The organism is Maledivibacter halophilus (genome assembly GCF_900167445.1).
GTDB lineage: Bacteria > Bacillota > Clostridia > Peptostreptococcales > Caminicellaceae > Maledivibacter > Maledivibacter halophilus.
Map to the genome: position 1 here is coordinate 230,685 of NZ_FUZT01000003.1, position 57,671 is coordinate 288,355.

The following is a 57,671-nucleotide window of genomic DNA, read 5'->3' on the forward strand; positions in this document are numbered from 1 at the left end:
AGCAGCTGAATTTATGGATAATAAATTCCATGGCTACCGGCTCGTCATTTTCATACTGAAACATACCACTTAGCAATTCGGTGGTGCCGTCGCTATGTTCAATAAAGATATGCATGGAATCCAAAAATTCTTGTTGATCTTTATCTGGTATGTCAATTCCCCTTAAGGGAATTGATACTCTGGTACTGGAGCCCCTAAAGTTTGTTTCAATTCTTCTGGGAATGCTCAGGACATTTATTGGCCTACCATCTGCAGCTTTTACAACTGTCATATTTGTAGCAATGTTGTTTTTAACCTCATCTTGTTCTTCTTTATCTTTTACAGATACCATTCTAAAGAAAAGATCACTACCCCTTTCAGCCACATCTTGTAGTTCCTGGTAATCAATATTAACTGAGCCTTCATTTGTTTGAATGTGGAGTCCAGAATTTTTGTCTGCCATAGCTTCTAAGAATGCAGCTGGCACTTCCACTACCTGTTCGTCTGCCGGTTCTGTTTCTGACTGTGGTATTTCTATCATAATTGTCCGCTGTTTTTCATCGGCTTTATCTGGATTAATCCCATCGATTAAATGTGCAAGTTTGTCTTGATTCAAGATTACGGTGTCAATTTTACTGCCGTTATTGAGGTTAGTTCTTAAGATTCCAACATTGTCTTTATTCTCCGTACCTTCCTGGCCCACTTGCACATTGGCTTCTCTAGATGTAGTTTGTCGCATATCACTATCATCAATGCTCACCGCCTCATTTCTTACCACGAGGAGGAATGTTTTAGTGATTGTATACTCACCGAGGCTGATCTCGGCGGTCAAAATAGCCTTAGCATCTGCTGTTTTCGGACGAATAACGCTTCCTACAGTTTCACCATTTTGCTTTGTAATCTGTATAATACCTGAGTTATTAGATGTCCAATTGATGGTAGTTCCATACAACCCTTCATCCAATAATGTAAATGAAGATGTAACACATTCCCAGTTGTCTCCGTGTTCAAAGGTAAAGGCTTTGGCTATACTCAGATCACGTGCAGCGTCCTGTATGCTATCTTTGGCTGTCTTTTTAAGAAGTCTTACAGTAAATATTTTGGTTTTTTGTGCTCCGCTTATCTCATGGGTGATGGTGGCAGTTAGTGTTACTGTAAGGTCTGCCTCATCGGCTGTAGGCCGCGTTACTCTACCTGTAGTTGTAATGCCCTCATCACTAGATGTCCAATTAATAATGGTATGTCCTGATTTACCTACTTTTGGCAGATACAGATTTCTTGTTACATGCTTAGCATGATCTCCCGAGGCATATCCAATAGCTAGGGCTTCATAGTCTTCACGCAGATCCAATTCCGGGGATTTTGGTTTAACTATTACTTTCACCCTTGCCCTATGCTCATCTGTATTAGCAATTCCTTCGAGCAAGACCAATGTGCCTTCAAATTCATAAGTATCCCCTTTATTGGCATCATATTCCGGTGTTCCTTTATCCCAGTTAACAGCTAGATTCTGCCTTGTCTCGTCTGCTAATGTTACCTGAACTGCTGCTGGCAGGCCAATATCCTTTAATGCTGTGCCATAGGGTACATCCACATTTTCTATTGCTTCGATATCTATAATTTCCTGAGCCTGTGCACCTTTTTCTAGCACTGTGACACTGATCTTTGCTTTATGTTCAGCTGTGTTGCTGATATATTCTTCTAAAACCAGGCTTCCTGTGAATTGATAAACACCTGGTGTATCACTATGGTAAGTGGAGCTTTCCATATCCCAATTCACACTCAGGTTTGTGACCGAATAATCATCCAAAGTAACTTGAACCCTTTTGGGCAGCTTGAGTTCATCAAGTGGTGTGCCATAAGGAACGTTAATATCTGCTGTTGCTTTTACATCTGTAATTTCTTTGTTAACCGGTATTGATTCAGATACGGTTACAGCAATGGTTTTGTTTTTTGCAGTTCCATGGACTTTATTGATGTTAACAACTACATTATCGGTTATTTCTTCTTCTGTATATGTAATATCTCCATTATTATCCACATTGTAATTTGCCGATTCTAAGCTCAAGGTAACACCGGTTGCACCCATGCCAGGGATATCATTTAAGTATGTCAACAAATTAGCATGGGTTCCTTCGATGGCTGTAAAGCTTGAGGGTAATAATCCTCTGGCTTTAGTGATGGCTGCATTGGCTAACTCTTCGGGAGTTGGTTTAGGGGGAGGAGTTTGCTTTTTTAAAACAATTACCTTTACAGCTGCTTTATGATTATTTGTATTGACAATTCCTTCTTCTAATAAGATTAGTGTTCCTGTGAAAATATAATCTCCTGGATTATTGCCCTTATATTCCGGTTGTCCACCATCCCAGTTTACAGCCAAGCTTGTAATGGAACTATTTTCCAAGGTAACTTTAACGGTTATCGGTAACTCTATTTCATTAAGTTCAGTGCCATAATTCACTTTGATGTCTGCTATATTTTTCACAGAGCTTATGGGAAGCGGTTCTGTACCTGCCGAAGGAACCCCACTGCCATCACCTATCTCTACCAAAACTGGATAACCACTGTTTTTGTCATCATCTTTGCCCCATTTTGCCAGTGTAATACCACTAGGTATCCCTGTAATGTCACTTAAATTTTTATTGAGACTTTGGGCAAAATAATATGTTTGCATCTCAGATGCTTCCATTCCAAAAATATTATCGTAGTAGTATCCGCCGCTACCGATACCTTTCTCAGCTGCACCTATTCTCCAATATCCATTTGTTAATATACTCCCATCATATAAATCTCCTACTAAACCTCCAACATAAGTTCCAGCTCCACCTTCTATATTTCCTGCAGCATAACTGTTCGCTATTGTTCCAAACAGATTAAACCCTACCAGACCTCCAACAGCATGATCCTCACCTTCTACATTTCCCATAGCATAACTATTGGCTATTGTACCACTCTCATTAAACCCCACCAGACCTCCAACAGCATAATCCCCTTCTACATTTCCCGTAGCATAACTGTTGGCTATTGTATCAAATTTATTAACCCCTACCAGACCTCCAGCAGCATAATCCCCTTCTACATCTCCTGCAGCATAACTGTTCTCTATTGTACCAGCATTAAATCCTACCAGACCACCAATACTATTCTCTCCTTCTACATTTCCTGTAGCATAACTGTTCTTTATTGTACTATCCAGATTAACCCCTATCAAACCTCCAGCATCAGCATTTGCTTTCGCTGAATATATGGCACAATTTTCAACACCAACATTCTGTATTGCTGCTTTCTCGGCATATCCAAACAAACCAACATATCGAAAAGTTGTATCTTTATCTTCCTTCGTACCGATTTTTACATTAAAGATGATATTGCCTTTTCCGTCAAAAACTCCCCTGAATATCTTCCTATAATAGGAATTTTCAGAAGTTCCAATTGGTGTCCAGTAATACTCTGCCAGATCAATGTCATCAGCAAGCTCTACTGTTTTATCTTTAAAACTGTTTCCCTGATTGTTCACCTGATCGGCAACCCAGGCTAAGCCTAGTGCTGTATTGATTATATAAGTATCATCATTTACACTGTAGTCAGTATCCTCTTTCGCATTTCCAGCCACATCAGCCCAGTTGGTAATCTCCCCAGCTGCTATATCATCTGATGTGAGCTGATCTTGATAGAATTTGACCACATTATCATTTTCATCCACATCATAAACCTGCAAATATTTATCTGGGTCTATACCTTCCGTAATATCATCTCCAGATATGTAGTCATCTATTAAGTTATCTCCACTTGTAGGCCCTTCATCTCCAACCTTAGGGGTCGCCACGGAATCTGAGGTGATATTAACTACAAACTTCGCAGTGGCATCTCCTGTAACCGATGCTTTGGTTGAACCGACTTCCATTCCAGGCGATACATCAACATCCAATGCTGGAGCTTCTGTGGTCTCTTTTTCTATAGTCACATTGCTTGTATCTTCTGTTGTTGTCTTATTTCCTGCATTATCAACTGCAGTTACAGAAACATTTTTATTTGTTCCTTCTGTTACTCCTGAATCTATTGTATAGGCTGCTGTCCATATACTACTGCTTTCCGATGCTTCTACTGCATCTCCACCACCAAATTCACTGAAATCCACTGTGACACTGCTTATGTCACTATTGTTATCTCCAGATTCTGTATCGTCCCATTCTGCGGTTACGGTGTCTCCTACTTTAAAAACACTGTCCCTTCCCGCTGCTCCACTTAGGGATATATATTCATCTGTTACTATTGGATTTATCCTGTCTACAACCAATTTTCCAGCATAATCCATTGCAGCTGTTCCGCCATTACCATCATCTGCTGTAAACGTTACATCCTCATATGTACCTTCTGCAATATTTAAATCATCTATATCCCAGGTTAATGTCCACTTTTCACTTCCACCTTCTACTGTATCAGTTGCCTCATTTCCATCAATAGTAGCTGATACAGTCACGTCATTATCTGCATCTGAAATTGTACCAGAAATAGAAATATCCTCATTATTTCCATAAGTTAAATTGATATCATGATTTGTAATAGAAATAGAAAGTGCACTACCTCCACTGATACCACTCCCCACTTTTGCTTCGTCAGCACTTACCGTCAGCGTCAGTATGGTGAGCATCATCACAAGTATCAGTAATATTACAATTTGCTTTTTACATATGTTTTTGTTCATTTTATATCCCCCTCTCTATTACTCTTTAACTTCTACAAACAGCTTCGTCATATTCATAACATAAGTTACCTGATTTAACCATATAAAATCATAATAGCATCTATTTCCAAAAAGTAAATTATCCTTTAGGATAATTTTAGAAAAAAGGGGAGTAAAAAACCAGGGGAACGGTTCTCATGGTTTAGAATTGCCAACCACAAAAATCGTCCCCCTGGTTTTTGTATTAAACTAAGGAACTCCTTGGTTTAGGGTTTTACATTTAACTCAATTTCTTCAATTTTTCAGCTTGATCAGTAGTAATTAATGCATCAACTATTTCATCAATCTCACCATCTAAAAATTGATGAAGCTTATATATTGTTAATGTTATTCTATGATCGGTTACACGACCTTGAGGATAATTATAGGTTCTAATTTTTTCACTTCTTTCTCCCGTACCAACCTGACTCTTTCTAGCCTCGGCAATTTCTGCATTTTGTTCAGCCATAACAGTATCATAAAGCCTTGCCTTTAAAACCTTCATTGCCTTTTCTTTGTTTTTCAATTGTGATTTTTCATCCTGACATGTAACAACCATTCCAGTAGGTATATGGGTTATTCTTACAGCCGAATCAGTAGTATTAACACTTTGTCCTCCATTACCAGAGGATCTAAAAACATCGATTCTTAAATCATTTTGATTAATATCCACCTCTACATCATCCACTTCTGGAAGCACCGCAACAGTAGCAGTGGAAGTATGGATTCGTCCTCCCGATTCAGTAGAAGGTATTCTTTGAACCCTATGGACGCCACTTTCATATTTGAGCCTTGAATATGCTCCTTTACCCTTTATCATAAATATTACTTCCTTTATTCCTCCTACACCAGTTTCATTACTACTCATCATTTCTGTTTTCCAATTATTTCTTTCGGCGTATCTTGTATATAGTCTCAGCAGCTCAGCAGCAAACAGTCCAGCTTCATCGCCTCCTGCTCCTGCCCTTATCTCTACAATAACGTTCTTTTCATCATTTGGATCCTTTGGTATTAGAAGTAGCTTTAGCTCTTCTTCCAAGGGTTCTACCCTTTCTTCTAATTCCTCTAATTCCATTTTAGCCATTTCTCTTAATTCATCATCTTTACTTTCCTTTAAAATTTCTCTGGCTTCTTCAATCCCAGACTTAACCTCCTTATACTCCATATATTTATCAACAATAGGCTTTAATGAAGCATGTTCTTTAATATACTTTTGCCACACAGTCTGGTCGCTAATTACCTCCGGATCAGATATTTTTTTACTTAAATCCTCATATTTTTCTTCTATAAAATTTAATTTTTCAAACATAATATCACCCCATTTTTAAGTTCTAAGTTCCAGGTTCTAAGTTAGTAAGCTTTGAACTTACCACTTAGAGCTTTATTCTTGCGCTTACCACTCTTTCAATACCAGCTAAATCCTTAGTTATCTCAATATCTACATATTTCTTTTTCTCCTCCATGAGCTTAACAACCCTTTGAGCCTGGTCGTGGCCTACCTCCAAGGCTATTAGTCCATTATTTTTTAAATACACAGGAGCTTTGTCTATTATCACCCTATAAAAATCAAGACCATCCTCACCACCATCTAATGCAAGCCTTGGCTCAAATTTAGATACTTCAATTTGAAGGGTATCTATATCCTCTGTAGGTATATAAGGCGGATTGGATACTAAAATATCTATTCTCTCTAATAAATTTATATTCTCTAGAGGTTCAAATAAGCTTCCCTTTAAAAAATTTATTTTAGGCAGCACATTATTTTTCACTGCATTTATTCTAGCTATGTCTAATGCTTTTTGCGATATATCTATTGAATAGATATATGAATTTTGAACATATTTTGCTAAACTAACAGATATGGCTCCACTTCCTGTACCTATATCTATAATATTATATTTATCATTCTCATCTATACTGTCTAATATCTTTTCTATCAAAATCTCAGTATCTGGTCTTGGTATCAATACCCCTTCCTCTAAATAAAACTCTAATCCCATAAATTCTTGAATACCAGTTATATATTGGACTGGAACTCCACAAGCCCTTTTTTGAATCAATCCTTTATATTCTAAAATTTGCTTGTGGGTCAATACTCTATCCTTATTCACTATTAAGTATAGCCTATCTACCTTTAAAATATGGCAAAGTATAACCTGGGCATCCAACAGAGGGGTAGAAACCTTTGTTTTAAGCCTTCCTACAGCTTCCTTCAATATCTTCTCAATAGTTATCATTACAAATCCTGATCCTTTACAAGTATACTTTTTAAAGCTTCAATAGCAACCTCCAGCTGACTGTCATCGGGTTCTTTGGTAGTTAATTTTTGAAGCATAAGTCCAGGATAACTGAGAAGTCTCATGATTTTAGATTTGCTTTTCCCTGCTACCTTTATGATTTCATAGGAAATCCCCGCCACCAAAGGAAGTAATATTAGCTTTATAATTATTCTTTCTATCGGACTTTCCCATCCTATAAAAGAAAATAGAATTATACTGATTATCATAACAAAAAGTAGGAAACTGGTTCCACATCTTGGATGAAGAGTAGTAAATTCTCTGGCATTTTCTGGAGTCAATAGTTTTCCACTTTCATAACAGTAAATCACCTTATGCTCTGCTCCATGATATTCAAAAACTCTTTTTATCTCCTTCATTCTCGATATAATAATAATATATCCAATGAACATTAAAATTTTCAAAGTTCCTTCAAATCCACTAAGTACTAATCGATTGGTAAATATATTTTTAAGAAAATTAATAAGAAAAGTAGGTATAAACATAAATATTAATAGGGCCATTGCCAAGGCCAGGAAAACAGAAAAATAAGTAACTATATCATCTGCTTTATCTCCTAATTTTTCTTCCAGCCATTTTTCAAATTTACCTTTATCATACTGAGAATTCCCTTCTTCAAAAAACTCTGCGGAATAAGTGATAGCCCTTACACCTATTATCATTGAATTAAAAAAAGCTATAACACCTCTTAAAACAGGTATTTTATAAAGCTTGGATTTTTCTATTTTACTTACAGGTTCCTTCTTTACTACTATTTCACCGTCAGATTTCCTTACAGCCATAGCAAGCCCATCGGGCCCCTTCATCATTACTCCTTCAATTAAGGCCTGTCCGCCGACACTAACTTTTTCCATTTTTTCACCTGCTTTCAAAACACTAGTTGGCTATTATATTATATCATATATGTTCCAACCTCATATCTATAATTAATCTCTAGGCACCTCATGATGTAATCTGCATCTTGCTTCATAGCTTTCAGTGGCTCCTACTAAAACTACTTCATCTGAATATTTTGCAGGCTTTCCGTTTATTAATCTCTGAGTTCTATGGGCAGGAGCTCCACATTTTACACATATAGCACTAAGCTTATCCACAAACTCTGCAATTGCCATAATCTTTGGCGTAGGTCCAAAGGGTTCTCCACGAAAATCCATATCTAAACCTGCTACCAATACTCTTTTACCTCTATCAGCAAGGGTTTTTATTACATCAATTATATCGTCATTAAAAAACTGTACTTCATCTATCCCAACAACATGGGTTTTTTCATCTACATATTTATAGATATCCTTGGGATTAGATATGTTTATAGCATTGATTTTACTACCATTATGGGATACCACATTTTTTTTGCAATACCTATCGTCTATAGAAGGTTTAAATACAATTACATTTTGTTTGGCTATCTTAGCTCTTTTCAATCTTCTTATTAATTCCTCACTCTTTCCACTGTACATCGGTCCTACTATAACTTCTATATACCCATGATGATTAGGTCTATACATCTTACTTTTTCCTCCCTTTGTATAAAGCAACAGATTACGGATAATATCCTGCCTATAGGCTGTTTTTATCAACACAAAATAAGGCTAGAGAAATTTATCTCTAACCTCATAGCTTTTTTGAAAATTACTATTCCATACCATATTTCTTCTTAAATCTCTCCGCTCTTCCGCCACGCTCTACAGTCTTTTGACTTCCTGTGTAGAAAGGATGGCATTCAGAACAAATTTCTATTCTAATCTCGTCCTTAACTGACTTAGTTTCAAATGTATTTCCACAAGCACATCTTACTGTACATTTATCATATTTTGGATGTATTTTGGGCTTCATATATTTCACCTCTTTCATCAATTTTCTCTCTATATATTAATAATATTCTATATAATTGTCAAGGAAAAATAGTATTACAAATAAATCATAATACTTTTTCAACCATTACATTTTATCACATGACAACTAAATATTCAAGATAGGTTTTCAATAATTATAATATTTTTTTTCTCATCATTTCTACAAATTCATCATTGTTTCTTGTAGAAATCAACTGCTTAATTATCGCCTCTGTTACTTCATAGGTAGAATTACTACTCATAGCCCTTCTTATATTCCATATGGTCTCAAGCTCTTTTTGGCTAAGGAGTAATTCTTCTCTCCTTGTACCGGATTTTTGTATGTCTACAGCTGGGAAAATTCTCTTTTCTGATAATTTTCTGTCTAAATGAAGCTCCATATTACCAGTACCCTTAAATTCTTCATAAATCACATCATCCATTCTACTTCCGGTTTCAATTAAAGCAGTGGCAAGAATGGTTAAACTGCCTCCTTCTTCTATGTTTCTGGCAGCCCCAAAAAATCTCTTAGGTTTGTGTAAAGCAGCAGGGTCAAGTCCACCGGATAATGTTCTTCCAGTAGCAGGAATTGTAAGATTATATGCCCTTGCAAGTCTTGTGATACTATCTAGAAGAATGACAACATCCTTTTTCTGCTCAACCAATCTTTGAGCTCTATCCAATACCATTTCAGCAACCTTAATATGATGATTTGGAAGCTCATCAAACGTAGAATAGATAACCTCTGCATCTATAGATCGTTTCATATCTGTAACTTCCTCTGGTCTCTCATCGATCAGAAGAACTATTATTTCTACCTTAGGATAATTAATAGATATGCTCTTGGCAATTTTTTGAAGTAGTATAGTTTTTCCTGCCTTTGGAGGGGCAACTATAAGTCCTCTCTGACCTTTTCCAATGGGAGCAATAAAATCAATAAGTCTCATAGACAGATCTGATGAGTTAGCTTCCAGGGTTATTCTATTATTTGGATAAATCGGGGTAAGATTTTCAAAATTAGGCCTTTTAGAAGCAACTTCAGGGGGATCACCATTTACTTTTTGAACATATAGAAGAGCTCTAAACTTTTCACTACTTTTAGCTGGTCTGGTAATACCAGAAATCATATCTCCTGTTTTTAACTTAAATTTCCTTATTTGAGAAGGGGAAACATAAACATCTAATTCACTAGATAAAAAGTTATGAAACCTTAAAAAACCAAATCCGCCATCAGACATTATTTCCAAAATACCTTCAACAACATCTGCCTGATTATTTCTTTCAATCTCATCATTTATCTTCTCAGGCAGTTTCTCTCTCGAAATACTTTTATCTATCTTCGGTTTTTTTCTACTGATTTTTTCACTATTAACTTCTTCATTATTGATTTCCTTTTGACTTAACTGATCTGAACCTATCTTCTCTGAATTTTGTAAAATAACGTTTATTAGTTCTTGCTTTTTATACTTTGAATAGCCTTTAATATTCAGATCCTTAGCCATTTGTCTCAGATCTGACATATTTTTGTTTTGTAATTGTACTGAATCCAAGTTTGCACCTCCACAAGAATATAACTACTAGCAACCAGCTAGCAGCTTCCAGCTCTACAAAAATCATTCCTTCAGTTCTTTATAAAACTATAAACTGAAAAAGAATATTACACAATTTTCCTAGAAGCCAGTGGCTAAAAGCTAGCAGCTCCACTATTTATTTTGCATATTTCGGTTTCTTTTCCATATTGTGTACAGTTTCAACAAATCTAATTGTTCCAGTTTCTGATCTCATTACTACAGAATGTGTTAAGCACTTGTTGTGGGATAAATATCTAACTCCTTTTAATAGATCTCCATCGGAAACCCCAGTTGCAGCAAAGTATACTTCATTTCCTTTAACTAAATCATCTAATAGTAACACTTTATCAATATCAACTTCCATTTTTTTGCATCTTTTCATTTCTTCATCACTCATTGGTGTAAGTTTCCCCTGCATTTCTCCACCTAGACACTTTATAGCCGCAGCAGCTATTACTCCTTCTGGAGCTCCACCCTGCCCTATTAAAACATCTACTCCTGTGTGCTCAAAGCAGGTTGCAATTGCTGTAGCAACATCACCTTCTCTAAACAATTGTATTCTACATCCTAATTCTCTACAATCTTTCATAATATCATTATGTCTTTCCCTATCAAGCATTGTAACAGTGAGTTCAGTCACATCTTTGTCAAGGGCCTTGGCAATATTTATCATATTTTCCTTTACTGGTGCATTTAAATCTATAACACCTTTTGCCTTTGGACCAACGGCAAGCTTATACATATAGGTATCCGGAGCCTTTAGTAAAGATCCTCTAGGTCCCATGGCCACAACAGATATAGCATTTGGTAGTCCTTTGGCAACACAATTGGTGCCATCCACAGGGTCAACAGCTATGTCAACCTTTGGTGAATTTGATTCACATGCTCCAATTCTTTCACCTATATACAACATAGGAGCCTCATCCAATTCGCCTTCACCTATAACAACTATTCCGTCTATATCCATGGTATCAAACATCTTCCTCATACTATCCACTGCACCTTGATCTGCTAAATTCTTATCACCTCTGCCCATATATTTCGCACTTCCTAATGAAGCAGCTTCTGTCACCCTAACAAGGTTAATAGCTAAATTTCTATCCATAAACTTATTTTCCCCCCTCAATATGTTTTATTATAATGAAATAATCTGAAAATTTTGTTTCATCATAAAGATAATCAATTCCAAAATTATTGAACATTAATTCAATACCTAACAAATAAAAGTTAGCTCTTTGATTAAAGTAATAGCTAAAAAAATCTATCATTAAAATACCATTCTACAATATCAAATTCAAAAAATATTTAAGGGAATACAGGCTTTTTCACTTCAGATTACTATAGAGAAACAATCTCAAGACTCAATCTAGACATCTTAAAAATATCGATACTCCTACGATTTTTTATAATGTATGAATTGCCTTTCACTTTATTTCACTATATGGATTTAAAGCTTGATATTAAGAGAAGGGTATAATTTATTATTTTAAACAATAATCAACTTAACTTTATCAATAATCATTATAACATAATTTATATATAAAATCGACTAAAGACCTCTATTACTTTATCAATTGTGTCAAATTGGAATTATACAATTACCTCAATTATAAAGCATTATAAAATTCAAATCAATATTCTTTAAAAATATATTAGCTATATATAACTAAAAAATTCAACTTACTCCAATAGTCACATATCTATATATTAATTATTACAGTTTTATTACACATATTATACATTTATTTTAAATATTTTTATAAAATAGCATATATTACTTTAATTATGGTATATTTATTACTAGGAACTAAAATGGTACAAAATAACTATCATGTCATATTTGGGACAAAAATATATGCTTCTATAAAGCCTTTTAGCCTAAACAAATGAGGAAATTGCATAATTCTAATTTGACAAAATTACATATGCAAATATTGCCCTTAATTTAACTAGTTATGATAGTTTCTATATTAGTTTTTTGATAGGGCAATAGTGCAATTTACTCAAATCTAAATAATAGAGGGAATTGCATAATACATGTAAAGAATTTTAAAATACAAAATGCAGTAGAGATAATTAGGTAAGTTATCTACATATTGTATTTTAAAATTAATAATGTTAATTATGCAAGTTTCTCAATAAATTAGGGAGGTGCAGTTATGAAGAGAAAACTGGCAATACTATTATCAATCTTTGTTTTCTTTAGCTTTCTAAATATAAATGTATATGCCACTGGCGATGAAAATGAAAATCAAAAGCCAATAACAGTTAAATTAAATGGAGAAGCCCTGGATTTTGATACCGAACCAGTAATTATTAACGATAGGACCATGCTTCCAATGAGAGCCATATTTGAAGAGCTGGGTGCACAAGTTAACTGGCACAAAGAAATAAAAACAGTTACTGGCTATAGAAGATATAAGGACATCTCAGACATGTTTATCAAGCTTAAAATAGGAGACAATACCGCCTATAGAAATGGAAAGGCCTTTACTCTGGCTTCTCCACCAGTTATAAAAAATGATAGAACCCTAGTGCCAGTAAGATTTATTGCTGAAAGTTTTGGAGTTGATGTTGACTGGGATAGCAAAAACAGAACTGTATTATTGAATTATGATACTGATCAAGTTAACTCTCCAGAATTAATTGACGATATCTCTTATGTAACTAAATACTTTGATTCTGGCGTTAACATTATGATCCCTGAGTACTGGAATAGAGGTTCTGATTCTAATAAATTTGGATACAGGGACGAAAATAATAGTATACAAATGGCTGTAGATATAGTTGAATTTAAAGAATCTAAAACATTAGACCAGTTCACCGAAGAAAGCAAGGCTTCTATACTTAATAATTTTAAAGATAAGGTTATATTCACTGGAAACAACAAAATTAATATAAACAATATTAATGTAAATGTTGTCTATTTGAAAAATTCCTCTACTACACCGGAAGTAAATCAGGTAATATACTATTTTACCCATTCAGAATATGGATATAAAATAACTTTTTCATATTATTCTGAAGCCAATGACAGTCAGTTTTTAAATATAATCTCAAATATTATGAACACCATTGAAATTAGTGGCTTAACAATTAGCACAAAGGACGAACACTATATAGAATATGATCCTTTCTTTAATTATGAAATAGATTTAGACTCTGAAATTTACTCAAGTATGGAAGTAGAAGGTGAATTTGATTTTAAAGGAACATTAAATAATAAAAATGATTTTAAATATTTTATCGTAACAATCTCAAGGGCAGCAGAAAAGGTCCAGCTAAAAGTACCTATTACCAATTATGAATTTAACTCAAAAATCTACACTCCATTTAAATTAGGTAAACATAATGTAACTATTGAAATACCAAAATCTCAGGATAAAGTTATGCAATTTAGTGTTTTAAATACAAGCACCCAGGATATCAGGTATCTTATACCAAGCATATTAGTTGAGAAGGACGATAAAGAAATTATTGATTTAGCCAACGAAATTACTAAAAATATAGATAAGTATCTACCCGAATATGACAAGGCAAAGGCAATATTTAAGTGGATTTGTGAAAACATAGAATATGATTCAGAATCAATTAATAAAAGTCCAAGAAGTGCCAAAAAAGTCTTAGCTGATAATAAGGGAACTAATGAAGAATTATCTTATTTATATGCTGCATTGCTTAGAGCTTCTGGAATACCTACTAAAATAGTAAAGGGAACAAGGGTTGATGAGCAGCATGTATGGAACGAAATAGAAATTAACGGAAAATGGATTATAGCTGATGTTACCCTGGGAAGCAGCAGCGGTGATATCGCTGAAGATAATATTAGCGAAGATGAAACAGCTGATAAAAAAGCAGATATGAAATATTTCGATATTAAAAGAAGTGACTACGAAGAAAAATTCCCGGAAACTGAAATACTGGAATATTAAAACTTTGAAATAAAAAATAATCCTTAAAAAAGCATGACCATAATAATCAAAAATTATAAAGCGATTATTATGGTCATATTTTTATAAAAGAAAATATCAAGCTTATTTATTTAGCTTTTCCCAATCTTTATTGAATTTCTCTATTCCTTTATCAGTCAGTGGATGATTTAACATTTGTTTAAATACTTTGTATGGAATTGTTGCAATATCAGACCCCTGTAAAGCCGCTTCAGTTACATGCATTGGATGTCTAATGCTTGCTGCAATTATTTCTGTATCAATCCCATGAATATCAAAAATCTGAGCCACTTCTCCAATAAGATTCATACCCGAATTACCTATATCATCCATTCTTCCTATAAATGGACTTACAAATGTGGCACCAGCCCTAGCTGCAAGTAAAGCTTGGTTTGCCGAAAAGACTAATGTACAATTGGTTTTTATACCCTTTTCACTAAGAAGCTTTATTGCCTTTAGTCCTTCTTCAGTCATTGGTATCTTTATTACGATATTTTCATGGATACCTGCCAGAGCTTCTCCATCCCGAGCCATATCTTCTGCCTTTTCTGCAACTACCTCTGCACTTATAGGACCATCTACTATATTTACTATTTCATTTATTACTTCCTTTAAATCTCTTCCTTCTTTGGCTATCAAGGATGGATTTGTAGTAGCTCCAGCTAATACTCCCCACTTACTTATTTCCCTTATTTCATCAATATTAGCAGTATCAATAAAAAGCTTCATTCTATCACATCTCCCTTATTTCTTAATACCTAATATTTCCCTTGCTTCATCGGGAGTCGCTACTTCTCTTCCCATTTCTTTGGCGATTCTTACAACTCTTTCAACAAGCTCAGCATTTGACTTTGCCAATACTCCCTTGGAATAATATATATTATCTTCAAATCCCACCCTTACATTGCCTCCTAAAACTATAGCCATAGCAGCAAGGGGAGTCTCAGACCTACCTATACCTGCCACTGTCCATGTGGATTCTTCAGGTATACTTCTTACCATATGCATTAAATCCTCGGGAGTTCCAGGACAAGCACCGGGTACACCAAGAACAAAATCAAAATGTAGTGGAAAATCTATAAAACCTTTTTTAGCCAGTCTTAAGGCATTGTTGATCATGCCCCTTTCAAAAACTTCTATTTCAGGCTTTACTCCAAGCTCTTTCATTCTTTTTGCAAACTTTTCCATATATTCCTGCGAATTCATAAATACATCGGGTCCAAAGTTACAGGTTCCACAGCTAAGTGTTGCCATCTCCGGAGCTAATTCAACAGGCTGTAATCTTTCATCAGCTGAATGCCATACAGCACCACCAGTTGAAGGCTGAACAATGATATTACACTTAGCCTCAATTTTTTCCTTTATTTCCTTATAGACCTCATAGGCTTGAGTTGGGTTACCATCATCATCTCTTGCATGTACATGTACTATAGAAGCACCAGCTTTATAGCACTCATAGGCAGCCTCAGCAATCTCATCAGGAGTAGCAGGAAGATTTGGCTGCTGTTCTTTAGTAACCTCAGCACCAGTTAAAGCCGCAGTAATTATTAGTTTTTGCATATTAACATACCCCCACATTTATTCTAAACTCTCTAACATTCTGCTCAAGTTCTTAGGTCATCTCCAAAGGCTGACCACAAAACTCAGACCTTAAAACTCACTTCCTCTGCTTATTTTTAGGCACCACACAAGTTCCTGATGCTCTGCATACTACAATGGGCTTCTCTAATACATCACATGCTGAATCGCTTAAATCTGGTCTTGGAATTATAACCTTCCTGGCTTCAAATTTCATTTTTCTTGAAGAATTTCCACATTTGATTATTTCACCTACTGCTTCAATATAATCTCCGGCATAAACAGGTGCAGTAAATTCCACACTATCATAGCCTGCAAATAGCCCTTCATCACCATCATTTCTGATTAACAATTCAGTTGCAACATCACCAAAGAGCTGAAGCATCTTTGCACCATCAACTAAATTTCCACCATAATGAGCATCGTGCATACTCATCCTCATTCTTATCATTGCCTTTTCCATAGATTCATACCCCCAGAAATATTTTTTTTGTTTTTATTTGCTTTTTATGATAATTATTTTATCAGCCACAAAATCAAATATTTCACTTTTATCTTCCCCATAAACAAATACTTCATCATCTTCATCAAGATCTCTAAATCTTCTATCTCTCCCACTTACAGTCATTATATCTGCATCATCTGCCAAAACTGTATAATGTTCTGTTCCATTATTTTCTACAACCTTTATAGTTATTGCATCAAAATCTTTGTGTATTTTAGTTATTACACCGTTCATACTGTTACTGATTTCAACTTTTTCTGCTTCTATATCAGTTACTAACTCACTTTCTATCTCAAGCTCAACTTTATAATCTACTTTGAGGTCACTAATCTCTGCATCATCATTATCAATTTCTATATCAACATCAGGAGCAAGGGTATATGTCCTCTCTATTCCATCATCATTTAAAATAGTAATTTTGTTTTGACTTCCTAAAATTATTTCTGTTATCACACCTTCATCATCTTCATCAATACTGGTGGCAACTATCTTAACAACCTTATCATCCTCGACAGTTGCAGTAATTACATCTCCCTTTACTAGATCCATTAAATCTCTTTTTCTACCATTTCTTCTAACGCTTGCATCTTCATCTACTTCAAGCTCAATTATTCTTTTATTAGATGTTTTTAATTCCATTCTAGGATAGTTTCTAAACACTACACTGCTTTCTAGGATTCCCTCATAAACCCTCGTCTTAGACTCAACCAAAACTTCTACCAATGTCTCACCATCCACAGTAAAAGTTACAGTATCTCCTCTTTCAAGCTCATCTGCATCTGCTGTTTTATCATTAAGCTCTATTAATGTATCATCATCTGTTTTATAGGTCCTTTTATTATTGTCACTATCTCTGAAGGTTATTAAATAATACCGTCCCATGTCTATTACATTATAAATTTCTGCATCGGAATCCGATAAGCTTTGGCCAACTTCAACCTTTACCACAACATTATCATCATCAAGAAAAAGCTCTATTTCTTGCTTTTCCTTTAAATCATCTATATCAGCTCTTCTTCCTCCTATTAGTATTTCTGTATCATCTTCTATTTTATAGATATTTTTATCCCCATCATCATCTTCAACTACTATTGAATTATTATCCTCTACTACAACTACTATTTTCCCTTCTTCAGTTGACAATTCCCTTTCATCATATTCTTCATCTTCGTCTTCATCTTCCAGATCTATTTTTATATCATCCAATATATCATAGGCTAAAGAAAACATTTTTGCTGCTCCAGCCCTGTTAATAGGTTTATTAGGATTAAAATTATTATTCTCATCGCCGCTTACAATATCCTTTTTCACTAATAGATCCACATATGGAGCCGCTGTGGTAGAAATAAAGTCTGTATCATTAAAACCAAAAACTATTATATTTCCCCTTAAATCTTCCTTTAGATAATTATTCAACGCCTTTCCTAAAAATACAGAAACCTCTGCTCTCTTGACATTTTCCAATGTTCCATCGGGTTTAAAAAATCCTTGAAGCTCATATTCTTCAAGTATGTCTTCCTCAAGGGCAAAGGCCACTGCTTCCTCAGCCCAGGAATATCTAGTAGGTATATTAAAGCGATGTAAAACCATGCTGTACCTTTGCAGTAAACTGTTTAAATTTACATTTTCTAATTTCCCTGCAGCCTTTATTGTTCTAAAAATCATAGTTATTGCTGCAAGCTTGCTAACATTTTCCGCAGGTTTAAAGGTGGCATCGGGATATCCTGCTACAACTTGCTTACTTTCCATCTTCTCTATGTATTCCTTTGCCCAGTGACCATCTCCTACATCGGTGAAGCTCTGAAGTGCCAATACCCCTATGGTATTGGTCAATAACAATGCTGTTACAGTTACTAATGCGACTAATATTTTGTTTGTCTTTTTCATTTACTTTACCCCCTAAATTTGTTATCTTCGGTATTATTTTAAGCTTTACAATTGAATTTCCATTAAGATATACATACTTCAGAATGTCTCACACATCTTTTATTAATAAACCAAAAGGACATGGAGATTTACTAATAAAAAATGTATACTTTGACACACATAATATATATTCTATAAAAAAAAAAGAAATCCTCTATTTATAAGGAAATTATACAATTTATAAGGCATTTATGCAATCTTCTCTACATCTTTTTTTTCACTTTTTTTAATCTAAAAAAATCCTCCCTTTCCTTTTCTTCCAGTGCCTCTGAAATAAACTTCACCTGATGCTTATATTTAGGTATTTGTATCTTTTCTAAAGCATTGGCCCTTTTTTGGGTCTTTTTAATCTCCATAGCCAGCTTATATACCGAATTCTCTATCTCAGACAATTCATAGATAAGGTATTTAACTTCTCTAAATTTCATTACAGCTATATCCATTGCAGGATTTGTTCTAAAAAAACCATAGTAAGGCTTTAGGACCTTTTCCTCAAATTTCACCGTAGGAATCTCAACTCCCATAATACTTTTAAGTAAAATTTCATATTCTTCAATCTTCGGTATAGACATGGCAGTTTCTTCCACATTATTAACACCCATAGTTACATTGACTAACTTAAGAGCTTTATATGCCTCTTCAAAGGTAATACTTATTCTCTTCTCCACATCCTTTACCTTATCAATGAGTCCCATTATCTCCTTTACAAGAACGCTCCTCTTCTTGTCTAAAAGATCATATCCTTTCTCAGAAAAATTCAAAAGACTTTTTGACTTTATTAAATTTGCTTTGGTTGGAGTAGTGTTAATCATTGGGATCATTCCTTTCAAGAATTGACAAAGGAGACTAAAGTCCCTTTGCCAGTTATAAGTTGTAAATTCCAAATTTCAAGCACCAAATTTTTAGGGCTATTTTTTATAATATTTCTCTATCATCTCAGGACTCAATCTGTCCAGTTCCTCCTCCGGTAATATGCCTAATATATTCCATGCAAGATTTAGACTTTCCTCTACATCTCTATTTTCATCAAATCCCTGGGTGATAAATTGGCCTTCAAATTTTCTTCCAAACTCCATATATTTCCTATCCACCTTCGACAAATCATCCTCACCTATTATTTGAGACAGAGCTCTAACCTCCTGCACCCTTGAGTAGGAAGCAAATAGCTGATTGGAAATCTCAGGATGATCCTCCCTTGTAAAGCCCTCTCCTATTCCATCCTTCATTAATCTAGACAGTGAAGGAAGTATATTAACCGGAGGATATATATTATTTTGATAAAGCTCCCTTCCCAAAACAATCTGCCCTTCTGTAATATACCCCGTAAGGTCAGGAACCGGATGGGTTATATCATCATTTGGCATTGTAAGAATAGGTAACAATGTAATGGATCCCTTGCTATCCTTCATCATTCCTGCCCTTTCATATAAAGTGGCCAGATCAGAATAGAGATATCCCGGATAGCCCTTTCTACTGGGAACCTCCTCTCTAGCTGAAGAAATTTCCCTTAGGGCTTCACAATAGCTAGTTATATCTGTCATTATAACCAGTATATGCATTCCCTCTTCGAAGGCAAGATATTCAGCAGCTGTAAGGGCACATCTAGGAGCAATAGTCCTTTCCACTATTGGATCATCGGCAAGATTCAAATACATGGCCACCCGTTGTATAGCTCCAGATTCTTCAAAGCTTCTTTTAAAATAGTTTGCATCATCATGCTTTACACCTATGGCAGCAAAAACTATTCCAAATTCCTCATTGGAATCGGAGCTAATCTTTGCCTGCTTTACTATCTGTGCTGCCAATTCATTATGTGACATACCGCTTCCAGAAAATATAGGCAGCTTCTGTCCCCTTATAAGGGTTGAAAGAATGTCTATAGAAGAAATTCCCGTCTGTATATAATTTCTTGGATATTTTCTAGCCACTGGATTAATCGGCCTTCCATTGACATTATATTTTTTCTCACTATAAACCTTTCCACCCTTATCGATGGGCTGACCTATACCATTAAAGGTTCTGCCCAGTATCTCCTTTGAAAGGGGTATCTCGAAGGGTTTCCCCGTAAATCTTACAGAGGAATTTTGGGTAGACATCCCTGCTGTTCCTTCAAAGACCTGGGCCACAACCTTATCTCCTTCAACTCTTATTACCTTACCCTTTCTTTTTTTCCCACCTGCATCAATATCCAATATTTCCCCATAGGAAACATCTTCAACATCAGAAAGAATTATTAAAGGGCCTTCAATTTTATCCAGCTTAAGATATTCTTTTTTCATAAAAATCACGTCCTAATACTTTTATACTCTAATAAAATTAAAATTAGGTATATAAATTGTTTATTCATATTTCTCCATTAACTCATCATAATACCCATCAATTTCCTCTTTTAGCTTTTCTATTCCCCTTAAATCATTATTGGGAATAGTATATTTCATTTTAGCTACATCATTGAATATTTTCCTGTCTTTTATCTGGGATATTGGTATTCCTTTCTTTATTCCTTCATATCCCCTTTTATATAAATGATCAATGAGCTTTAACATTTCATACTGCTTTTTTATAGGAACATATGTATCTATTTTATGAAAGGCATTCTGCTGCAGATAGCCTATTTTAATTATTTTTGATATTTCAAGTATCAACCTTTGATCATCGGGAAGTACATCTTCACCCACAAGCTGTACAATCTCCTGAAGCTTATTTTCCTTATGAAGTATTTCCATAAACCTATTTCTGATATCCAATGCATTATCACTTACATTTTCACTATACCAGTCATCTAGAATTTTTATATAGCCGCTGTAACTGGTTAACCAATTAATTGCAGGATAATGTCTAGCATATGCCAATCTTTTATCCAGTCCTAAAAAAGCATTTACATATCTCTTGGTATTTTCAGTAACAGGCTCAGAAAAATCTCCTCCGGCTGGAGATACAGCTCCTATAATAGTAACCGATGCCTCTTCACCATTTAAGGTTGTTACATAGCCTGCCCTTTCATAAAACTGAGCAAGTCTCGATGGCAAATATGCAGGATATCCCTCCTCAGCAGGCATTTCCTCAAGCCTTCCCGATATCTCCCTGAGGGCCTCTGCCCATCTGGATGTAGAATCAGCCATAACTGCAACATGATATCCCATGTCCCTGAAGTATTCTGCCATTGTTATACCTGTATATATGCTGGCCTCTCTGGCGGCAACCGGCATATTAGAAGTATTTGCTATTAAAATAGTTCTCTCCATTATTGGCTTGTTGGTTTTGGGATCAATAAGCTTTGGAAAATCCTCTAATACCTCAGTCATTTCATTCCCACGCTCACCACAGCCTATATAGACAATGATATCAGCGTCGGACCATTTTGCAAGCTGATGCTGTGTCATTGTCTTTCCAGTTCCAAATCCTCCAGGTATTGCTGCGGTTCCACCCTTGGCAATGGGAAAAAATATATCCAAAACTCTTTGGCCGGTTACAAGGGGAAGCTCTATAGGAAGTCTTTCCTTCACTGGACGTGGATCCCTTACAGCCCACTCCTGATACATTTTCAAATTATGCTCATTTCCATTTTCATCCTCTAAAACAACTAATGTCTCTTCAACGTTATAACTGCCGCTCTTTGCAATCCATTTTACCCTGCCCTTTATTCCGGGAGGTATAAGCAATCTATGGATTATCAAAGATGTCTCCTGAACATTGCCAAAGATAGTTCCCTCTGTTAAAAAATCACCTTCACAGGCACATAATTTCACTTCCCACTTTTTCTTCTCATCAATGGAAATAAGACCTATTCCTTCTGCTATAAAGCCCTCAGAAATTTCATCTATTTTTTGGAGGGGTCTTTCTATACCATCAAATATATTACCTATCATTCCAGGTCCAAGCTTTAAGGATAATGGTCTCCCCTTAGATACTACCTTTTCCAGAGGCTTTAACCCTTCTGTTTCCTCATAAACCTGTATTGTACCCTCATCACCATCAATAGAAATAACTTCCCCTATGAGCTTTTTCTCACCCACCATTACCATTTCTCTCATTTTAAAATCAGCCATATTCCTTGCCTTTACAACAGGTCCATTTATAAAAATTATTTCACCTTCATTTTTCTTCAAATGAATCACCCCGTGTTATTGTCTTCTTTGCCACTGCCTACGGTCGAGGTTAAAGTTAAAATCAAGTTATTTGACTTGAATTCAAAACATCATATAGCCTTTGTCCCATTAGATTCCTATTATCCTCTATTCTGGTTTTAATAGAGCAATCAACCTTTATGGTTTTTTCTTTATCTACACCTATAACTCCACCTATGGCATCGTCCTTTAGACTTTCGAATTCCACTTTTTTAGTATCAAAATTCTTTTCCTTTATTAAATTATTTATCATTTTATTAAACTTAGGCCTATCGTTATCTCTTATAAAAAGTATTATAGCTTTTTTGTTCTTTAGATTTTCCAATACTATAGCTAGACTTTCTTCCATATAAGCTCTATAATTATCTTCATATGTAAATTGAACAGCCTTTAATCTTATATTATCTATTATCCTACCAAGTAATTCTTCCTTTTTGCTTAGGAGAACCCTCTTTTTTTCAACCTTGGCCTTTGACACCAATCTGTTTTTTTGTATCTCACCTTTATTTATCATATTAGAAATAATTTTATTCGATTTTTCCTCTATGTCCAGCTTATGTTTCTGTATAGCTTCATTATTCCCCTTTTCTATTTCCCTCTTCTTCTCCTCATATTCCCTTTGAACCTTTTCCAATACCAGCTTTGTAAATACATCCAGTTTTCCTTCCATTGTTATCATAGTTACCACCTCATATTTTGATTCCAATTGATTCTCTTATATATTTTGCTATATAGTCTTCCCTTTTCTCATTATCCTTGTCGGGTATTGCTGTGATTAATGGATATTTTCTCTCTAGTTTCAATTTCATAATTTCCTCTTCTGCCAGAGATAATACCTTTTCAGTAATAATTACAATGCCTATCTCCTCATTTGATAGTACCTTCTTCATCTCCTCTAGAACCTTTTCCCTTGTATTTACTATTACTCCTTCAATTCCCGCCAGTCTCATACCTATCAAAAGCTCCCTGTTATCACATATTAAATAGGATCTCATAAAATCACCTATAATCTACCAAGAATCAATATAGAAATAATAAGTCCATATATAGCTATACCTTCAGCAAGGCCAACAAATATCAAAGTTTTTCCAAGTATTTTAGGGTCCTCCGACACTGCCCCTAAAGCTGAAGAGCCAACTGCTCCAACTGCATATCCAGCCCCTATAGTTGCAAGACCAGTACAAAGAGCCGCTGCTATAAAACCTAACCCCGATGGACTGCCTGCACTATCCTGAGCAGCTAAAACTATATCAGGTATCAAAACTATAAGAGCTATTAGCATAAGGGGAATAAACCCGGATAAATTAAACCCCAGCACTTTTTTAAGCTTAGACTTTGATGCCTCATAATTCATATATGTCATCATCACTCCAGCGCCTATTGTCAACGCAACAATTATTATTGAAGAAATTAATATATATTTCATTTTTTAAAACCTCCCAAGTTTCTTTTTAGTCTTAATTGTCAGCTAATCTCACTGGCCTAAACTCAATTCCTTCTCCCATGTAATATTTGCTGAAAAGTTCATAGTACTCTAATCTTAGTCCCTGGATGAATACTATTAAGCCCTCTAGGCATATTATAATTATATTACCTATCAGGAAAATAATTATGCTTCCTGCAAAGTTGTTTACTATCTTGGCCATGGTTTGAAATGCTATAAACAGCCCAACATGGTTAAGGGCAAATGCTCCTACCCTTATAAAGGAAATCGTATTACTCATCATGCTTAAAAGAGTTTCAAAAATATCAAAGCCACTTTCTATGTAATAACTAGAGGCCTCCTCATTATATAGGGGCCTTTTCTTAAGTATCAAATTGGCTAGAGGCTCCCTTATCACAATAAGCACCAAGGAAATTAATACTATTACATACAGCAAACCCGATGGAACTATCTCTTTATCAAGGGCCACATTGGCCACAATACCGAGAAGGGCCAAATAGAAAATTAATCCATTGAGGCCATTTCTACCAAATAGACCTTCCTTCATATCCCTTTGCTTTAATTTATTAACAATGCTGTATCCAAAGCTTGTAATAAGCATTATTATACCTATTACCACCGACCCCATAAGCATAAAATCTATATGTTCTATAGGATGAACCAGTAAAGCTGGAATAATATGTTCAAATCCAAAAACACTTCCATATAAAAAGCCAAATATAGTCGAACTTATTCCCAGCCTTGTTAATATTCCTCCATATAAGCCTTTTTTATTTTTTTTACTTAAGTAAAGTCCTGCTAGAAGAAATACAAGTCCCTGACCAACATCTCCAAACATAGTACCGAACAAAAGCATATAGGTTATGCTCAAAAACGGTGTAGGATCCATTTCACTGTAGGATGGAACTCCGTACATTTTTACTAAAGCCTCAAAGGGTCTTGTCAACCTATTATTTTTAAGCTTGGTAGGCGGTATTATATACTTATGAACCTCACTGACACCCTTAAACATAAGGATAACCTTTTCCCCGTATTTCCTAAATCTATCCTTTATTCTTTCCTTTTCACTACTTTGTACCCAGCCCGATAGATAGAAATAACTCTGGGTGCAGGCAGTTTCATTTTTCACCCTAGAAATTTCTTCTTCCAACATTAGCCTACTATACGCCCTCTCTACTACAGCTCCATATTCCTCTTTTAATTTTTCAAGCTTATTATTTATAGTCTCAAGGTGAGATTTGTTTTCTCTTACTTTATTTTCAATATTTACAACTATTTCATCGGGGGTTCCTAAAAACTCCTTGGGAATATCCAGCTCATAAAACCTTACAGAATGTAATGTCCTATTGGTTTCAGTTTCAAGATCCTTAGGACTGATTACAAGATACACTTCTCCTTTTTCATTACTTCCTATGTGCAGGACAATTGCCGATATATTTTCATAATTTTTCTTGAGCCTATTTATATTTTCTTTAGATAATATGCCTATTTTAAAACTAAAAAAATGAAGATTCTTCAAAATACTAAGATTTGCATTGGTTTGCCTAAGTTGGTGTATATGACTGTCAAACTCCTTTATCCTTTTTAACTCTTCATGATATTGTGTTTTTTCCCTATAAACCCCTTCAATATCCTCATAAATATCCTCTATTTCTCCTATAGAAGTCTCAAAATCATATTCCTCTTCAATATATTTGCGTTTTATATTTTTTTCTATCTGCAAATAATCCATTAAATTATTAATTTTCTCAGATATATCTTTATAATCCCTTTCCTCTCTATATGCCTTTATGACACACATATCTACAAGCTCTTCTATATTTTCTTCTGCTATAGACAAGGTAAAATTATCTTCATTTATCTCATTTAAGGCATTGACCATATGAATATTTTCAAGCAGAACTATTTCTCTTGAAATTTTATCTATATACCTAATAGGTGCAACCAGATTAAGCATTTCCATTTTTGCCACTGTCATCTTTTCCCACCTCCCCTTATTTAAAACTTTCTTACAAGGAATTTTTTAATGTTTTCTTCATCCATACCATAGCGTACAGCTTCCACTATGGAAATTATATCCCTCATCTCGTATTCTAAGAGATGTCTATAAACAACAGATTCCATTATATTCATCTTTTCTCTCTTTTTATAGTCAAGTAACAAAAAATACAAATATCTTTCTATACGTCTTTCCATATATATTTCAAGGGTATCCTTATTATCAAACAAAAAGCCGTATTTAGAATCAATCATCTTTCTTATAAGCTCTTTTTCATCCTTTGTATAACAAAGCTCCTTTATTCTTTTAAAATTTAAATAATATCCATTATGGAGGGTATAGTTAATAAGTTCCTCGGGTAAAAGTTTATAAAATCTAAGACCCCTATATATCCACTGAAGATTCAAAAGATCTATATTTTTTCCAAGAAACTCCCCAAATACCTTCCTATCCTTACTATCTAATCTTTCTATACGCTGGCTAAGGAGTTTAAAATATAATCTGTCAAGGGACATCTCCATGTAAAACAGTCTTTTTTCAAGACTCTCATTTTTATAGAACTTAAGTACATCATAATAAATAGTCCCCTTAAGGTTGTTTATTAACTCCTCTAGGCTTTTCGATAAGCTTAGGGCATCGTAATCTATGGTGCTATATACCCCTGAATAAACTACCAATTCTTTAACATCTACAAGTTTTTCTTTTCTTGTAATTGCCCTTAAAAACAATTTTAAATCTTCTATTTCAAATCTTATAAAAATAATTTTAAATAGCCTTCTATATTCATCGGTAAAATAATGTATAAGCTTTTCATTCTGATTAACTATGTATCTTTTAAGGAGCAGCTCCAGCTCCTGCACTTTAAGTGATGTAACATCAACGCCTTCCATCACCTCTCTATAGGCAGTATTATTCTTTAAATATATTGCTATATCCTTAACACTTCTCATGGATATTAATTTGCTATAGTCATTTTTTGTAAGCAATCTTCCCTCTAATGTCCGTACCTTTGTATTTATAGCAGCAAATTTTTTAATACTTCCCATTGCTTCACATCCTTCATGGTAGACAATTACCTTTAGGTCAATGCTTATTGAGTCCAAAATTAAAGTTAATGTTGAACTTTAAGTTGAAATTTAAAGCCTGGGGTTATTCTTTTGGATTATTTAAGTTTTAGTTTAAGATTAATTTTGAAGATAAACAAATTTAAAGAGTAATGATTAGTATAATTTTGTGGTTTGATGTTTTAATAGATATTTTGAAATGTTTTGTATTGATTGTATTAGTTTATTTGCTGGATTAATATTACTGGAATTTTAAAGATGAACAAATTTAAGGTTTAAAAATTTCATGAAATATTTCTTTTTCCAATTTTTTGTGGATCATTCTATAACTTTCTTCTAATTTTTCACATTCTTTATTGGTTTCTAACTGGATTTCTTTACTTTTGCGTTTTCCTTCATTAAGTAGTTTTTCATACTCTTTTTTTCCCTTAATTCTAGCCTTTTCCAATTCTTTTTTTTCTATTTCATTTAGTCTTTTATTTAATCTTGCACCATTTTCCCCTACTATTTTCTTAGTTTTATTCTCTATCTCCAAGGCCTTTTTATCTATCTCCACTATTCTATTTATTATGTTTTCCACATGTATTCCCCTCCTATAGGACAAAGCTATGACCCTAATAATCCCCAGAAACTTGACAACATAATTATATTATATATCATTTCTTCAAACTTATGGTAAATTTTCTAAAAGAATCCCAATATCCAATTATACAAAGTTTTTATAAACCTGTTTTCCCATTAAAACTTATATGGAAAAACAGGTTTATAAAACGAAACAAAAGAATTATGCAATTTCCTGGCCTATATAATTTTAATAAATGAATTTTCCTGCATCATTGTAATATTTTACTTTTGCCATATTATAGCTGTACATTATTTCAACTACCTTTTCTTCAACATTGGATAAATTTTCTTCAGCTGCCAGCACCTCAACAATGGTTCCAGCTGCCATTTCAATATCCAATTTTTTAAGGAGAGTACTATCAGTTCCAAGACCCTCTTTGTATTTATATTCTGCTATTTCAACATTCTCCTGGGCCCTTTCCACCATATCCTTTGCCTTTTCAAGCATATCTCCTACAGTTATAAGGGTTTCATAGGATTGTCTCACTTGTGATACTACATCTTTAATGGCTTTATCATAACCTAATCTCGCCTTATCTTTAAGTAGTTTAGCTTCCTTATATTGATAAGTTATATCAGGATATTTCTTTTTAATTTTTTCGAAGTTTAAATCATATATGGCAACTTCTCCAAGGGTTTTCTTTATTTCTAATCTATTTTTAATACCACTTTCCAAGCCTTCATCTAAATCTGGTATTTCTCTTTCATCTACTAAAACATCAGTAAGCTCAATATTTGTATCCAAGGGAATATTTAAGTTTTTCTTTAACTCAATAAGGGCATTTTCAAGGTCTCCCTGGGCCTTTCTATACTCTATCTGAGTTCCTTTATAGTAAACATCCGATAGTAACATATCGTCCCTGGCCTTCATTCCTACATCATAGCTGTCCTTTGCAAATTCATACTGCTTTTTAGCTCTTTCCATGGCTTTCTTCTTAACTTCAACCATCTTCTGAGCCTTTAATACATCATAGTAGTTTTTTTGTATAAGCATTGCAATCTGATTCTTGTAGATATTATATGAAGCATTTGTTACTTCGTATGATATATCTGCCATAGTTGTCATTAAATTTGATGTTGAATCAACATTTAATGAGTCTAAACTATCAAAGCTTAGATTTTCTGATATAGATATTCCAGCTTCCTGTAATGAATCTATAAGGAGAGATTTACCTGCACCAAGGTCACCCCTTCTATTTTTAAGCTCCTCCTTCATACCTGGTATTACTATGTCCTTTATACTATCAGGTATTGGTTTACCAGCTTCAATATCTATAGTAGACCCATCGGGAAGATTTATTTCTTTATCAACAGGAGAAATTCCCTTATCTAAAAGATCCTCGGCCTTATTTAATTCCTCTTTTCCCTTTTCTATTTTTTTATCTCCATCTTCAAGTTTTTTACTCAAATACTCTGTCCTATCCTGCTTTAAGGCACTTAAGTCTATTTCATTCCTAACTACTTTTAGATCTATACTTTTTTCAAGTCCCAATTGAACTGTTTCTTCTATATTAAGAGACATATTTTTCCTGACTTCTACAGCTTTTTCTTCCTCCTTAGAACTATTTCCTGCAAAAGCCACATTAAATAGAAGCAGTGAAATTAAAACACCTATCAAAAACTTATTTTTTCTCATTATTTCTTACTCCTTTCTCTTTACACCAGATTTTTACTGACCAAACCTCTTTGAAGCTTATTAAACAAGTTCAATAATTGTTTTTTCTCCTCATCATTTAAAATAGTCATAACATCCTTTGACCATATTTTATATTCCCTAATAACCTTTTCAGTAAACTTCCTACCCTGTTTTGTTATTGCGGCTATAACTTTTCTTCTATCCTGACTATGTCTTTTTCTGCTTACATAACCCTGTTTCTCAAGCCTATCCACCAGCCCAGTTATATTAGCCTTAGTAACTAACATTTCTTCACCTATTTCGGACAGGGTTATACCGTCCTGTGAAGAATTATATAAAATGACTAAGAGATTGAATTTAGTGCTTGATATATCAAATTGGTTAAAAAAAGTATTATGTATTTCTTCCAATATTCCAGCGGTTTTCTGAAGTTCAATAATCGTCTTATTGGCAATTTCACCTATCCAATTATAGCTTTTATACAGTTTTTTTGCCTTACTCACCAATCCACCCCCATATATAATTTTTACATAACAGTATTATACTACTATATATTTTATATGTAAATAGTTTATATGTTAACTTTTACAAAAAAGAAAGCTCCTTAATACATTTTTGTACTAAAGAGCTTCCATTGTAATATTTTAATACATACTTTAAAATTCTCCGCCTCCCTGACTACCTACAGAAGGCATGGCAGATCTTCCTACTCCTATGGAATCTTCGAATTGTAAAACGGCCAGATTATAATCCAGTACAGCCTGTGAAAGTCCCAATTTAGCCTGAAGTAATGCTGTTTGAGCCTTTTGAACATCTGTTAGTACACTCATCCCTACATCATAGGATAATTGACTTAGTCTTAAGGCCTCCTCTGCCAATTCCACTGATTTTTCTCCTGCTTTTATTTCCTCTTGCTTTTGGGCAACATTTAAATAATTTCCTCTTATTTCTATTTCGATACCTTTTTTAGCATCCTCGAGTTTCTTTTCTGCTTTTTGCAGATCGAGCTTGGCTTCTTTATATTGATATGTAATATCAGGATATTTCTTTTCTGTTATACGGAAATTAACCTGTGCAAGCTCATGTCCTACCACTGCTGCTTTAATTTCATTTCTGTTTAACAATCCCTTTGATACTGCATCTGCAATACCCTCTAATTGAAATTCCTTGTATTTTAATTCATCTTTCAATTTCAATTCTTTCATTACATCATGGCCTAATATCATATTCAAAGACATTTTAGCATTCTTTACTGTAGTTTGTGCAGATTTGTAATCATTTTCTGCTTTAATCATATTTAGCTCACTATTAATTACTTCCTGCTTAGGAACCAGTCCCAATTCAAGCTTTTTATTAGTCTTTTCATATAAATCCTTTGCTATTTCAACATTAGCTTTATTAATCTCTTCAAGCTGCTGTGCCTGAAGCAATCCGTAATAAGCCTGCTCCACCTCAGCCTTTAGCTTTTCTATTGTGGCATCATAATTTCTTTTAGAACTTTCCAATCCATATTCACCAGTAATCTCAAGCAATTTTACTGACTGCAGATACTTTATAGAATCTTCATCCCTAGTATTAATCACCTTTTTTACGTCCCTAAGGTCTCTCCTATATTTATCATAGTCAACCTCAGCCTGCTCTAAATCAAGCTTTGACTCCTCTATGGATGGACTGCTTTCTATTATAATCTCAATGGCTTTATCTAGGCTTAAGTCAATACCCTTCCCCTGAAAGTCCATACTATTAATTATGTTATTCTCACCTAAAGTTGTACCTACTAAGGTAAAGCATAAAACTAAAGCAAGAATAATACTACCAACATATTTTTTCATTACTATCATCCTTCCTAACATGCTGACTCATTGGTCGATTATTCTTTGATTTTACATTACTTTCCTCTCTATGTCAACGTCATAAATATTAATATTGTATTAAAAATTGATTTCACTACAGAGGTATCTTTTACAGTAGGAAGAAAAAAGACACAAGAGAATTGCCCCCTTGTATCTTTCTTTTTATACTATTCTTTGAAAAATTTTGGAAGGTATTTTTTATGAGCCTGAAGCATTTCATCAAGTATTTCCTTAGCCACCTCATCGGATGGTACTAGTGGATTTATAGTCATTGCCAACAACGCTTTACTATAATCTCCAGAAACTGCCGCCTCTACCGCAGCCCTTTCAAAGGATTTTATACTATTTACAAGTCCTCTAACATAAACAGGTAGATCCCCTACAGTTATAGGTCTTGGCCCTTCCATTGTAATAACACAGCTCACTTCTACTGCAGAATCATCATCTATACTTGCTATGGCTCCATTGTTTCTTGTATTAACAGGTTGTATGTCTTTTTTATCATTATATATTGAATTTATAAGGTTGCATGCAGCATCACTATAATATGCGCCTCCACGTTTTTCAAGCTGTGGTGGCTTTATATCAAGCTTTTCATCCTTGTAGAGCTCAAAAAGCTCTTTTTCTATCTTCTTAACTACCTCTGCCCTTACTCCATCCTTTTTAGATTCTTCTATCTCATGCTCAACCATCTTTCTTGTTTTATAATAATATCTATGATATGGACAAGGTATTATTCCAAGGGCTTTTATAAAATCTTTTTCCCAGCCAAAATCAGCTATATTTTTCATTGTCATACTTGGATTTTCACTTGTTATCATATCAATAACCTTATTAGTTACATTGTTACCATCAAGATATACATTAAGTCCATACACCATATGGTTAAGCCCTGCAAAATCTATACGCACTCTACTAGAATCTACTTCAAGGAGCTTTGCTATATTCATTTGCATACCAACTGGTACATTGCAAAGACCTACTACCTTTTTAATCTTCCCATATCTTAGTACAGCTTCTGTAACCATGCCTGCAGGATTAGCAAAATTTATAAGCCATGCATTAGGACAAAGCTCAGCCATATCCTTTGTTATATCCAGTATTACAGGTATAGTTCTAAGGGCTTTAAATAATCCACCGGGGCCATTTGTTTCCTGTCCTATGACATTATATTTTAATGGTATCTTTTCGTCCTTTTCCCTAGCATCTAAAAGCCCTACTCTTATTTGTGTAGTAACAAAATCAGCATCCTTTAGAGCTTCTCTTCTGTCCAATGTAAGATGGATCTCCATAGGCACTCCTGCTTTTTTTACCATTCTCCTTGCAAGATTTCCAACTATATTTTGCTTTTTCTGACCCTCTGGTATATCCACAAGCCACAGTTCCCTCACTGGCAGTTCATCATAGCGTTTTATAAAGCCTTCTACCAGCTCAGGTGTATAACTAGAACCTCCACCTATTGTAACTATTTTAATCCCCTTCATTTACAGACACTCCTTTAAATGCATTTTTTCATATAAGTTGACAAACTCTGTGGCCATATCCTTTACGGTCATGGCATTCATTAAATGATCCTGTGCATGTATCATAAGCAATGTTATATCAGGGCCATTTCCAGCAGCCTCTTTTTGAATAAAATCAGTTTGTATATTATGAACCTGGGATAATTCTTCACCAGCTTCTTCAAGAGCTTTTCTAGCAGCTTTTATATCATTGTTTTTTGCATGTTCTATAGCATCCATCGCTAGGCTTCTAGCATTACCACCCCTTATGATAAGGTTTATAACCTTCTCCTCATAATTCATAGTCAACAATCCTTCCCTGTATATAATGTCCTTTATAGTGCTTTATAGTTTACCAGCTTAATGCCGCGTCTATTTAGTTTTTCCTTTAATTCAGGCCCTGTAAGTATGTCTAGTTCAACTACCCTCTGAGTATTATATGAGCTTCCCCATAATATTTCTTTATCTAAATATGCAGGATGACACATAAGCTCCATTATTTCTTTATCCTCTACTGATACTTCTTCCAAAAATCTTTTTTCAGTTAAATCCTCTCCATAAAATTTTCCTGTAAAATAATCTACAGCCTTTATATTAGAATACTTACCTTGTATACTAGTTTTGTCAAATATTCTTACTGGGAGATCATATTTATTCGCAAGCTCTAAAACTATCTGTAAAACCATCTCATTTCCATGTACGTGATGATGACTGTCTATATGTGTAGGAGTAAGACCCGATGCTAAGAATTTTTCCATCTGAGCTTCAAATTCCTTTCTTACATCCTCAGGTTTTGCATATTTAGATACATTATCAATATGGTGAAACTTTCCATCATCCCCTATTAATGATTGCACATCATTACTAACAGGGCCACCACATGAAAGCACTAAATGTATTCCTACCCCAAGTCCAGGATTTTCCTTTGCAATTTCAAATGCATGATCTGCTCCAGGCATATTTGTCATTAAGGTTGTAGAACTTACTACTCCATTTTTATATGCTTCCAATATACCTAAATTTACTGCCTTTGAATAACCAAAATCGTCTGCATTAACTATTAATTTCATTTCAATCCCCTTCTTTTTTTATAAAGTTTACTTTTCACTTTCCATTGAATTTTCTTCTTCAAGTTTCTTATTGTCCCACATTTTGAAGAAGGGATAATATAATGCCAATGCTATTATAAAGTTCACAAGCTGTAGCACAGCACCTGAGATTCTACCACCGGTTGCTAGGTATCCACTTATAAGCATAGGAGTTGTCCAAGGTACTGCCACCCCACATGGTAATGCAACTAATCCCAATTTCATAGCCATGTATGAAATCAAGGTTATTACCAAAGGTACAAATATAAATGGAATCATTAAAATTGGATTCATTACAATAGGTGTACCAAATACTATGGGTTCATTAATATTAAATATACCTGCTCCTAATGAAAGCTTACCCAAATTCTTAAGCTGTTTACTTTTAGACTTGAATGCAAGTAATATTGCTAATACCAGTGTGGCACCTGAACCACCTACGAATACCCATAAATCTAAGAACTGAAGTGTAACTATATTTGGTAATGCCGCTGTTGGATCAGCTTGAAACACCATTCTGTTTTGGTCCATTAATGATAACCATATAGGATTCATAACAGCACCAACTACTGCTGAACCATGGAGCCCAGTTGTCCACAATAAATCTATAAGGAATACACCAACCAGCGCTCCTCCAAGGCTTCCTCCAAGCTTGCTAAGTGGAGCTGTCAAAAGGTCTCCAACTACATTGTGAATATGCTCAAATGAAGTATGCTCTAAGCCAATACGCAATATCCATACTACTGTTATTACCACTAAGGCTGGGATTAAAGCGGCAAATGATTTTGATACTGCTGGGGGAACTCCCTCAGGCATTTTTATAATTATATTCTTTTGAACTATCTTTCTATATATCTCTGTTGAAATAAGAGCTATAAACATGGCAACGAATAATCCTTTACTTCCCATTAAACCTACAGGTATAACTCCTCCTACTTCCACAGCCTCTGCTGCACCCTCAGCTGCAAACATTATCTTATGTGGTGTTACTAACATAAATGCTGCAAGGGAAATAGCTCCTGCTGATAATGGATCTACTTCATATCTTTCTGCTAAACGATAGGCTATACCAAAGCTTGCAAATATTGCCATAATATCAAAGGTTGCACCTACTGGATATAGAAGTCTTGTTTTCCACATTTCTCCGAATACTCCAGCCATGAAATCGTTATATCCAGGTATAGGTAAAAATCCAATAATTAAAAATAATGATCCAATAATCAATAATGGCATTGCCAGTATTAATCCATCTCTAATGGATTGAAGATGTTTTTGGTCTGCAATTCTTCCTGCAACAGGCATAACTTTTTCTTCTAGAAAACTATTAATTTTACCCATTTCTTTAGTCCTCCTATTAAATTATTTTTTCAAATTTAGTGCAAATTCTAGTACTTTTTTTCCATTTACCATGCCATAATCACTTGGGTTAATCATGGCAGCCGGTATTCCTTTCCCATCACAAATCTTTTTTAATGCGGGAAGCTTATATCTGATTTGTGGTCCCAGTAATAAAACGTCTGCTTCATCAATATGTTTTTTCACAGAGTCTGCAGATACTGCCCATATCTTTCCCTTTAGTCCCATTTTTTCAGCTTCCTTTTCCATTTTAGTAACAAGTAAGCTAGTAGACATTCCAGCAGAACAACATAATAAGATATTCATTATAAAATCCTCCTTTTATATATAAAATAATTACGTCTATTAATATCAGCAACATTCATGCCAAAACACTAAAAAACAGTAATTTAGAATCGTTTTCCTCTATTTCTGGCTGCTCTGGATACTAAATTTTTTCTGTTTTTTTTAAAACTTTATAAGTGTTTTAATATAAAGCTTAGTGTTTCAATGGATATACTAGTGTTTCAATATATAGTTTAGTGTTTTATAATTAATAAAAGCCCCCTCGCCTAAGCGAGAGAGCTTTTTATTAGTATTCCTTCTGATTATCTTCATGGAAGAAATTCATTATATAGCAAATTTCATCGTCTACTATTTCTATTTTATATTTCTCTTCTATAGAGTTTATACAGTTTCTTATCATATAGTATAAGCCTTGATTTTCTTTTATATATTTTTCTTTATCTATATATTGATCCACTGTGCTATCTGTCTTTAATCTATCTATCATACAGCTTATATGAAGGGCAGCCCCTACTAAAATACCCTTATCCAGCCTTGTATTAAGCTGCCGCTCTATATTTGAAATAAATCTTTTTACATCAGGAAAAACCTCAGTTTCATCTACATTTTTCAAGTGATACTTTAAAGTTCTTCCCATCTTATAATATGTTCTGTTAATTTCAACTAGATTCTGAATCTTATTTATGGCTGTAAGATTTAATACTTCTACCAGAGTATATTGTGGTATATTAGTATTTATGCTAAAGGAGCTTATTACGCAAACTATCTCCTTCTCTTCCTGTAGCCTGTCAAGTCTTGGTCCTATACTATCCTTATCTATTAAATTCATAGGTATTATTTCCAATATGTCGTCTTTAATATCCAGATGCCTACATAAATGGTTTTTCATAGCCAAGGCACTTCCTTCTCCCGTTAAGCATACAGTAACAATGGCAAGCTTCAATTTATCCTTATTATCAATTTCTATTTCTGTATTATTGACATAGCTAACAAGATCCGTCACATCCCTATATATTTCATCAAGTGAATACCCTAGCATAGCCTTTCTAGTAGCTTCTATAACATGTGGAGTACTTACAAAGGTTACTGTCTTTATGGGAGTTTCAAACTCCTTTTCTATGACTTCCCCAAAGGTAGTAAGGGAACCCATATCCACTAAAAAAATGAAACCCGATTCTCTATTATAATCCTTTATATATTGTCTTACCTTATTAAGTACATCCTGGGGCTTTACATCCAATGGCGCATTTATTCCCACAGCATAGTTTACCCCTAATAGATTATTTGTTACATCAACCATAGAAGTGGCTCCTGTACTTCCATGGGTTATAACTATTACCCCAACTGTTTCTTGCTCTTTTTTTCTTTCACTTTCATCTAACACAAAAAACATTGTTAAAAATCCGGCTTCATCTATTGGCAGCTTCACATCTAATCTTTCTTCTATAAGCCTTATACAATCAAAGGCTAATAAGAACTCCTTTTTATATTTTGTTCTTATTTTATTAAGCTGAGGATTTATTATATTTTTCCCTCTCTTTATCCGATCAACGGATGTACTAATATGTAATACCATTCCTAAAAATACCCTTTCACTTAAGGTTTTTTTAAGCCTCTCTTCACTATATCTTACTATTTCCTCCACTAGTTCTATAATATATGGTTCTACTATACTAGTTAAATTTGTCTTTTTTATTCCTCTATCTGCGCCATGAATACATCTAGTATAATACTGTTGTATATCCTTTTCCATAATCCTTTCTATTTCATCTTCTTCAATTCCTTTAATCCTTAATTCATTTATTCGATTTTCTATCAGCTCATATATATTGTCGTTCTTTTTTTGTTTGTCTGATATAAGACTACCCTGCTTATGGTCAAATATACAGTATTTGTGGTTTATTCCTATAAGCTCATTCCATATATGTCTGTGCTCCTTCTCATTGTACAGTCCCTTTTTAATATAACTAGGTAAATCCGGGCTATGAATAGATATTTTATCCTCCCGTCTTGATACATATTCTGTATAAGCCTTTGCACAGGCAAGCTTTACATCGGTTTTCAATTGACCTATATTGTTGGGACAATTATAAGTCAAAAACGCCCTCAATGAGTTGGCAGAAACCTTTATTGGCTTATTTAATCTTGAGGATTCCTCCCTAAAAAACTTACTTATAAGATTAAACCTTTCCCTCATTCCTCTTTCCTTTAATGGAGGCAGTTTTATTATCATAGGTATCCTTCTTGTAAAGGTCTTTAATAAACTGGATTCTGGATTTTCCGTTGTGGCTGAAATTATAAAAACATCGGCAGTCCTCTCTTCATTTGTCTCCCCAAGTCTTCTATAAACACCCTTATCCATAAATGTAAAAAACATTTCCTGACCTTCTGCCGGAAGCCTGTGAACTTCATCAAGAAAAAGCATCCCACCGTTAGCCCTTTCTATAAGTCCTATCTGATCACTATCAGCACCTGTATATGCTCCTTTTTTTACTCCAAAGAGCTGACTAATAAGAAGCTGGGGGTTAGAGCAATAATCAGCACAGTTAAAGGTTATAAAGGGAGCCTCTTCTGTGAGCATATCCATTTCTATTGCATATCTGTGCATTAATCCTGCAAACATGGTTTTACCTACACCAGTTTCGCCTAAAATAAGGGTATGCATACCCCTTGGCGGATACAATATTGCAGCCTCTGCCTGTTCTACAGACATAACTAAACTGTCGCATTCCTTTACAAGCTCATCAAATATTGTCTGTTTTTCCTCCTCAGCTATATAATAGAGTACCGGTCTTCCCTCACCCTTACATATTTTTCCCTTTTTCCAAAGCTTATTTAAATCATTACTTACATTTGCACGGCTTAATCCCAGCCTTTGAGCCAACTCCTTAGTTGTTATTCCATCATCTACTGCCATTTCCTTTAATTTGTTATAAATTACATCTATTCTCTTCATAAAAACACTCCTCACACAAAGGTGGGCTCATAAATCCCTATACTACTTTTTTCGACATTTTTATTACTATGTTTTATTTTAACATAATATATAAAAAAGTGACACAAAGGACTATTTCTTTGTATCACCCATTAATATATATAAGTTCTGCTATATGACTCATAAATTCCTCATAATTATTTGAGGCCACTAACAAATCCACATTTTCCTTTTTACACAAAACATCTATCAAGCTTTCATATAGCTCCATAAAATCCCTTCGGTCCTTTTTATTTACTGCAATAAGTAAAACCATATTTATATAATTATTACCCCATTTAATTTTATCATCATTTACAAGGACAGCTATAACGGTTTTTTTAGAATCTGTTTCTATAGAATGGGGTATGGCAAAATTATTTCCTAAAAAAGTAGTAGAAGAAAGCTTTTCCCTTTTAATAACTAAATCCACAAAATTATCATTTACTAATTTCTTATTTAATAATTTCTCCCCTAGAAATCTTATTATTTCAAATTCATTATCATAATATATATTTTTAAAAAACAAATCCCTGTCAAAACATTTATTAATGTATTTTTTTACTATGCTTATATTCTTTTCATTAATTATTTTTTCGATGCCAAAATCAATCTTCAAATAATCCTTATGGGTCAGTAAGGGATTAATCTTGATAAAGGTACTATTTAATTCCCTTTCTATATTAGTTGTAGAAATAATTAAATTTGCAGACAATTTATTTAATGTATTATCTACCAAGGTTAAAACATCGGTTATCTCTATAGAATCACTATACCTTTCCTTTAGTTTTCTAATAATTCTTAGATGTATATCATGATATTTGGGGCAAATAAGTACTGTTTTTATTTTACTATTTAATATTTTATTTCTTTCAAGGGCCGCACCTATGTGAATGGCTATATAGCCCATCTCATCCTCGGGTATTTTAAGGCCAGTATTTATATAAATTTCATTCGATATAAATACTGCAACCTCATAAATAAAGGGATAGGTGATCTTAATATTTTTATTCATGGGATTTTTCGTATAGGTATTATTTTTTATTCTAAAGAGCATATTTTTAGTGTGAATAATAAATTTAATATAAAATTCTTCATTGTTTAGATCCAGGAAATAATAATTATTAACCTTCAATAAAATATTATCAACCAGCTTAATGTAGCTTGGTTCTATGAAATCCTTTAAGTTAAACTTATTAATAGTAGAATAATTAAGTGTTGCCTTTCCCATTATGAGAAAGGTTAAGTAATATATTTCTTTTTGAGGAAATTTCACATTAAAGGTTTTTTCAAGTCTTTCTATTATTTCCTTACAAATTTCGTATTCCCTGTATTTTTTTATATTTAAGTAATTATTCTCATCACTGTTTAAAATATAATTATTTTTTATTCGAGTTAATATTATAGCCACATGGATAACCATACTCGTAATAGAATAATCGTTTGCGTATAAATTGTAAGAATTAAAGGTATCAATAAATATTTCCTTTATTAAATTCAAGTCAAAATCTTCAAATATATTTTCATAATTATCCAGATTTAAGAAATTTCCATCGGTTTCAACATACAATAAATTCCTTATTAATTGTCTTTTGTTTTTCTCATCTCCCTTTATACAAATTGTATTAAATTTCTTATCTATTTTTAAATTATAATTCTTCACTATATCCTTTATTTGTTTTAAATCCTTTTCTAGTGTTGATAAGCTCACAAAAATTTCCTCAGATATATCATACAAATCAATGGGCTTTAAAGTAGTCAATAGTTTATTAAGTATATAATTAACCCTCTCCTTTGGCGATATGGGCATATAATTATCGTCAAGATATTCTTTACAATTAAAATTATCTATAATCTTATATCCTTCTGATGAAGATAATATGATTTGTAAATTTTTAAATTCATTTATTTTTTTAATATCATTTCTAATTGTTCTAGTAGTTACATTAAATTCCTGAGCTAAGACACTTCCTTTGACCCAGCTTGACTGCAATAGTAGAAATTTCATTATTTCTTTTTGTCTTGTAATCAATAGCATACTGACAACTCCCATTGAAAATGTATTCTTATCAAACAAAAAATTCTATTAATTTTCCTCCTATTAAAACTCCCAGTATACCTATAACCCCTGCTAATACCGGTGGCGCCGGAAGAGGAAGCCTTGCCTTTTTAAATAATATTCCTAAAACAATCCCTGCAATGGCGGGCTTTATAATTTCTAATAATATATTCATACCTGTTCACTTCCTTGTATCCTTCTATTTTCAAGGGCTGCTACAATACTTCCTCCAAGCCACACCCCAAATATCCCCATAAAACCGGATATATTTGTGGGAGCAGGAGATGGAAATTTCAATATCTTAAATACCATTCCTACGACTATTCCTGCCATAAGGGACAAAATTATCTCCCGAAAGCTTTTTGTACTAAATTTCATTTTATAGTTATCTCCTCTCTTATAGATTTCCTATAGTAAAACTTAATTTAACTCCTTGTGCTAGTTTCTATATCAAAATATCCGATGTTTCTAGGGAGTTTTGATGTGTATAAATTAACTGTTTTACTGGAATATCTATATACACTATCAAGAACACAGATTAATATATCTATTTGTACACTTGAGCAAATTGCATAATTACCTTATCGAAAAGCTAACTACTATATATTGCTTTAAAATCTTAGAAGCTATACTGCATATATTATGCAATTTTGCCAAATTAGAGTTATGCAATTTCCTCACTTAATATTATATAAAAAAAAGCTTCATTACATAAAGCATTTATTTTCCTACCCCCTAGGAAAACAATTATTTGTTTTAAAAAACCCTATTTTATAAAATACAGTTGTACAGATTTTTACTTGGAAATTTTAATCAAAAATTTATAGGTTCCATTCTTTATGAAGGGAGGAAAACAAATGGACAAAGCTTATGTTCAAGAAATAGCATTAAAAATGATAGGACATGCAGGAGATGCCTTCAGCTATTATTTCCAGGCACTAGATGAAGCTAAAAAACATAATTATGATAAATCAAATAAGCTCATAGAAGAGGGAAATTCTTCTTTAAATAAGGCCCATAATTTGCAAACTGAAATGCTAAGTAAGGAAGCCGGTGGAGAAGACAGTGCCTATAGCATTATAATGGTCCATGCCCAGGACCACCTTATGAACTCTATTTTAGTAAAAAAATTAATTGTAGAACTAATTGAAATGAGAAAATTGCATAATTAAGATTTGAAATCAAACAAAAATGAAGGGAGACTAAATAATATGTCAAAAATTGAATTTCCTCAAAATTTCCTCTGGGGCTCGGCAACAGCTTCCTATCAAGCTGAGGGTGCATACAAGGAGGATGGAAAGGGTCTATCCATCTGGGATGTATATACCCACATAGAAGGGAATAGCAAAAACAACTCTAATGGAGATGTTGCTAGCGATCACTACCATAAATATAAGGAAGATATTAAGCATATGAAAGAGTGTGGTCAAAACAGCTACAGATTTTCAATATCCTGGCCAAGGATTTTACCTGAAGGTAGGGGAAAAATAAACCCAAAGGGAATTGAATTTTACAAAAACATGATAAATGAATGTCTAAAAAATGATATAAAGCCCTTTGTAACAATATATCATTGGGATTTACCTCAGTCCCTACAGGATATTGGAGGATGGGAAAATAAAGAAACTGCCTATGCCTTTAGGGATTTTTCTAAAATACTTTATGAGGAATTGGGAGATAAGGTTGAATTGTGGGTAACCTTTAATGAGCCTAGATTCTTTATATATTCTGGATACCTAATTGGAAATTATCCTCCTTCATATAATGATCCACAGAAAACTATCCAGGCTTCATACAATGTTATGTTGGCAAATGCGTTTGCAATTGAGGAATTTAGAAAATCCAATGCTAAGGGCAAAATAGGATTAGTTCATTCCTTTTCACCGGTATATGCTATTAGTGATAGTAAGGAAGATAGAATAGCCCTTAGAAATGCAGATAATTATTTTAATAATTGGGTTTTAGATACAGCTGTAAAGGGAAAATTTCCTCAAGATTTAATAGACAAGCTAAACAGAAACTATGACCTTAGCTTTATGAATAAAGAAGATTTAGAAATTATTAAAAACAACACAGTAGACTTTATTGGACTTAACTACTATGCCAGGGCATTAGTAAAAGCCTATACAATCGGAGAAACTGTTCTTAAGGTAAATAATAGCGGAAAGGCTAAGCAAGGCTCTTCTAAGATAGTTGTAAAAGATTGGTTTGAAATGGTTGCAGACCCAAAAAGTAAGTTTACAGATTGGGATACGGAAATATACCCAAGGGGTCTGTACGATGGAATAATGATGGTAAAAGAAAGATATGATAATATCCCTATATACATTACAGAAAATGGTATAGGAATGGTGGAGGAAATGGTAAGTGGTGAAATCGATGATTCTCCACGTATTGAATTTTTAAAGCTCCACCTTATTGAAATATATAACGCCCTATCCAGCGGTGCAGATGTTAGAGGGTACTATGTATGGTCAACCTTTGATTTATACAGCTGGGTGAATGGATATGAAAAAAGATATGGACTTATGTATGTGGACTATGAAAATAACAACAAACGAATACCTAAAAAAAGCTACCATTGGTATAAAGATGTAATAAATTCCAATGGTTCTATATTGGAAGATTAAGGGGGAGAAAAATGAGTAATAAAGGTTTCTTTAATAATATTAATAATATAGCTGAGAAAAAAATATTGCCCTTTGCCAACAAAATAAGCAGACAAAGACATTTGCTTTCTATTAGAGATTCTTTTTTAACGGTTTTACCTATAACATTATTAGGGGGAATTGCTTCTATCTTGGCTTCTCCTCCTGTTAATCCAGACTCAATACAGGGGAGCAATATATTCTTTAAATTTTTAATTGCATGGAGTAATTTTGCAAAAGCCCATTCAATGGCACTAAATTGGCTATTTGCATTGACTTTAGGATCCTTTGCTCTATATGTATCTGTTGGTATAGCCTATTATTTATCAAAATCCTATAAAATGGAGCCCTTTATCCCCAGCATCACAGCCTTGGCTTCCTTTTTAATGGTTACAGCTGTTCCAATAGAATTATCCTTTGCAAGCAAATCCATATTGATTAATTTCTTCGATGGAAAGGGATTATTTACTGGAATGTTAGTTGCCATTACCTCCGTTGAAATATTTAGGTTTTTGAAAAACAAAAAAGTCGGATATATAAAAATGCCCGACAGTGTTCCACCAGCATTATCGGCTTCCTTTGAAACACTTTTACCGGTTATAATAACAATAAGCATTTATTTCTTCGTTTATTCAATATTTGATAATACCATGGGCCTTCCACTGCCTGAGGCAATGCTAAGTATAGTGGCACCGGCTATAAAGGCCGTTGATAATGTATTTGTTGTGTTTTTAATCAGTGCATTTACCCAATTTTTATGGTTCTTTGGCATCCATGATGCAGCAATCGGAACAGTAATTGGACCCATTAGAGATCATAATTTAGCCGTAAATGCATCGGCAGTAATGTCAGGATCACAGCCACCATATATTTTCACTACACCTTTTTGGGTATATTTTATAGTTATTGGAGGTGCCGGTGCAACCTTTGGATTGGTTTTACTGCTCCTCAGAAGTAAATCTAAGCAATTAAAAACCGTTGGAAAATTAGGTATATTACCTGCATTATTCGGTATAAATGAACCAGTAATCTTTGGTACACCCTTGGTTTTAAACCCTATGTTTTTTATTCCATTTGTTTTTGCTCAATCTATAAATGCTGTTATTGCCTATTTATTCATGTGTTTTGGAATAATAGGAAAAACCTATATAATGGGGGGCTGGAATTTATTTTCACCCATTGGGGCATTTATATCTACAATGGATTGGAAGGCGTTTGTATTAGTAGTTTGCTTAATAGTTTTAGATATACTTATTTACCTACCGTTCTTTAAAGCCTATGAAAAGAAATTAGTAAAAATGGAAAATGAAGGTCAAAAATCTTAGAGAAGGGAATGATTATAATGAAGGCTGTTTTAGTATGCTTTGCTGGAATGTCCACTAGTATTATGATGAATAAAATGAAAAAAGCAGCTGCTAAGAAGGATGTAGATTTAGATATAAAAGCCATACCCTTAAGTGAGCTTGAAGAAAATCTTGAAGGAGTTGAAGTAGTCCTACTTGGCCCTCAAATTAGATATGCCTATCCCGAGGTTGAAAAGTTAACTGAAGGTAAGATACCAGCTGTAGTTATTAGCTCAGTAGATTATGGAATGATGAATGGTGAAAAGGTGCTAAACGAAGCAATAAAAGCCATAGAATAGCTGAAAACCAATAAATAAAAACCAAGGAACTAGCTTTTTTTATAAAAGCAGTGACCTTGGTTTTGTATATTCTACTTCATTCCCAAGAAATATTTACGACATGAAATTCCGATGAGCTTAATTTGGCATCATATCCTTTGTCAATTTTACTTCCCCCTCGTTGTGCTATTTTCTACCTTTCAAAATGACTTTTATTACTCTATGAATATGTTCCTTCAAACTCCTAAAATATAAAAGCATAAATTATGAAATTGCCTATACCATTAGCGAAGCCAACGGAAAAAAATCATCATTCTTCTTGCAGGAAGTAGAGAAAATTTTTATAAGCAATTAAAGCGATATATGAAATAGCCCTCCTTAAGGGCTATTTCATAATTGTTTAAGAAATCATAGATTTTATGAAATCCTTGAAAGCATGGGATATTTTGACACATCTAAACTAAGAACCTAATATACTATCAATAAAGTCATTAAAGCTTTCTATTTTCTCTCCTCTATCCTCTAATTCCTTAAAATAATTTGCCTGCATTATTACAGCCTTCTTTATATACTTACTATTTTCCGTTACCCTATTTCTAAAAATATTGAATATTATATCCAGCTCTTCTTCTCCCTTTATATACAGCTTATCCTGGAAGGGATATATTATTAGGGGAAGTATTATTGGAAGCTCATCAGTCTTACTTTCTATGATTCTCTTCTTCCAGTCCTTTATCATATGTCTTATCAATTTAAGAAATATATCTTCCTCTATATATCTTTCCCTTTGAAACAAAAGATAAATATAGCCTTTCTTTTTATCTATATTTGTCCTATAAAGTCTATCAAAAAAATCCTCTTTAAGCTCTTCACAAATAAAACTATCTCCTTGAAGCATCAATGTATTTAAATCTATTTCCTTTGTAATAGTCTTAGGTAAATGTCTATTCAAAAAAAACTTCACTACCTTTGAATTTGAAAATATTTCTTTTAAGGATTTATAGTTCTTATTTTCTATTTTCACTCCATCACCTGCCTATCTCTATATGATACTACATATATATCTAGCGAATTAGAAAACCACCCTCTACTTGTGCTTCTCTAAATATATCTCTAATTCTTTTATCATTAAAAATAACATACAAGGGCCTTACAAACTCTAAGGACTTTATGGAATATATATAATTAAATCCTTCCTTTTCCATAATATATTCCTTTACTCCTTTGTGTAACAGCATGATCTCCATGGGTGTCAATAGATACTGTTTTTGTGGCATTATCAACATTCATTATAGAGCCATCCTTTCCAGTATGAATTAAGTTTTGCTTAGAAAATCTATGTAGATATTTCAGCAAAATAGTTAATTTGTACACATCAAAAATCCACAAAAGCATTGGATATTTTGATATGTCCAAATTAAGTTTTGCTATGGAAAATCCGTGTAGATATTTCAGCAAAATAGTTAATTTGTACACATCAAAAATCCACAGAAGCATTGGATATTTTGATATGTCCAAATTAAGTTTTGCTATGGAAAATCTACACTATTGTCTTAATATTAAAAATTTGGTAAAATGTTATCATAAAGTTTGTGTGGGGCAAACTTTATGATAACCTGCTAAGTATTGGCTAATACTTAGATCTTAGCTGTTTCATATTATATGAAGCAGCTAGTCTGGTTTTGAAAATCGGAGATGCTATGTAAGGTATTTTATCACCGCCTTTTTATAAAATATTATAGCGCATTATGCGTCTTTAACTATATGATATAACGCATATCGCGCTAAGTCAAGGAGTTTTTATATGTTTTCAAAAGAAATTTTTTCTGAACGTGTTAAAACACTTCGCATATCTCATAATCTTACTCAAGATAAGCTTGCAAAAAGTGTTGGCTTTTCATCTAGTAGTACCATTGGTGATATTGAAAGGGGTAGAAGGACAACCCCTATCGATAAAATTGTTGCTTTAGCTGACTTTTTTGATGTTTCTATTGACTATTTAATAGGTAGAACTAATAATCCTAAGATTAATAAATAAGCAAAAAATTTTATTATATTATCTAGTTCTTAGCTGTTTCATAATTTTTGAAGCAGCTATATTTTTGTTTTTTATAACGATATATCGTTATAAATATAATACTTCTTTTCTCATGCTTTGTCAACGATTTATCGGTAACTATTTAACTTATATTTTGTTATACTTTTTAAAAAGCGTTAAAAGGAGTAATTATGACTATAAAAGAAGCAATTTCTAAAAGAATAATAGAATTATGTAAAAAAAATAATATAACTATAAACAAATTATCAACAATGGCTGGATTAACCCAATCAACTCTAAACGATGTTGTAAATGGAAAAAGTAAAAATCCTACAGTTAGAACTATATATTTAGTATGTTTTGGACTGGGAATTGAATTAAAGGATTTTTTTGATTCCAACTTATTTTTTGATCTAATCGATGGTTAATTTTTATTTAATAATGTACCTATTAAACTATTATATAAAATAATACTCACACCATCAGAACAATAGGTAAGTTTTGCTCAACTCATTACCATTTGGTAAGTTAATATTAACATACCATTTGGTAACATGTCAATAGTATATTTATAATTTCGGTAAAAATAGTGTGTGGAAAATTTGTATGTATTATAATATTGGTAAGGTTTTATTTAGGAGGCTTAACAAGTGGGAAGTATTGGTAAGAGAATATTGGATTTAAGAAAACAACTTAATTTAAGTCAGAAAGAGTTAGCTGAAAGGACCGGAATTACTGAAGCTACTTTATCTCGATATGAAAATAATCTAAGAGAGCCAAAGGCAGAAATCATTACAAAAATATCAGATGTTTTAGAGTGTTCAACTGATTATCTTCTTGGCCGTACTGACAATAAAAAGGATTATACCAAATGCAATAATTCCAAGACCATAGTCTATAAAAGAATAGAAGAAAAAATCATAGAAAGATTATCAGATGAAGGGATCATAGAAAAAAATCAGCCTATTAATCAATATATAGCTGATAAGGTTGTCAAATATGGTATAGAAGCCACTATCGAAATATTAAAGTTGGAAAAGAATAAGGTAGAAAAATAATTAATCAATAAAAGCCGATTAATAGTAACAAAAGAATCTCTTTTAGAGATTCTTTTATTGTATATAATACATTATTTAACATTTGAGTCAAGTATAATATTAAAATATGAAATTATAAAGTTTTTAATACCTTTCCTAGTCTAGTTATCCCTTCAATTATTTTTTCTTCATTCATAGTGGCATAATTTAGTCTAAAGTGATTTTTATCTCCTCCATTGGGAAAGAAAGAATCTCCAGGAACAAAAGCAACCTTCGCCTCTATGGCTTTTTCAAATACATCCATTGCTTTTATATGCTTTGGAAGCTCTACCCATGTGAAAAGCCCTCCCTTGGGATGGGTGAATTTGATATTAGTGGGAAACTCCTTTTCCATAGCATCTAGCATGGCATCTCTTCTGGATTTATAAGAATCTATTATTTTATTTACATGTCCATCAAAATCATACATTTTTGCAAAAGTAACCACTTCTCTTTGAGCCAGGGAGTTTACCTGTAAATCTGCCCCTTGCTTTATAAGTACATATTTCCTTATTATATCAGGCTCTGCTGCAACCCAACCAACCCTTAAACCAGGGCAAAAGGTCTTAGAAAATGTACCTAAATAAACAACTATTCCCTCTTTATCATAATATTTGATTGGAGGCAGCTTTTCACCTTCAAATCTCACATCACCATAAGGACTGTCTTCAATCACTAAAATACCATATTTACCTGCCAGCTCAACTAATTTTTTTCTTCTTTCTCCGCTCATAGTCACACCAGTAGGATTTTGGAAATCCGGGATAGTATAGATGAATTTGGCCTTTGGATTTTCAATAAGGGCTTTTTCCAATTCCTCCATTATCATACCCTTTTCATCCATGGGAACTTCAACATATTTAGGAAGATATGGATTGAAGGCTCCTATTGCACCCACATATGTAGGGCTTTCACAGATTACTACATCCCCCTCATTTACAAGTAATTTTGCAGAATACTCAAGCCCCTGCTGGGATCCGCTAGTAATAAAAATATTGTCTGCTGTTATATCAATTCCTTTATCCGACATCCTACCTGCTATAAATTCTCTTAAAGGCTGGTAACCTTCCGATGCTCCATATTGCAAAGCATAGGCTCCATCCTCCTTTAGTACTTTCTGACAGACCTTTTCCATTTCCTTTGCTGGGAAAAGCTCAGGAGCTGGCCATCCCCCGGCAAAAGAAATAACGTCGGGCTGCCTAGTAACCTTCATCAGTTCCCTTATTGCAGAGGGTTTTACATTGTACATTCTATAGGCATATCTGCTCCCAGAACTATTTGTCATAGGGTCTACACCTCCATTCCTATTTCTATTCCTTTTCTAAGAGCTTCTATATTCAAATCAATTACCTTTGGCTTATGGGCGAACTTATCCTTTATAGCTTCAATAACTGATTCTTCCTTCAAAATGCCTGTTTTCTGAATAATAATACCTACTGCAATAATATTTGCCACAGCAATATTCCCTAATTTTAACGCCATATCATTAATCGGATAGCCAAATTGTTTTCCCTTAGATTCCTTAGTATCTGAAATCAAACTATTATCATATATTAATACTGCATCCTCACTTAAATCCGCTGCATATTTATCATAGGCAACCTGTGCCAGTGCCAACACTATATCGGGTTTTGAAACTTCAGGATAAGAGATATCTCCATCACTTATTATTACATCGGATTTGGTGAAGGTTCCCCTAGTTTCAACTCCATAGGAGGATACTAATGTAGCATTTTTACCTTCATATATGGTGGCTGACTCTCCTAATATGGTTCCACTGGAAACCAGTCCCTGTCCACCAACACCGCTTAATATTATTTGACAAGTCTTGCTCATTTTTACACCTCCAAAGTTATATAATCTCTTTTGCCTTTGAAATAACCCTGTCATATCTTGCTGTATAATCCTCTATATCTTTATCCACAAATTTTCCCATAACAAACTTTCCTTCTTTTTCTTCTTTAGGTAATTTCTCAGCCCTTTCAATAGAAATTGAATTGTCCTTGATCCATTTCATGGCACCTGCCGAAGTCTTCATTCCGTTCAATCTTCCATAATGGGTAGTACATGTTGAGATAACTTCAACAAAGGAGAATCCCTTTTTCTCTATTGCTTCCTTAATGAGCTTTTGAAGCTGAATCACTCCATAAACATTTCCCCTAGCAACATAGGGAGCTCCAGCTGCCTTAACTAATTTGCATACATCAAAGCCATTTTCCACATGACCATAGGGGGATGTAGTAGTATAGCTGGCATGGGGTGTTGTTCCCGAGTACTGCCCTCCAGTCATACCATAATTGAGATTATTAACTAATATTGCAGTTACATCAACATTTCTTCTGGCAGCGTGTATTAAATGATTTCCTCCAATAGTAGCCCCATCACCGTCACCCATTAAAACTATGACATTGAGCTTTGGATTTGCCAGCTTGATTCCCGTTGCAAAACCCAAGGCCCTACCGTGGGTACCGTGAAATGTATTTGTGCTTATATAATCATCGGCCTTTCCCCAGCATCCAATACCAGTTACAACCACTGTATTTTCCTTCTTTAGCCCAAGCTGGGCAAAGGATCTTAAAATTGACCCTAAAACTATGCCGTTACCACATCCTGCACACCAGAAAACAGGCAATTTTTCCTTTATTAAATAGTCATCATATTTATTTACAGACATTTTTCTACCTCCTCTATTTTATCTAATATTTCCTTAGGAGTTATCATTAAGCTATCCACTCTACTTAGCCCTTCTACCGGTATACCATAGTCATTTATCTTCTTAACTTCACCAATAATTTGTCCTAAATTCATTTCAGGTACTACTACTCCCTTTACCTTTTTTAAAACTTCTCTAACTTCATCATCGGCAAAGGGCCATATAGTTACAAGCTGCAGCAATCCAATTTTTTTCCCTTTATCTTTAGCAATATTCACTGCTTCAAGGGCTGCTCTAGCAGTACATCCAAAGGCTATTATTGCATAGTCAGCATCCTCTAAATTGTATTTTCTAACTATAGTAATATCCTTCTTATTTTTTTCAATTTTATCTGTATAATGTCTAATAAATTTATCAGCATTTGCAGGTGTAGAATTTGCCATACCCCTTTCGTCATGGGTAGTTGTAGTGATTCTAAAAACATATTCACTTCCATAGGCAGCTAAAGGTGCTATACCATCTTCCTGATCCTGAAATTTAAAGGGCTGGTAATCCTTTGGATCGCAATTTGGCTGTTTTCTATTTACTATTTCCTCGGGAGCTATTTCCCTAAGAACTACTTTTTCCTTTAAATGACCTATTGTTGCATCGGATAAAAACATTACCGGAGTTCTATATTTTTCAGATAAATTGAAGGCTTCTATAGTAAGATCATAACAGTCCTGTACAGAGGAAGGAGAAATAACAATTATTCCATGATCTCCATGGGTTCCCCATCTTGCCTGCATTACATCTCCCTGAGCGGGCTTGGTAGCAAGGCCAGTACTTGGTCCTGAACGCTGTACATTTATCAGTACACATGGAACCTCTCCCATTACAGCAACCCCCAAGTTCTCTGACATCAGAGAAATACCGGGTCCACTGGTTGCAGTATATGATTTTTTGCCGCTTAAAGAAGCCCCAATTATTGCCGCCATACTTCCTATCTCATCCTCCATTTGTACATAAAGACCTCCTACCTGTGGAAGGCGATTGGCAGAGCCCTCGGCAATTTCTGATGAGGGTGTAATGGGGTATCCTGCATAGAATCTTGCCCCTGCGGCTATGGCTCCTTCCACTACTGCCTGATTACCCTGTATAAATTTAACCTTATTATTTAATGTCATTTTTACTCACCTCCACTTTTATAGCAAAATCTGGGCATCTTAACTCACAAAGTTTGCATCCTGTACATTTTTCCTGAAAACTAATTACTGGGGAGCCGTCTAATTCCCTAGTGTATACATCAGCAGGACAAAACTCTACACAGATACCACATTTTTTACACAGCCTTGGATCAATTGTTATCTTTTTCATTTTGATGCTCCTTTCTGTATTTTCTAATATGAAATTTATAATGCTTTAAAATTTCATTATTTCTATCTGTGACTCTCTACCTTTCTACGAACTTCCATGGAGCTGAGGGAAAAAATTAGAATTATAAAAAAGCTAGATAAAAGTCCAATATATAAGGAGTCAATACTACTTATGCCAAAGATTTCCCATCCTATTGTTAAAATAGGAGCTGATATAATTGCCAGCAAGCCTGCCTTTCTTTTAACCCTTCCTTTAAAGAATATAGCTCCAATGAGGGGAATAAAAATGGTAGTTCCCCTTAATGCCATAGATAAAAAGCCCCATTTTAAAATAAGTGAATCGGCATTGATATATACCATAAGTAAAGCCAAGGCAGAAACTACAAATACTGATAATCTCAAAATCTTAAGTTGAGACTCATCCCCTGCCTTGGGATTAATGAATCTTAGATATATATCCCTATTTACCATGGTGCTAACTCCAAGGGTAAGACCTGCTCCTGTTCCAATTACAGAAATAATCAAGGCCGCTATAATCACCCCACCAATCCAGGGATTTAAATAGCTTAAAATAAAGGCTGGCAAGGCTTCCTTGGGAACCAATCCCGGATTAACGGTTCTCATATACATCCCTATTAAAGTACATATAAGCCCTATAGGTGGAATCAACAGAGCTGATATAAAGGCTCCCTTCCTTGATTCCTTTTCTGTTCTGCCTGCAAACATTGCCTGTAAATAGGTTTGGGTAGAAGCAACCCCTACAACCATAGAAAATCCCTGACCCAGTCCAGCACCAATACCATTGCTAAAGAGATTAAACCAGGGATCCCTTGGGAAAGATGCTGTAAAGCCCCGAACTCCCCCAAAATATTTCAGTGTGAGTATTCCACTTATTCCCAATGTCAAATAGAGTAAAATTGTTTTCATTATTCCAACTACACTAGTACCTAAAAATCCACCGAAAAAGATATAGGAAATTATTAGTGCAATGGTTATAATAGCCCCTACAATTATTGTGACATTGAATAAGGATGTGAGTATGGCAATGGAAGAAAGAACTTGCCCTGTTATGTGGATGAATATAGCTAAAGAAGTAATAATACTGGCAGCAACTCCCGCATATTCCCCATAACTCATTGATAAGAGCTGGGAAACTGTATCTACTTGTGCTCTTCTTAAGGGAACAGCCAAAAATATTCCTAAAAATAAACAAGCCAAGCTGCTTCCCAATGTAAACCACATGGCGTTTATCCCTTGCTCAAAGGCAAGTTGAGCAGTTCCTATGGTCGATGCCCCTCCTACAATTGTTGCAATAATGCTTCCGGCAACCTTTGAAGAACTAAGCTTTCTACTGCCTACAACAAAATCCTGGGATGACTTTACTTTTTTTGTTGATGCAAATCCCAGATATGAAACTATGAAGATGGTTATAAAAGTACCGATATAGTGGAATGGTGTAATCATACAATCCCTCTTTTCTTTTATAGATATGTGATAGGGTTTTAATATTTTCTTTGGATTTATAAAAATCACTCAAATGAAGTATTAAAACTCCCTAATTTATATTCAATAATAAATAATGCAAATTATATGCCAGTATTATATAATTCAGTAATTCTTCTAAAATCACTGAAATAGGCTGTATAGAAAAAAGTGATTTTTTTAAAAGAAGTGTCAGTTTAAAGATTTAACATAAATAATGAACAATGTTTAATATTTAAACATTGCGTGCAAAATAAAAAAACCCAATTCATTGGGTTTAATATTCTTCCATCTCCTTCATTTTTTTCCACAAGGTAGTTCTGCTTATTCCTAGTTTTTCCGCCAGTAGAATTTTATTGCTATCAAATATATTATTCAGCTCCTCAATAAGCTGAAGCTCCATATCCTTTAAAGTGCCTACCTTTACCTTTATAGTATTTTTATCCTCTTCTAATTTTTCTATTTCGTTTTCTCTACCAAAGGATTGTATAAATAAATTTCTGATAAACTTTTCTTCGATGGTCGGATAGTCCGATAGTATAACCATTCTTTCAACAAAATTCTGGATTTCCCTTACATTCCCGGGCCAGCTATATGCCATCAAAAGCTTCATAGCATTTTCTGTAAGTCCCTCAATTTTTTTATTATGTTCTCTGTTCATTCTTCCTATAAATTCATTTACTAATATGGGGATATCCTCTTTTCTGTCCCTTATGGGTGGAATCTTTAAATTTAATATATTTAATCTAAAATATAAGTCCTCTCTGAATTTATGTTCCTTAACCATTTTATATAAATCAATATTGGTGGCTGATATGATTCTAACATCCACTTTGACTATATAGTCCCCTCCGATTCTCAGAACCTCCTTCTCCTGCAGCACTCTTAAAAGTCTGCTTTGAAGACTAAGAGGTATCTCTCCGATTTCATCCAAAAAAATAGTCCCACCGTGGGCCATTTCAAATAATCCCAGTTTTCCACCTTTTTTTGCCCCAGTAAAGGCTCCCTCCTCATATCCAAACAGTTCACTTTCCAATAGGTTTTCAGGTAATGCGGCACAATTAACTGCCACAAAGGGCTTATCCTTCCTATCACTAATATTGTGTATGCTTTGGGCAAAGAGCTCCTTACCACTGCCGGTCTCCCCCTGTATAAGTATGGTGGTAGATGTCTTTCCAAACCTTATGCCATTATCTATGGCCTCCTTAATAGCTTTACTTGATCCCAGTATTTCACCAAATCTATGTTTTGCTATAAGACCTTTATTGTATAGCTTATTTCTTACATTTTGCTCCAGCTTTTGAAGCTTTGATATCTCCTGTAAAGTAATAATGAGCCCAGATTTTTCATCCTCCACAATTATTGGAATTCTATTTATGATCAGCTGAATATTATTTATTTTAATTATTTCATCCAGCTTATAGCCTTCGTCTCCATAAACCATATTAAGATAATAATAATCCTTTAAATCTGAAATATTTCTACCTAATACAATATCTGATTCCAAATCAAATATTTTCTCGGCCACAGGGTTAAAGGTTGTAATAAAACCCTGTTTATCTACTGCTATTATTCCCTCGGAAGAATAGTCAATTATTATTTTAAGCCTTTCGCTTTTCTCTTTTTCCCTTTTACTTAAATCACATATATTTTTGGCATCAATAATGGCTTGCCTAACTGAGTTTCTATTGCTTTTTATAATCACTGCATCTACATCTCTTCCCTTGGAAGTTTCTAGCATGCAGCTGCCCATTCCCACTAAAGTAAATTCACTTTTATTAAAAATTTTGTCAACTTTCTCTTCAAATTCTTTTTTGTTTCCGTAATTGACCACTTCAAAATCAACATTTAATATATCCTTTAGGTTTTGAAGCTTGCTAAGCTTCTCAGACCTATAGCAGAACAGTACAATCTTTTTTTTGAATTTTTCCTTTGCTTCCAATAGGGCCCTTAATATATCAGCTGTGCTTATTTCTATAGATACTACAGGTATTGTGACTATTTCTTTAATGGCTTCAAGGGTTCCTCCCTGACTTATTATAATATCAAACTTGTTTTCCATCTTTTTAGCATATAAATGTCCATCCCTCATTATTCCCCCTTCATATATGCTAATAGCTACTCCCAATTCCTTGGATATCTCCTTTAGCATTTGGGTTAGCTCAGGATAAGTAGATATAGCTAATATCTTAGGATTCATTACAATCTCCTCCATCGAGTATCATTATCCATTTGGTATCACTATAAATAGAGTTCTAGTTTTTATCTGTTATCCCTGCTTTTTTTCTAAAAATTCTGTCTTATTTTGTTGTTTTTGTGTAGAGAAAAACTGGCCAACAGCCAGCTCTCCTCTAATCCCAACCTCTTAATTTACTTATATTCTCTAAGCTCTTCCACTCCATTTAATACTCTTATAACCCCCTGGGTTAAGGCTATCATCTCATACTCTCCCGGATATACCATTACCTTGGATATAAAGTCTACCCTTTCCTTTATCCAATCTATAAATTCACTATCAAAGGCCAATCCCCCAGTTAAAACTATTGCATCTACATTCCCCTTCAATACAGCTGCTCCAGCTCCTATCTGCTTTGATATCTGATAGGCCATGGCCCTATAAATCAATTCCGCTTTCTTATCTCCCTCTTGTATCATTTTTTTAACTTCTCTGCCGTCATTGGTGCCAAGATAAGCCATGAGACCGCCATTTCCCACTATTTTCTTTCTTATTTCCTTTTTAGTATATTTTCCTGAAAAGCATAGATCCACAAGTCCACCTACCGGCAGTCCCCCTGTTCTTTCCGGTGAAAATGGACCATCTCCATCTAATGCGTTATTTACGTCTATGATTCTTCCCTTTCTATGGACTCCTATAGAAATCCCTCCACCTAAATGGGCAGTAAGAAAATTAAGCTCTTCATATTTTCCTCCCAGCTCCACAGCTGCTTTCCTTGCCACAGCCTTAGAATTAAGAGGATGATCCTTAGATTTTCTTGGGATTTCCGGCATACCAGATATCCTAGATATCTCTTCAAATTCATCTACTACTACAGGGTCAACAACATAGGATTTTAGCCCCAATGGCCTTCCTATCTCATAGGCTATAATTCCTCCCAGATTTGAAGCATGCTGACCCATAACACCTACCTTTAAGTCTTCTACCATAGCTTCATTAACAAGATAGGTTCCTCCGTCCACCGGCTTCATATTTCCTCCTCTGCCGGCTATGGCGTCTAAGGAATTTAAATCAATATTTTTACTTTCTAATACCTTTAGCACAATGTTTTTTCTAAAATCCAATTGACTATATATGGTTTCAAACTGTTTCATTTCATCATATGAATGTTTGATCGTTTCTGTAAACAATTCCTTTTCATTATCATAAACAGCTATCTTTGTAGATGTTGACCCTGGATTGACAACCAATATTCTATAGCTCTTATTCATGAGTATCTCCCTCCTATATATAGATGTAGATATGTAAATGAGAAATTTAAAAACTAAAAGTAGACTCTAAGGATTTTTAATCCCTACTGGAGTAAATTCAATTTATTAATCACATATCCATGGTTTTTGAAACTAAAACAGCCAGTGCTATGGAGTTGAATTTTGCTTCATCGGAGCTGGCCCTTGATGTTAAGACTATAGGCGTTTTTGCCCCCATCATGATTCCAGCTTTTTTAGCTTCTCCAAAGTATTCCATGGATTTATTTAATATATTTCCTGATTCAATATTAGGAGCCACCAAAACATCTGCATTTCCTGCAACGGGATGATTTACTCCTTTATGTTTTGCAGCCTCTATTGATACGGCATTATCAAGGGCAAAGGGCCCACCTACAATACATCCCTTTATACCGCCCCTTTCATAAATTTCAACTACTTCCTTTGCCTGAACTGTTGCAGGCATTTTTTTACTTACTTTTTCTACGGCACAAAGCATTGCCACCTTTGGCTTTTCTATTCCCAATCCATGGGCTACCTTCACTGCATTTTCTATAATATGTACTTTATCATTTACTCCCGGAGCAATATTCATTGCAGAGTCAGTTACTATAAATGGTCTGTCAAAGACCCTTACAGCCACAACCCCAACATGGCTTATTAGACCTCCATCCATAAGCCCCTTTTCCTTATCTAAAACTGCTCTTAATATTAGGGATGTGTCAACAAATCCCTTCATAAGCATGGTAGCTTTTTTCTCATGAACAGCTTTTACTGCTATCTTACATGCCTCTACCTTATCCTTTATATCTATCAGCTCAAATTTTTCCAAATCAATTTTCAACTTCCTAGCAATTTTCCTTGTCTCTTCTATATCTCCTATTAATATTGGATTCACTATCTGCTTTTCATAGGCATAGCTGACTGATTTTAATATATCTTCGTCCTGGCATACTGCAACAGCCATGGTTTTAGGCCCTAT

The 57,671-nt window shown here is 34.0% G+C and carries 53 protein-coding genes (2 of these 53 cut by a window edge); 8 read left to right on the forward strand and 45 right to left on the reverse strand.

Translation table 11 applies throughout. The features are described from left to right. From B5X81_RS07095 to glpX, 8 genes are all read right to left on the reverse strand, one after another. Window positions 1-4,684 carry the 5' portion of an immunoglobulin-like domain-containing protein gene (locus B5X81_RS07095; RefSeq protein ID WP_079490498.1) on the reverse strand. It extends 1,331 nt beyond the left edge of the window, so the window shows 4,684 of its 6,015 coding nt (coding positions 1-4,684); the start codon lies at window positions 4,682-4,684; its stop codon lies beyond the left edge, outside the window. A 259-nt stretch (window positions 4,685-4,943) separates the two neighbouring features. Next, entirely contained in the window at window positions 4,944-6,011 is a 1,068-nt protein-coding gene (gene prfA / locus B5X81_RS07100) for a peptide chain release factor 1 (protein ID WP_079490500.1), read from the reverse strand. A 64-nt stretch (window positions 6,012-6,075) separates the two neighbouring features. Further along, the gene (prmC, locus tag B5X81_RS07105) at window positions 6,076-6,939 is read right to left on the reverse strand and encodes a peptide chain release factor N(5)-glutamine methyltransferase (RefSeq protein ID WP_079490501.1); all 864 of its coding nucleotides are present in this window, start codon (window positions 6,937-6,939) and stop codon (window positions 6,076-6,078) included. Beyond that, entirely contained in the window at window positions 6,939-7,853 is a 915-nt protein-coding gene (locus B5X81_RS07110; protein ID WP_079490503.1) for a DUF1385 domain-containing protein, read from the reverse strand. Before B5X81_RS07110 ends, prmC begins: the two co-directional genes overlap by 1 nt. Before the next feature lie 72 nt (window positions 7,854-7,925). Further along, the gene (locus tag B5X81_RS07115) at window positions 7,926-8,504 is read right to left on the reverse strand and encodes a thymidine kinase (RefSeq protein WP_079490504.1); all 579 of its coding nucleotides are present in this window, start codon (window positions 8,502-8,504) and stop codon (window positions 7,926-7,928) included. 127 nt (window positions 8,505-8,631) lie between these two features. Next, entirely contained in the window at window positions 8,632-8,832 is a 201-nt protein-coding gene (gene rpmE, locus B5X81_RS07120) for a 50S ribosomal protein L31 (RefSeq protein WP_079490506.1), read from the reverse strand. Between the two features lie 154 nt (window positions 8,833-8,986). Continuing rightward, on the reverse strand, window positions 8,987-10,381 hold the full coding sequence (gene rho, locus B5X81_RS07125; RefSeq protein WP_079490507.1) for a transcription termination factor Rho: 1,395 nt from the start codon (window positions 10,379-10,381) through the stop codon (window positions 8,987-8,989). Window positions 10,382-10,538: 157 nt separating this feature from the next. Continuing rightward, window positions 10,539-11,507 carry a class II fructose-bisphosphatase gene (glpX, locus tag B5X81_RS07130; RefSeq protein ID WP_079490509.1) on the reverse strand — a complete coding sequence of 323 codons (969 nt, stop codon included), beginning with the start codon at window positions 11,505-11,507 and terminating at the stop codon, window positions 10,539-10,541. A 1,054-nt stretch (window positions 11,508-12,561) separates the two neighbouring features. On the opposite strand from glpX, the gene B5X81_RS07135 reads away from it, so the two are divergent. Next, on the forward strand, window positions 12,562-14,334 hold the full coding sequence (locus B5X81_RS07135; RefSeq protein ID WP_079490510.1) for a stalk domain-containing protein: 1,773 nt from the start codon (window positions 12,562-12,564) through the stop codon (window positions 14,332-14,334). Between the two features lie 102 nt (window positions 14,335-14,436). On the opposite strand, the gene fsa is transcribed toward B5X81_RS07135, so the two are convergent. From fsa to B5X81_RS07260, 25 genes are all read right to left on the reverse strand, one after another. Next, window positions 14,437-15,081 (reverse strand): fructose-6-phosphate aldolase, encoded by a 645-nt coding sequence (gene fsa, locus B5X81_RS07140; RefSeq protein WP_079490512.1) that lies wholly within the window; start codon window positions 15,079-15,081, stop codon window positions 14,437-14,439. A 15-nt stretch (window positions 15,082-15,096) separates the two neighbouring features. Further along, window positions 15,097-15,912 carry a 3-keto-5-aminohexanoate cleavage enzyme gene (gene kce, locus B5X81_RS07145; protein ID WP_079490513.1) on the reverse strand — a complete coding sequence of 272 codons (816 nt, stop codon included), beginning with the start codon at window positions 15,910-15,912 and terminating at the stop codon, window positions 15,097-15,099. A 97-nt stretch (window positions 15,913-16,009) separates the two neighbouring features. Continuing rightward, the gene (gene kal, locus B5X81_RS07150) at window positions 16,010-16,393 is read right to left on the reverse strand and encodes a 3-aminobutyryl-CoA ammonia lyase (protein ID WP_079490515.1); all 384 of its coding nucleotides are present in this window, start codon (window positions 16,391-16,393) and stop codon (window positions 16,010-16,012) included. 33 nt (window positions 16,394-16,426) lie between these two features. Further along, complete coding sequence (locus tag B5X81_RS07155) at window positions 16,427-18,322, reverse strand: S-layer homology domain-containing protein (RefSeq protein ID WP_079490516.1); 1,896 nt, start codon at window positions 18,320-18,322, stop codon at window positions 16,427-16,429. A 242-nt stretch (window positions 18,323-18,564) separates the two neighbouring features. Then, entirely contained in the window at window positions 18,565-19,173 is a 609-nt protein-coding gene (locus B5X81_RS07160; RefSeq protein ID WP_079490518.1) for a V-type ATP synthase subunit D, read from the reverse strand. A gap of 96 nt (window positions 19,174-19,269) precedes the next feature. Continuing rightward, window positions 19,270-20,640: a V-type ATP synthase subunit B gene (locus tag B5X81_RS07165; protein WP_079490519.1), complete on the reverse strand. Its 1,371-nt coding sequence runs from the start codon at window positions 20,638-20,640 to the stop codon at window positions 19,270-19,272. 60 nt (window positions 20,641-20,700) lie between these two features. Then, complete coding sequence (locus tag B5X81_RS07170; RefSeq protein WP_079490521.1) at window positions 20,701-22,470, reverse strand: V-type ATP synthase subunit A; 1,770 nt, start codon at window positions 22,468-22,470, stop codon at window positions 20,701-20,703. Between the two features lie 61 nt (window positions 22,471-22,531). Beyond that, window positions 22,532-23,167, reverse strand: a complete 636-nt coding sequence (locus B5X81_RS07175) for a V-type ATP synthase subunit E (RefSeq protein ID WP_079490522.1) — start codon at window positions 23,165-23,167, stop codon at window positions 22,532-22,534. A gap of 10 nt (window positions 23,168-23,177) precedes the next feature. Beyond that, a complete protein-coding gene (locus B5X81_RS07180) occupies window positions 23,178-23,483 on the reverse strand; it encodes a V-type ATP synthase subunit F (protein ID WP_079490524.1) in 306 nt (101 codons plus the stop codon). Between the two features lie 8 nt (window positions 23,484-23,491). Next, the gene (locus B5X81_RS07185; RefSeq protein WP_079490525.1) at window positions 23,492-23,914 is read right to left on the reverse strand and encodes an ATP synthase subunit C; all 423 of its coding nucleotides are present in this window, start codon (window positions 23,912-23,914) and stop codon (window positions 23,492-23,494) included. A gap of 31 nt (window positions 23,915-23,945) precedes the next feature. Then, window positions 23,946-25,910, reverse strand: coding sequence for a V-type ATP synthase subunit I (locus tag B5X81_RS07190; RefSeq protein WP_079490527.1), 1,965 nt, complete (start codon window positions 25,908-25,910; stop codon window positions 23,946-23,948). A 20-nt stretch (window positions 25,911-25,930) separates the two neighbouring features. Then, window positions 25,931-26,977: a V-type ATPase subunit gene (locus B5X81_RS07195; RefSeq protein ID WP_079490528.1), complete on the reverse strand. Its 1,047-nt coding sequence runs from the start codon at window positions 26,975-26,977 to the stop codon at window positions 25,931-25,933. 286 nt (window positions 26,978-27,263) lie between these two features. Beyond that, window positions 27,264-27,575: a hypothetical protein gene (locus tag B5X81_RS07200; protein ID WP_079490530.1), complete on the reverse strand. Its 312-nt coding sequence runs from the start codon at window positions 27,573-27,575 to the stop codon at window positions 27,264-27,266. A gap of 231 nt (window positions 27,576-27,806) precedes the next feature. Further along, window positions 27,807-29,255: a TolC family protein gene (locus B5X81_RS07205; RefSeq protein ID WP_079490531.1), complete on the reverse strand. Its 1,449-nt coding sequence runs from the start codon at window positions 29,253-29,255 to the stop codon at window positions 27,807-27,809. Between the two features lie 20 nt (window positions 29,256-29,275). After that, window positions 29,276-29,758: a MarR family winged helix-turn-helix transcriptional regulator gene (locus B5X81_RS07210; RefSeq protein ID WP_170917313.1), complete on the reverse strand. Its 483-nt coding sequence runs from the start codon at window positions 29,756-29,758 to the stop codon at window positions 29,276-29,278. A gap of 153 nt (window positions 29,759-29,911) precedes the next feature. Next, window positions 29,912-31,087: a TolC family protein gene (locus tag B5X81_RS07215; protein ID WP_170917314.1), complete on the reverse strand. Its 1,176-nt coding sequence runs from the start codon at window positions 31,085-31,087 to the stop codon at window positions 29,912-29,914. 188 nt (window positions 31,088-31,275) lie between these two features. After that, window positions 31,276-32,592 carry a 6-phospho-beta-glucosidase gene (locus B5X81_RS07220; RefSeq protein ID WP_079490536.1) on the reverse strand — a complete coding sequence of 439 codons (1,317 nt, stop codon included), beginning with the start codon at window positions 32,590-32,592 and terminating at the stop codon, window positions 31,276-31,278. Continuing rightward, window positions 32,593-32,913, reverse strand: coding sequence for a PTS lactose/cellobiose transporter subunit IIA (locus tag B5X81_RS07225; RefSeq protein ID WP_079490538.1), 321 nt, complete (start codon window positions 32,911-32,913; stop codon window positions 32,593-32,595). 32 nt (window positions 32,914-32,945) lie between these two features. Further along, window positions 32,946-33,680: a chitin disaccharide deacetylase gene (chbG, locus tag B5X81_RS07230; RefSeq protein ID WP_079490542.1), complete on the reverse strand. Its 735-nt coding sequence runs from the start codon at window positions 33,678-33,680 to the stop codon at window positions 32,946-32,948. A 27-nt stretch (window positions 33,681-33,707) separates the two neighbouring features. After that, window positions 33,708-35,036 carry a PTS cellobiose transporter subunit IIC gene (celB, locus tag B5X81_RS07235; protein ID WP_079490543.1) on the reverse strand — a complete coding sequence of 443 codons (1,329 nt, stop codon included), beginning with the start codon at window positions 35,034-35,036 and terminating at the stop codon, window positions 33,708-33,710. 21 nt (window positions 35,037-35,057) lie between these two features. Beyond that, window positions 35,058-35,360 (reverse strand): PTS sugar transporter subunit IIB, encoded by a 303-nt coding sequence (locus tag B5X81_RS07240; protein ID WP_079490545.1) that lies wholly within the window; start codon window positions 35,358-35,360, stop codon window positions 35,058-35,060. A gap of 265 nt (window positions 35,361-35,625) precedes the next feature. Next, window positions 35,626-38,295 carry a sigma 54-interacting transcriptional regulator gene (locus B5X81_RS07245; RefSeq protein ID WP_079490546.1) on the reverse strand — a complete coding sequence of 890 codons (2,670 nt, stop codon included), beginning with the start codon at window positions 38,293-38,295 and terminating at the stop codon, window positions 35,626-35,628. Between the two features lie 124 nt (window positions 38,296-38,419). Next, window positions 38,420-40,351: a BglG family transcription antiterminator gene (locus B5X81_RS07250; RefSeq protein WP_170917315.1), complete on the reverse strand. Its 1,932-nt coding sequence runs from the start codon at window positions 40,349-40,351 to the stop codon at window positions 38,420-38,422. 31 nt (window positions 40,352-40,382) lie between these two features. Then, window positions 40,383-40,547, reverse strand: coding sequence for a XapX domain-containing protein (locus tag B5X81_RS07255; protein WP_079490549.1), 165 nt, complete (start codon window positions 40,545-40,547; stop codon window positions 40,383-40,385). Next, window positions 40,544-40,750: a XapX domain-containing protein gene (locus B5X81_RS07260; protein ID WP_079490556.1), complete on the reverse strand. Its 207-nt coding sequence runs from the start codon at window positions 40,748-40,750 to the stop codon at window positions 40,544-40,546. The genes B5X81_RS07255 and B5X81_RS07260 overlap by 4 nt, the downstream gene beginning before the upstream one ends. 479 nt (window positions 40,751-41,229) lie before the next feature. Between B5X81_RS07260 and B5X81_RS07265 the strand changes: the two genes are divergently transcribed. From B5X81_RS07265 to B5X81_RS07280, 4 genes are read left to right on the forward strand one after another with little or no spacing between them, the layout of a single operon-like run. Beyond that, complete coding sequence (locus tag B5X81_RS07265; protein WP_170917316.1) at window positions 41,230-41,544, forward strand: PTS lactose/cellobiose transporter subunit IIA; 315 nt, start codon at window positions 41,230-41,232, stop codon at window positions 41,542-41,544. 39 nt (window positions 41,545-41,583) lie between these two features. Further along, on the forward strand, window positions 41,584-43,002 hold the full coding sequence (locus tag B5X81_RS07270) for a GH1 family beta-glucosidase (protein ID WP_079490559.1): 1,419 nt from the start codon (window positions 41,584-41,586) through the stop codon (window positions 43,000-43,002). A gap of 11 nt (window positions 43,003-43,013) precedes the next feature. Beyond that, the gene (locus B5X81_RS07275) at window positions 43,014-44,345 is read left to right on the forward strand and encodes a PTS sugar transporter subunit IIC (protein WP_079490561.1); all 1,332 of its coding nucleotides are present in this window, start codon (window positions 43,014-43,016) and stop codon (window positions 44,343-44,345) included. A 17-nt stretch (window positions 44,346-44,362) separates the two neighbouring features. After that, window positions 44,363-44,662 (forward strand): PTS sugar transporter subunit IIB, encoded by a 300-nt coding sequence (locus tag B5X81_RS07280; RefSeq protein WP_330397349.1) that lies wholly within the window; start codon window positions 44,363-44,365, stop codon window positions 44,660-44,662. A 439-nt stretch (window positions 44,663-45,101) separates the two neighbouring features. On the opposite strand, the gene B5X81_RS07290 is transcribed toward B5X81_RS07280, so the two are convergent. From B5X81_RS07290 to B5X81_RS27745, 3 genes are read right to left on the reverse strand one after another with little or no spacing between them, the layout of a single operon-like run. Continuing rightward, on the reverse strand, window positions 45,102-45,665 hold the full coding sequence (locus B5X81_RS07290) for an Rpn family recombination-promoting nuclease/putative transposase (protein WP_079490562.1): 564 nt from the start codon (window positions 45,663-45,665) through the stop codon (window positions 45,102-45,104). Window positions 45,666-45,705: 40 nt separating this feature from the next. Next, entirely contained in the window at window positions 45,706-45,846 is a 141-nt protein-coding gene (locus tag B5X81_RS27740; protein ID WP_208985006.1) for a hypothetical protein, read from the reverse strand. Further along, on the reverse strand, window positions 45,827-46,099 hold the full coding sequence (locus B5X81_RS27745) for a hypothetical protein (protein ID WP_139380270.1): 273 nt from the start codon (window positions 46,097-46,099) through the stop codon (window positions 45,827-45,829). Before B5X81_RS27745 ends, B5X81_RS27740 begins: the two co-directional genes overlap by 20 nt. 346 nt (window positions 46,100-46,445) lie before the next feature. Here B5X81_RS27745 and B5X81_RS07295 point away from each other — a divergent pair, with 346 nt between their 5' ends. The 3 genes from B5X81_RS07295 to B5X81_RS07305 all read left to right on the forward strand — a co-directional run bounded on the left by B5X81_RS07295 (window position 46,446) and on the right by B5X81_RS07305 (window position 47,737). Beyond that, window positions 46,446-46,679 carry a helix-turn-helix domain-containing protein gene (locus B5X81_RS07295; protein ID WP_079490564.1) on the forward strand — a complete coding sequence of 78 codons (234 nt, stop codon included), beginning with the start codon at window positions 46,446-46,448 and terminating at the stop codon, window positions 46,677-46,679. Window positions 46,680-46,870: 191 nt separating this feature from the next. Continuing rightward, on the forward strand, window positions 46,871-47,107 hold the full coding sequence (locus B5X81_RS07300; protein WP_079490565.1) for a helix-turn-helix domain-containing protein: 237 nt from the start codon (window positions 46,871-46,873) through the stop codon (window positions 47,105-47,107). Window positions 47,108-47,329: 222 nt separating this feature from the next. After that, window positions 47,330-47,737 (forward strand): helix-turn-helix domain-containing protein, encoded by a 408-nt coding sequence (locus B5X81_RS07305; protein ID WP_079490567.1) that lies wholly within the window; start codon window positions 47,330-47,332, stop codon window positions 47,735-47,737. Window positions 47,738-47,849: 112 nt separating this feature from the next. On the opposite strand, the gene B5X81_RS07310 is transcribed toward B5X81_RS07305, so the two are convergent. From B5X81_RS07310 to B5X81_RS07350, 9 genes are all read right to left on the reverse strand, one after another. Continuing rightward, on the reverse strand, window positions 47,850-49,040 hold the full coding sequence (locus tag B5X81_RS07310; RefSeq protein WP_079490569.1) for an aminotransferase-like domain-containing protein: 1,191 nt from the start codon (window positions 49,038-49,040) through the stop codon (window positions 47,850-47,852). A 5-nt stretch (window positions 49,041-49,045) separates the two neighbouring features. Continuing rightward, on the reverse strand, window positions 49,046-49,591 hold the full coding sequence (locus B5X81_RS07315; protein WP_170917318.1) for a 2-oxoacid:acceptor oxidoreductase family protein: 546 nt from the start codon (window positions 49,589-49,591) through the stop codon (window positions 49,046-49,048). Between the two features lie 16 nt (window positions 49,592-49,607). Beyond that, a complete protein-coding gene (locus B5X81_RS07320) occupies window positions 49,608-50,429 on the reverse strand; it encodes a thiamine pyrophosphate-dependent enzyme (RefSeq protein ID WP_079490573.1) in 822 nt (273 codons plus the stop codon). Next, entirely contained in the window at window positions 50,420-51,574 is a 1,155-nt protein-coding gene (locus tag B5X81_RS07325; protein WP_079490574.1) for a 2-oxoacid:acceptor oxidoreductase subunit alpha, read from the reverse strand. The genes B5X81_RS07320 and B5X81_RS07325 overlap by 10 nt, the downstream gene beginning before the upstream one ends. After that, window positions 51,561-51,764: a 4Fe-4S dicluster domain-containing protein gene (locus B5X81_RS07330; RefSeq protein WP_079490576.1), complete on the reverse strand. Its 204-nt coding sequence runs from the start codon at window positions 51,762-51,764 to the stop codon at window positions 51,561-51,563. Before B5X81_RS07330 ends, B5X81_RS07325 begins: the two co-directional genes overlap by 14 nt. Window positions 51,765-51,826: 62 nt before the next feature. Continuing rightward, the gene (locus B5X81_RS07335) at window positions 51,827-53,227 is read right to left on the reverse strand and encodes a sodium:solute symporter family protein (protein WP_079490577.1); all 1,401 of its coding nucleotides are present in this window, start codon (window positions 53,225-53,227) and stop codon (window positions 51,827-51,829) included. Between the two features lie 295 nt (window positions 53,228-53,522). Then, the gene (locus B5X81_RS07340) at window positions 53,523-55,445 is read right to left on the reverse strand and encodes a sigma 54-interacting transcriptional regulator (protein ID WP_170917319.1); all 1,923 of its coding nucleotides are present in this window, start codon (window positions 55,443-55,445) and stop codon (window positions 53,523-53,525) included. A 170-nt stretch (window positions 55,446-55,615) separates the two neighbouring features. Beyond that, window positions 55,616-56,692 (reverse strand): butyrate kinase, encoded by a 1,077-nt coding sequence (buk, locus tag B5X81_RS07345; RefSeq protein ID WP_079490581.1) that lies wholly within the window; start codon window positions 56,690-56,692, stop codon window positions 55,616-55,618. Window positions 56,693-56,801: 109 nt separating this feature from the next. After that, window positions 56,802-57,671, reverse strand: partial view of a phosphate butyryltransferase gene (locus tag B5X81_RS07350; RefSeq protein ID WP_079490582.1) — the 3' portion only. The gene runs 42 nt beyond the window's last position; the window shows 870 of its 912 coding nt (coding positions 43-912); its start codon lies off the right edge, out of view; its stop codon occupies window positions 56,802-56,804.

Coding starts and splice junctions, on each gene's coding strand:
- prfA (WP_079490500.1), bottom strand. CDS start 6,011: ATGTTTGAAAAATTAAATTTTATAGAAGAAAAATATGAGGATTTAAGT.
- prmC (WP_079490501.1), bottom strand. CDS start 6,939: ATGATAACTATTGAGAAGATATTGAAGGAAGCTGTAGGAAGGCTTAAA.
- B5X81_RS07110 (WP_079490503.1), bottom strand. CDS start 7,853: ATGGAAAAAGTTAGTGTCGGCGGACAGGCCTTAATTGAAGGAGTAATG.
- B5X81_RS07115 (WP_079490504.1), bottom strand. CDS start 8,504: ATGTATAGACCTAATCATCATGGGTATATAGAAGTTATAGTAGGACCG.
- rpmE (WP_079490506.1), bottom strand. CDS start 8,832: ATGAAGCCCAAAATACATCCAAAATATGATAAATGTACAGTAAGATGT.
- glpX (WP_079490509.1), bottom strand. CDS start 11,507: ATGGATAGAAATTTAGCTATTAACCTTGTTAGGGTGACAGAAGCTGCT.
- B5X81_RS07135 (WP_079490510.1), top strand. CDS start 12,562: ATGAAGAGAAAACTGGCAATACTATTATCAATCTTTGTTTTCTTTAGC.
- fsa (WP_079490512.1), bottom strand. CDS start 15,081: ATGAAGCTTTTTATTGATACTGCTAATATTGATGAAATAAGGGAAATA.
- kce (WP_079490513.1), bottom strand. CDS start 15,912: ATGCAAAAACTAATAATTACTGCGGCTTTAACTGGTGCTGAGGTTACT.
- kal (WP_079490515.1), bottom strand. CDS start 16,393: ATGGAAAAGGCAATGATAAGAATGAGGATGAGTATGCACGATGCTCAT.
- B5X81_RS07155 (WP_079490516.1), bottom strand. CDS start 18,322: ATGAAAAAGACAAACAAAATATTAGTCGCATTAGTAACTGTAACAGCA.
- B5X81_RS07160 (WP_079490518.1), bottom strand. CDS start 19,173: ATGATTAACACTACTCCAACCAAAGCAAATTTAATAAAGTCAAAAAGT.
- B5X81_RS07165 (WP_079490519.1), bottom strand. CDS start 20,640: ATGAAAAAAGAATATCTTAAGCTGGATAAAATTGAAGGCCCTTTAATA.
- B5X81_RS07175 (WP_079490522.1), bottom strand. CDS start 23,167: ATGATAACAATGGAAGGAAAACTGGATGTATTTACAAAGCTGGTATTG.
- B5X81_RS07180 (WP_079490524.1), bottom strand. CDS start 23,483: ATGAGATCCTATTTAATATGTGATAACAGGGAGCTTTTGATAGGTATG.
- B5X81_RS07185 (WP_079490525.1), bottom strand. CDS start 23,914: ATGAAATATATATTAATTTCTTCAATAATAATTGTTGCGTTGACAATA.
- B5X81_RS07190 (WP_079490527.1), bottom strand. CDS start 25,910: ATGACAGTGGCAAAAATGGAAATGCTTAATCTGGTTGCACCTATTAGG.
- B5X81_RS07195 (WP_079490528.1), bottom strand. CDS start 26,977: ATGGGAAGTATTAAAAAATTTGCTGCTATAAATACAAAGGTACGGACA.
- B5X81_RS07205 (WP_079490531.1), bottom strand. CDS start 29,255: ATGAGAAAAAATAAGTTTTTGATAGGTGTTTTAATTTCACTGCTTCTA.
- B5X81_RS07215 (WP_170917314.1), bottom strand. CDS start 31,087: ATGAAAAAATATGTTGGTAGTATTATTCTTGCTTTAGTTTTATGCTTT.
- B5X81_RS07220 (WP_079490536.1), bottom strand. CDS start 32,592: ATGAAGGGGATTAAAATAGTTACAATAGGTGGAGGTTCTAGTTATACA.
- B5X81_RS07225 (WP_079490538.1), bottom strand. CDS start 32,913: ATGAATTATGAGGAGAAGGTTATAAACCTTATCATAAGGGGTGGTAAT.
- chbG (WP_079490542.1), bottom strand. CDS start 33,680: ATGAAATTAATAGTTAATGCAGACGATTTTGGTTATTCAAAGGCAGTA.
- celB (WP_079490543.1), bottom strand. CDS start 35,036: ATGGGTAAAATTAATAGTTTTCTAGAAGAAAAAGTTATGCCTGTTGCA.
- B5X81_RS07240 (WP_079490545.1), bottom strand. CDS start 35,360: ATGAATATCTTATTATGTTGTTCTGCTGGAATGTCTACTAGCTTACTT.
- B5X81_RS07245 (WP_079490546.1), bottom strand. CDS start 38,295: ATGAAGAGAATAGATGTAATTTATAACAAATTAAAGGAAATGGCAGTA.
- B5X81_RS07250 (WP_170917315.1), bottom strand. CDS start 40,351: ATGCTATTGATTACAAGACAAAAAGAAATAATGAAATTTCTACTATTG.
- B5X81_RS07255 (WP_079490549.1), bottom strand. CDS start 40,547: ATGAATATATTATTAGAAATTATAAAGCCCGCCATTGCAGGGATTGTT.
- B5X81_RS07260 (WP_079490556.1), bottom strand. CDS start 40,750: ATGAAATTTAGTACAAAAAGCTTTCGGGAGATAATTTTGTCCCTTATG.
- B5X81_RS07265 (WP_170917316.1), top strand. CDS start 41,230: ATGGACAAAGCTTATGTTCAAGAAATAGCATTAAAAATGATAGGACAT.
- B5X81_RS07270 (WP_079490559.1), top strand. CDS start 41,584: ATGTCAAAAATTGAATTTCCTCAAAATTTCCTCTGGGGCTCGGCAACA.
- B5X81_RS07275 (WP_079490561.1), top strand. CDS start 43,014: ATGAGTAATAAAGGTTTCTTTAATAATATTAATAATATAGCTGAGAAA.
- B5X81_RS07280 (WP_330397349.1), top strand. CDS start 44,363: ATGAAGGCTGTTTTAGTATGCTTTGCTGGAATGTCCACTAGTATTATG.
- B5X81_RS27740 (WP_208985006.1), bottom strand. CDS start 45,846: ATGGAAAAGGAAGGATTTAATTATATATATTCCATAAAGTCCTTAGAG.
- B5X81_RS07295 (WP_079490564.1), top strand. CDS start 46,446: ATGTTTTCAAAAGAAATTTTTTCTGAACGTGTTAAAACACTTCGCATA.
- B5X81_RS07300 (WP_079490565.1), top strand. CDS start 46,871: ATGACTATAAAAGAAGCAATTTCTAAAAGAATAATAGAATTATGTAAA.
- B5X81_RS07310 (WP_079490569.1), bottom strand. CDS start 49,040: ATGACAAATAGTTCTGGGAGCAGATATGCCTATAGAATGTACAATGTA.
- B5X81_RS07315 (WP_170917318.1), bottom strand. CDS start 49,591: ATGAGCAAGACTTGTCAAATAATATTAAGCGGTGTTGGTGGACAGGGA.
- B5X81_RS07320 (WP_079490573.1), bottom strand. CDS start 50,429: ATGTCTGTAAATAAATATGATGACTATTTAATAAAGGAAAAATTGCCT.
- B5X81_RS07325 (WP_079490574.1), bottom strand. CDS start 51,574: ATGACATTAAATAATAAGGTTAAATTTATACAGGGTAATCAGGCAGTA.
- B5X81_RS07330 (WP_079490576.1), bottom strand. CDS start 51,764: ATGAAAAAGATAACAATTGATCCAAGGCTGTGTAAAAAATGTGGTATC.
- B5X81_RS07335 (WP_079490577.1), bottom strand. CDS start 53,227: ATGATTACACCATTCCACTATATCGGTACTTTTATAACCATCTTCATA.
- B5X81_RS07340 (WP_170917319.1), bottom strand. CDS start 55,445: ATGAATCCTAAGATATTAGCTATATCTACTTATCCTGAGCTAACCCAA.
- buk (WP_079490581.1), bottom strand. CDS start 56,692: ATGAATAAGAGCTATAGAATATTGGTTGTCAATCCAGGGTCAACATCT.